Source organism: Collimonas sp. OK412, assembly GCF_900112135.1.
GTDB classification, from domain to species: Bacteria; Pseudomonadota; Gammaproteobacteria; order Burkholderiales; family Burkholderiaceae_D; genus Collimonas; species Collimonas rhizosphaerae.
Genome location: NZ_FOLC01000006.1, coordinates 172,397 through 230,067, shown reverse-complemented (window position 1 = coordinate 230,067; position 57,671 = coordinate 172,397). Strand labels below are relative to the sequence as shown.

The window sequence follows — 57,671 nt, the reverse complement described above, 5'->3', positions numbered from 1 at the left end:
GCTCCTGCGCGATAAACCCGAGCGCCAGCGGCAGCAAGGTGAAACGGCTGGGCCAGGCGGCCACTGTCCAGCTGCTCCTGCGCGCCAGCAGCAGCGACAGCCATGCGCTCGCCACCAGCGCCAGCACCGTCAGCAACTGCTGGGTGCCGTCGCTGAAAACCGGCACGCTTGCCATGCCGGTTTCGCTGCCGGGCAGCTCGCGGCATATCTCGACTATCCACGCCAGGCACCAGAACACGAAACCAAACAGGTAGACCGGCTGCGACAGCATGGCTTCGGCCTTGGCAAATTCCCTGGCCCAGCGCGAATCGCTGTGCGGCAGCACGCCGCGCAGCCACCAGGCGATGGCGAATGCAGGCAAGGCGATAAACATGGCGCCCATGAACATCGGATTGGCCAGCGGCCAGGCCGACACATTGTCCTCGATCCCCGCCAGGAAAGCGCCGGCCGCCACCACCTGCAGCAACAGCCCGAACGCACGCGGCATCCAGCGCGCCTGCCGCATGCCGACCCAGAACGCGCCGGCTCCTTCGAGCGCCCACACTGCCGATGTCCAGCGCATGTCCAGCGCCAGCGGCACCGCCAGGGTTACAAAACCGAGGCCGATGGCGATCATGGATTCGATCATCAGGCGATAGCTATCCCGTCCGCGGCGCATCAGCACCGCTGCCAGCACCAGGTACAAGGCGGCAAATCCCAGCGCCGAAAAGGCGCCGCCGAACTTGAACTGGTCGGCCAGGCCGGCCTGCAAGCCAAAACCGACCAGCGCAGTGCCGAACATTAGCGTGCTGTCGACCGCGTTGCCAAGCCGGGTCGGCGTGTTGCGTGCATACAGGATCGCCGCCGCCACATAAATCAGCACGAATACGATCAGGAACAGCTGCGAACTCATGTAATGCGCCGGCTCGTACTTGAGCACGCCCCACAACGTAGCCACGCCAAAGGTCGCGACAAAACCCACCATGTTCAGCACGCGCCAGGAACGTTTATAAGCAATGAACAGGATCGCCAGGTTAAGCAGCGTGTAATAGCTGAACAGGGCGACACTGCTGCCGCCTCCGGTGGAAAGCAGCAGCGGCACCGCAAAACCACCGGCAAAAGCCGCCACCGCGAGCGCGCGCGAATCCTGCAGCAGCGCCAGCGCGCAACTCAAGGCGCACACCACGATCATCAAACCGAAAGCAGGCAAGGGCGCAACCAGGTCAAAGCGGCGGAAAGCGGCGAACACGGTGAGATAGATCACCGCCACGCCGCCGCCCTGCAATGCCAGTGCAAAAGCCGGCCTGGCCTGGCGCTTGACGAAACCGACAGCCAGCAGCGCAATTCCGGCAAGAGCGACGACCGCCAGCCGCAGCTCGACCGGAAACAGGCCGGCGGCCGCCGCGTAGCTGGACAGGAAAGACAGGCCGATGAACAGGATCACCAGGCCGATACGCACTATGGTGTTGCCGCCAAGGAGCCAGTTCTTGGCCGCGGCGAAAGCCAGCTCGACGGCATTCGGTTCAGCGGGTGGACGGACGCGGGGAGGTGCGGGTGGCGCCGCCGGCTGCGTAGCGGGTGCGATATCCGGAGTAGCTGGCCGGGCAGCGGTTGCAGCCGGCGCTGCTGCCGCTACCGGAGTGTCAGGTGCGCTTGCCAACGCGGGCTTGCTGGCCGGCGTTGAGTCAGGGACAGTTGTGCTGTCGCCGCGAGATTTCAACAGTTCCAGCATCTGCAGCCGCAATTTTTCGTTCGACTTGCGCATCTCGCTGCGGACCGCATGCTGCAATCCCAATCCCGCCAGCAAACCAAGACCGCCGCCCAAAAAGATGCCGAAGTCACCGTATCCCGAGCTCGGCCATAGCCAACCCAGCACAGCTCCGCAAAGAATCCCCCACATAATCATAGTGTTAGCTCTCTTGTTGTAATTGGCTCAGGTATTGTCTGTGAAGTCGATGCTTGATGCAATCGCAGACATCTCGGCCGTCGCCCAATGCCGTCCCATACCCGCGCTATCCGGGCCGCTTTTACACAGACATTTGTGCGGGCCGGGTCGTTAGGCTAATCTACGTGTTTTTATTTGCGCCATGGATAAACCTACCGATCACGACGCCGAGCACCCGATCGATCCCGATGTCCGAATCCAGATCAACGCCACACTTGCCCGGATTGAAGCTGAATACGCCGTCAAGGTGCTGTTCGCATGCGAGTCTGGCAGCCGCGGCTGGGGCTTTGCTTCACCCGACAGCGACTACGATGTGCGTTTTATCTATGCCAATCGCCTGGACTGGTATTTGACCGTCCTTCCCGGACGGGATGTCATTGAACTTCCTATCAGCGATGTCTATGACGTCAGCGGCTGGGATCTGCGCAAGGCGCTTGGCCTGCTGCGCAACGGTAACGCCACGCTGGTGGAATGGCTGTCGTCGCCAGTGATCTACAAGGCAGATCCGGCATTCCTCCCGGCTATAGTTACAGCTGCCGGCCAGGTCAGCCGCCCTGAACGCGCTTTCCACCATTATCTGCACATGGCCAGGAAAAATTATCGCGAGCATTTGCGCGGAGAAACCGTTCGCCTCAAGAAGTACCTATACGTACTTCGGCCTTTGCTCGCCTGCATATGGATAGAACAAGAGCGCGGGCCGGTACCCATGCGCTTCCAGGATATGGTTGATGCCATCGTCGTCGATACCCCGCTCAAGAATGCGATTGCCGAACTGCTGTCAATCAAGCGTCGGGCGCTGGAGTCCGAGCATGGCCTGGCCATGCCGCTCATCAACCAGTTTCTTGAATTTCACCTGGACCGGCTCAGCCATGCTTTTGCGCCCGTCCACGACGAACAGCAGGATTTCACCGTGCTGGACCGCCTGCTGCGGGATACCGTGCTTACCTGACGATTGTGTCGCTGCCGCCTGCGTTCAATCTCTCCCAGTTCAGGCCGAATTTCGCCAGATATTTCTTGAGCCGGTCCGCATCGTTTGGTTTTTCCTTGGCGCTGCGCGATGCGGCGAACAGTTTGCGGCCAGCATCAGACATCGATTTCGAACGACGGCATATCTCGATTACCGCTTTCAATTGCATGACATCGAACAAATCCATTTGCGCTATCTGATCTCGCCCTAGCACTTCCTCAGGGTCGATCCCATCCGCTTCGGTCGACGGTGTTGCATAGTGATGCCACAACCGTTTCAGGCGCCGGGTCTCATCGGACACGATGGCAGCGGTAATACGGCCGGCATCGGCCAATGTCGCCATACGTGTCACGGAAGCCGACAAATCCCTGAAATTTCCCATCCACAGCGCTTCTGCCGACATCGCAAAACGCATGTAGTGATCCCGCGCTTCCTTGTTCAGACGAACCATCTGGCCGTTTTCAGCGCCGAATTGCGCCAGCAGGTAATCGATATTGGGTTCGATATCTTCCGAGCGGTCTACCAGTCCAGGTAGTTCGTAGGTCCACAGGTTGATACGCGCATACAAGTCTTCGCGGAAGCGTCCGGCTACAACTTCCCTCGACAGATCGCGATTGGTGCCGGCGATCAACTGGAAGTCGCTTTGCACCTCGTGGTCGCCGCCTACCGGAAGAAAGCGCTTTTCCTCGACCGCTTTCAGCAGCATGGCCTGCTCGTCAAGACCCAGCTCTCCGATCTCGTCGAGGAACAGCAATCCCTTGTGCGCCGTACGCAGCAGCCCCGGACGGTCCGAAGCCGCGCCTGTGAACGCCCCTTTGATATGGCCGAACAAAGTAGATCCTGCGCCGTCGCCATGCAGCGTCGCGCAATTCAACTCAACGAATTTTCCATCCAGCTGATGGCGTGCTTTCTTTAACTCGAACACGCGCCGGGCAAGAAACGATTTGCCGGCTCCGGTCGGCCCCATCAGCAAGATAGGCGCCCTGGATTTGATGGCGACACGCTCGATTTCATCGATCATGGTATTGAAACGCGCATTGCGGGTTGCAATGCCGGATTTCAGGAACGCCACTCCTTCCTCTTGCTCACGCGAGAAACGTTGCGCGATCTGGTCATACCTGGAGAGATCGAGATCGATCAGCGTATAGCTCCCCGGGTCGCCAGCCCTGTGCCGGCGCGGTGGCGAGGATTGCAGCAGGCGTGCTGGAAAATAGTGCGCCTCGGTCATCAGGAACATGCAGATCTGGACCACGTGCGAACCGGTTGTGATGTGGATCCAGTATTCCTCGTTATCGGTATCGAACGGGTAGCTCTTCGCAAAATCGAACAGGCTTCCATACACGTCTTCAAAATCCCAGGGATCGGCGATAGGCAGCTGGCGGGCAACCACTTCGGTTTCCGGAGACACCGATCCGATATCGCGTGTTACCTGCTGCACAAGGTTTTCGTACTTGCCGCTATACAGCAGCTCCAGGCGTTCGATCACCATCTCGTCATGCTGGGTCAGCGCGACCGTAGGACGCCATTTGTCCCAGCGGCCGCTGCCAGAGCCCTTGTCCAGTTGGGTGCCGACAAATCCAACAACAACAACGCGTTTCTTCTTCATATTTTGGATAAGTTTTTATCTATAAAGATAATTTATCACAATTTTCAATAATCCCATATAGCTGCCACTTGGCTCCAAATAGAAAACAATCCTTTTTTAATCAAATAGTTATACAAATCCATACCGCAAAAATCGGGCCTGGCACAGTCGTTGCAATATAAGGGACATAGAGCGAGCAGATCCAAATCAGGATCTCGCCGCAAACGAATAGCAACAGTGACCAAGAACCGAGGAAATGAAAATGGCTAATACCCAATTGTTCCAGAGCCTGAAGGGCAAATTCCTGCCGCAGGCAAACGCCGCCAACTTCGAAGGGGCGCCAGCCTATGCAATGTCGCCGCGCCATCAGCTGGCGCAATACGCGGCTACCGGCTGCCTGAACGCTACTTACTACGCAAGCGCCGAAGCCCAGCTGGAAACCGTATTGGAACTGTGCAAAGAAGTCGATGCGCATTTCGTTGCACAGACCGCCGTGTACTGCCGTGAACGCGGCTATATGAAAGATATGCCGGCGTTGTTGACAGCGACATTGGCTGGAAAAGGATCGCCCGAGCTGTCGCGCACTTTCAAGCGCGTGATCAACAACGGCAAGATGCTGCGCAATTTTGTGCAAATCATGCGATCGGGCGCCGTAGGACGCAAGTCGCTGGGCACCCGTCCGAAGAAGCTGGTGCAAGCATGGCTGAACAATGCGTCCGAAAAAGACTTGTTGTCCGCAGCGGTAGGCAATGCGCCGTCGCTGGCTGATGTAGTGAAGATGGTCCATCCCAAACCGGCGGAAGCCTGGCGTGAAGCATTCTTCGCATGGCTGATCGGCAAGGCATATGACCCGCAAGCGCTGCCGCCTCTGGTAAAGGCATTTGAGGCGTACAAGGCCGACCGCTCGCAACCGTTGCCGAATGTGCCGTTCCAGATGCTGACCGCGTTGGAACTGTCGGACCAGGCATGGGCGCAGATTGCACGCCAAAGCGGATGGCAGATGCTGCGCATGAACCTGAATACATTTGCGCGCCACGGTGTGTATGCGTTACCGGGCATGACGGCATGCATTGCGGAGAAACTGCGCGACGCCGAAGCGATTGCGAAGGCCATGGTTTTTCCGTACCAGTTAATGGCCGCCTATGCCGCGGCCAACAAAGAGATACCAATGGAAATTAGTGAAGCATTACAAGACGCGATGGAAATTGCGCTGAACAACGTGCCTGAAATTGCCGGAAAGGTAGTGGTGTGCCCTGACGTATCAGGCTCCATGCATTCATCCGCCACAGGGTATCGCGGTTCTGCGACATCGGCGGTTCGTTGCATCGATGTCGCCGCGCTGATGGCTGCCGCGATGCTGCGCAAGAATCCGGACACGCTGGTGTTGCCGTTCGAAAATGACGTAGTGGCTTGCAATGTGAATCCGCGCGATTCAGTCATGACTAACGCGAGCAAGCTGGCGTCCATCGGCGGCGGCGGCACAAATTGCAGCGCACCGCTGGCGCAGTTGAACAAGAACAAGGCGAAGGCTGACCTGGTGATTTTTGTGTCGGATAACGAATCCTGGGTGGACGCGAAGCGTGGCGGCGCAACTGCCACAATGCGTGAATGGAACATATTCAAGCAGCGCAACCCGAACGCCAGGCTGGCTTGCATCGATATCACGCCATACAGCACGACCCAGGCCGTGGAACGGGCAGACATCTTGAACATCGGCGGTTTTTCGGACGATATCTTCCAGATCGTCGCCGATTTTGCAGCCGGTCAGTTGAGTTCAGCGCATTGGGTGGGTGAAATTCAATCCATCGTTATTTGACGCCCCTGGCCCAGATACGGCTGAGGGTCTTATTAAAGGAGCTCAATATGAGCTGGCTGATCAGAATTAGCAGTACAGGTTTTGAGCGCGGCATGAATGCCGGTGTGATTACATCAAATTGTCTCGTCACATCGACCTCTTGTCATACCGTGGCTCAATTGCGCGTGTCCCCGAATGCCGGCAAGACTACATCAGGTAAAGTCGGTTCGAATCCGGCCTGCCAGGCGGAACAAGTCTGGCAGAATGTCCTGTCGACTCTTGTCGGGATTTAACAGACCGCGCATTATCAGGTTTTAGGCGAATGCAGGTGGAACTACATCATTAAACCTGGGGAGGTGCGGGTTCAAATCCCGCCGGCGACAAAATACCGTCGCCGTAGCTTAACTGGAAGAGCGCCGTGCGGGAAACCGCACACCGTTTCACCACTCCTTGTCGCCAATTTGTTTTTGATGAATGCAGATGAAATTACATCGGTAGAGCGCCGGAGCTTGCTCCGGAGGTCCCCGGTTCAAACCCGGGTCGGCGTAAGCCGAAAGCTCAGAAAATATTTCATCATCACTTGTCATCACTCTTATTTTTAAAAGAAGAAGACCATGAAGCATGAAGAATACGACGTGTTGAACGTTGAAGGCGGAAGCCATATCAAGATGTGGACCAAAGGCGTGCCGGTGGAAGCCGAAGCCAGGCAGCAACTTGCCAATACCGCGAAGATGCCGTTCATTTATAAGCATCTGGCCGTAATGCCTGACGTGCACGTTGGCAAAGGTTCGACCATCGGGAGCGTGATTCCAACCCTGGGCGCCGTCATTCCTGCCGCCGTCGGGGTAGATATCGGTTGCGGGATGATGGCTGCCAAGACAACCTTGAGCGCCAGCGATCTGCCCGATAACCTGGGGCCGTTGCGTAGTGCAATCGAGAAAGCCGTTCCACACGGGATGTCGCCGAAGACGCGTGGTTTCAAGGGACGCGATAAAGGTTCCTGGGAAACGCCGCCGACGCCGGTTGATGCTGCATGGGCGCAGTTGAAAGACGAATTCGACGTGGTTTGCCTTAAAACGCCCAAGCTGAAAAACACGAATAATTATCGTCACCTGGGTACTCTGGGTTCCGGCAACCACTTCATCGAAGTATGCCTGGACGAAACCAATGCGGTCTGGTTTATGCTGCACTCCGGTTCACGCGGCGTAGGCAACGCGATCGGCTCGCATTTCATCGAGCTGGCCAAGCAGGATATGCGTACGCATTTCATTAACTTGCCGGATCAGGACCTGGCTTATCTGCCGGAAGGCACCCGGCATTACGACGATTATGTCGAAGCCGTGAGCTGGGCGCAGAAATTTGCGCGAATGAACCGTGAAGTGATGATGCAGAACTTGATTGCAGCGGTCCGCACTGTGATCAGCAAGCCGTTCGAGACGCACGTGGAAGCAGTAAATTGCCACCATAACTACGTGCAGAAAGAGCACCATTTCGGCAAGGACGTGCTGGTAACGCGCAAAGGCGCCGTGTCGGCGCGTGCAGGCGAGCTCGGGATCATTCCAGGATCGATGGGAGCGAAAAGCTTCATCGTGCGCGGAAAAGGCAATGCGGAAAGCTTCAACAGCTGCAGCCACGGCGCCGGACGGACCATGAGCCGGACCGAGGCAAAAAAACGCTTTACCGTTGACGACCAGATCAAGGCAACCGAGGGCGTGGAATGCCGTAAGGATGCCAATGTGATCGATGAGATTCCGATGGCGTACAAAGATATCGACGCCGTGATGGAAGCGCAGCGCGCGTTGGTGGAAGTCGTGCATACCCTGAAACAAGTGGTATGCGTAAAAGGATAGGGGATTTCCTCTCTTATGAGATGTCATGGCTCCGGTTTCGGCCGAAGCCATGACGATAAAAATAAAGAAATGCATAAAATGATTGAATTAGATGGAGCAACAGGGGAAGGCGGCGGCCAGGTTTTGCGCACGGCGCTGACATTGTCGATGATTACCGGCCAACCGTTTCGCATTGCCAATATCAGGGCCAACCGGCCCAAACCCGGATTGATGCGCCAGCACCTGGTGGCGGTGCAAGCCGCGGCCGAGATAAGCAATGCCGATATCGGCGGCGCGACCGTGGGTTCGCAATCGCTGCAATTCGTGCCGGGAAAAATCAAAGGCGGCGAATACCGGTTCGCCATCGGCACGGCCGGCAGCTGCACCCTGGTGTTGCAGACCTTGCTGCCGGCATTGCTGTATGCGGATGCGCCATCGGTAGTCCACATCACCGGGGGTACGCATAATTCCATGGCGCCGCCCGCACATTTTTTGCAGCGCGCATACGGCCGCGTGCTGGCCGAGATGGGTGCGACAGTGGATATTGAACTGAAACGCTTCGGCTTTTATCCCGCCGGCGGCGGCGAAATCGTGGCGCGCGTATCGCCGTGCGGACAACTGCGCCCACTTGAATTGATGACACGCGGCGAGCGCCTGTCCGGCTATGCGGAAAGTTTTATCGCGGGAGTGCCGGCTGATGTCGCAAAGCGAGAACTGGCCAGTGTGCAAACTGCCATGGGCTGGGATGAGCCGCAACTATTGATCCGCGGCCTGTCCCACGATCAAGGACCAGGCAATGCCTTGCTGCTCACCCTGGAACACCAGCACGCGACAGATGTCTTTTGCGCCTTCGGCGAAAAAATGGTGCGCGCCGAGGATGTTGCAAAAAAAGTAATTTCACAGGTTCGGCAATATATCGCCTCGGGCGCCGCGGTAGGTGAACACCTGGCGGATCAGATCATGCTGCCATTTGCATTGGCGGGAAGCGGCCGCTTCACGACCAGTTACGTGTCCAGGCACGCAACGACCAACGCCGAGGTCATCAGACGCTTTCTGCCAGTGGCGATCATGTTTGAAAATAATGGCGCATTCAGTACCTGTGTCATTCAAAAATAGATAGGCCGGCTTTTAGCGCCGGTCATCCGGATCAATTTCAGGAACCAGCCTGAATGGGTTCTCGCGCCTGAGAAGCGCTTCAATGGTGGTTTTAGCTTAACCGGCAAAGCCCGCGGCTGTGACCCGCGAAGATATCGGATCGTTCCCGATAAACCACCCCATCGGATTTATGCTCATCCGCCAGTAAAACAACGAAAAAACGCCCGCTTTCCGAAACCGGGAGATGCTGGTTATAATCAACGGCAAAGGTGAAGAAAATGATCTCCCATATTCTGACTCTCGATATCGCAGGCAATCCATTCGACTGGATCTCGCCGCAAGATGCTGTGCTCTATTACGCGAGCGGGAAAGTGGCTTGGGAACTGGGAGATGGCGACATCGTTTTCCGCGGCGGCTATTCCCGCGCCGGCGTGCAATCGCGCATCGCTGTCAAACCTATCATCGCCATCGCCGGCAGCGCCATCATGGCGCGCATGCTGCACATGGAACTGCCGCTGGGCCATCACAACGACTTGCTGTTCAGGCGCGACCGCTACACTTGCGCATACTGCGGCGGCCGCTTTCCGCACAACGAACTGTCGCGCGATCACATCCATGCACGCTCCCACGGCGGCAAAGACACCTGGATGAACTGCGTCACCGCCTGCAAGGACTGCAACCAGGAAAAGGGCAACAAGCCGCTGGAAAGCTTCCGCCCGCTGCTGTACGTGCCTTATGTGCCATGCCGCGCCGAACACTATCTGCTGAGCGGCAGGAACGTGCTGGCCGACCAGCACGATTACCTGGCGGCCAGGCTGCCCAAGCACAGCAGGATGCGCGACTTGAACTGAAGCGCGCGGCCATGTCCATCGCGGGCACTCGCACAAAAAACAACAGAACACGGCGGTGTATCGACGAAACGTTTGACACCGCGTTTTCATCGAGCGCAGAATCGCAACTCAGCATTTTGACCAACGTATTTTTTACAGGAAAGGAACGGCCATGCCACGGACGGCTATCAACAATTTGAACAATAAATAGCCCCGTGCATGACTGCTCGGGGCCTTCGGCGACATTGCCGACCCGAGCCGGTCGTTCCAACCATGAACCCCGGTGAGGAAACTCGCCGGGGTTTTTGCTTTTCCGGGCCAGGCATTGGCCGGCCCGCAGCAGAAATGCCGGCATGACAAACAGTGGCGCACACGCTGCGCCTGGTCATCTGCATGAAAGGATGAAGATGAAAATAACGATCAAAGTGCCGAAACCGCGCAATCCGCTGGTTGCGCCGGCCAGGGCAAGGAAAGCAGGGGCGCATGCCGCGCATGATCCCGCGCGCCGGATACGCCGTATCGAAAAACAAAACCTGAACCTGCTGCTTTCAGGGCGAACCAGGAATGGTGGCGACGATGGGTGACGACAGGCTTAAGGTGACGTGCGAAAGCAAGATGCGCGTAGCTCCGGCAGGAAGCAGCCAGGACTGCTACGGTTGTGCATCGCTGTAGCAATGCGAAAGCCCAGCTCAATTCACGGTAGCGACATGGCGAGGACACGCGCCACATGCAGCGCAACCGTATCCGCTCCATCGTGAATCTGGTGCCGGCAGCTGGTACCGTCGGCGACGATGATACTGTCTTTGCCAGCCTTGCGGACAGCCGGCAACAACGCCAGCTCGGCCATGGCGATCGACGCATCGTAGTGCTCGGCTTCATAGCCGAAACTGCCGGCCATGCCGCAGCAGGAAGATTCCACTGAATCCAGTTCAATGTGCGGGATCCATTGCAATACCGCGTGCACCGGACGCAAAGCGTCGAAGGCTTTTTGATGGCAATGCCCGTGCACCAGGACTTTGTTGCCAGGCAGCGGCTTCAGGTCCAGGTGGAAACGGCCGGCCTTTTTTTCTCTCATCAGGAATTCCTCAAAAAGATAGGCCGACGCCGCCAGCTTCTTCGCCTCTTCGCCATAACCATAATTAAGAAACTCGTCGCGCAAGGACAGCAGGCAGGATGGCTCCAGCCCGACAATGGCAATTCCGCGCTCAACGAATGGCATCAATACATCCAGCGTCCTGCGTGCTTCCGCCTTTGCCTGTTCGACCAGGCCGGCAGACAGATAGGTACGGCCGCAGCACAAGGGCTTTTGGCCTGCCACCGTATTGAAGTGCACCTGGTACCCGGCGGCTTCCAGCACCGCTTGCGCGGCACGGGCGTTTTCAGGTTCCATGTAATTGTTGAAGGTATCGACGAACAGCAAGACCTCCCGTTCGCCCTCTCCAGCCGATCTTGCATTGTTCAGAAAAGCATTCTTGAAGCGCGGAAAAGATCGTTGCGGCGCCAGGCCTACCTGCTTTTTCAGCCAGCCGGACAGCACAGGAATGCCATCGGCCCAGGCGATCAGGCCGCCGATAGCGCTGGCGTACGGCGCATACTTCGGCACAAATCCCACCAGCCTGTCGCGCAAGCTGAGGCCATGCTTGCCGGCCCACGCCGCGCGCGCTTCAATCTTGATCTTGGCCATGTCGACACCGGTCGGGCAGTCGCGCTTGCAGCCTTTGCACGATACGCACAGGTCCAGCACTTCCTTGACCTCGGCGCTGGCCAGGCCCTCGCTGCCGAGCTGGCCCGACAGCGCCAGGCGCAGGGTATTGGCGCGGCCGCGCGTGACGTGCTTTTCGTCTTTAGTGATGCGATAGCTGGGGCACATGGTGCCGGCGTCGAATTTGCGGCAATGGCCGTTGTTGTTGCACATTTCAACCAGCTTGGCCAGGCCGCCGCTCTGGTCGCCGCCGCTGCCGGCCGCGGTTTCTTCGCCGGTCAGCGGATTGCGCCTGACGTTCCAGGACGACCAGTCCAGCAAAGGACGATGCGGCAGCTCGCTATAGCCTGGGACAAAACGGAAATTGCTGGCGTCGTCCATCTTGGGCGGGCGCACGATCTTGTCCGGGTTGAAGCGATTCTGCGGATCGAACAGTTCCTTGATCTCGGTGAAGGCCGCATTGATTTTCGGACCGTATTGCCAGGCCACCCATTCGCCGCGGCACAGGCCGTCGCCGTGTTCGCCCGAATAAGCGCCTTTGTATTTGCGCACCAGCGCCGAGGCAGCCTCGGCAATTTCGCGCATATCCTTGGCGCCGCCGCGGCGCATGTCGAGTATCGGCCTGACATGCAGGGTGCCGACGCTGGCGTGCGCGTACCAGGTGCCTTCGGTGCCGTATTTGTGGAACACTTCGGTCAGCTGGCTGGTGTATTCGGCCAGGTGCTCCAGCGGCACGGCGCAATCTTCGATGAAGGATACCGGCTTGCCGTCGCCCTTCATGCTCATCATGATGTTCAGGCCAGCCTTGCGCACATCCCACAATGCTTTCTGGTCGGCCGCGCCGCTCATTTGCACCACGGACCCGGGCAGCCCCAGGTCGGCCATCAATTGGTCCAGGCTGGCCAGTTTTTTCAACAGCGCGGCGCGATCGTCTCCGGCGAACTCGACCAGCAAAATCGCTTGCGGCTGCCCTGCCAGGGCTTTTTCGATGACTGGCTTGAATGCCGGATTGCCCATGGACAGGTCGATCATGGTGCGGTCGACCAGCTCGACCGCGGTCGGACCGAGCTTGACGATGTGCTGCGTCATGTCCATTGCCTGGTAGAAGGTCGGGAAATTGACCACGCCCAGGACCTTGTGCGCCGGCAGCGGCGCCAGCGACAAGGTGAGCTGTCTGCTGTACGCCAGCGTCCCTTCGGAGCCGACCAGGATATGCGCCAGGTTGGCAATGCCGTCGTCAGTGTAGGCGCGCGGATTCTGGCAATCGAAGATATCGATGTTGTAGCCGCCGACCCGCCGCAGCACCTTGGGTACGCGTTCCGTGATCTCGGCCTGTTCGCGCCGCGCGATACGCTGCAGTCCGGCGGTGATGCCGCCGATGCGGCCGCCCTGCTCCATGCGGTCCAGGCGTTGGAAGCGTCCTAGCGTGCCGTCAGCCAGCACCGCATCGATGGCGGCTACGTTGTGCACCATGTTGCCGTACTCGATCGACCGCGAGCCGCAGGAATTATTGCCTGCCATGCCGCCGATCGTGCACTGGGCCGCGGTCGATACGTCCACCGGAAACCACAGCCCGTGCGGCTTGAGCCAGGCGTTGAGGTGGTCGAGGACCATGCCGGGCTCCACCGTCACGGTGCGCGCCGCCGGATCGAAATCGATGACCTGGTTCAGCCATTTGCTGTTGTCGATCACCAGCGCCTCGCCTACGGTCTGGCCGCACTGGCTGGTGCCGGCGCCGCGCGCCAGCACCGGGACCTGGTGGCTGCGGGCGATGTCCAGCGCCAGCAGCAGGTCGTCCTGGTCGCGCGGCACCGCCACGCCAAGCGGCATGATCTGGTAGATCGAAGCGTCGGTGGCATAGCGGCCGCGGTCGGCCCGGCCGAACAGTACTTCACCTTTCAGTTCGCGCCGCAGCTGCGCAGCCAGCGGCGTCGCCAGCGTTGGGCTGCGAGGGACCAGGTGGATAGGCTTGACCAACATGATGGAGTCCTGTCAAAAACTTGAAAAAATTGCCGATGCCCGGCTTAGGCCAGCTCGAAATGAATCGGCGGCAAACCCGCAACCTGGCCGATCACCAGGCCCGGTTCATCCGGAAAGTGGATGCCGGTATAGGACCCGGTTGTGACTACCGTGCCGGCAGGCAGGGTTATGCCGCGCGTGTTGCAATGGTTCACCAGCCAGCCCAGCAGGCGCCGCGGATCGCCGGCGGGATTGCCGGCGCTGCCCTTGAATATGTCCTTGCCGTTCAAGGTCAGGTGCGCCTCCGGCTTCAGGAAAGGAAAAGCGGCGTCATAGGCGATGAACTCGCCGCTGACCAGGGCGCCGTGGTTTTGCAGGTCCGCCAGCTGGCTCAGCTTGGGCACTTCCGGCCAGCCGGCAAGGCGGCTGGAAACGATCTCGATCGACGCCGCCATGCTGCCGATGTGGCGCATTACCTCCGGTTCCGCCATCGGCGCCGCGCCGGGCTGGAAATCGATGTCGAAACAAAACATGATTTCCAGCTCGATGCCCAGCACCGGGTAAGCGGAGCGCTCGATGAGCGTGGTGGCGGGATAAATACGCTCCGCCGGCAAAGGCGCACCCTGTATCGGCCCCTGCGCCGATTTTGCACCTATCTTCCAGCCGCCGATCCTGGCCTGCCGGTGCTGCAGGAACGCGTGCTGCACCAGGTAGGCAGCGTCGGCGCTAACCGGCTCCAGTTCCTGCGGAATGCATTCGACTGTCGCATGATTGCCGTATGCCGTGCCCAACAGATGCGCCAGCCGCTGTTGTGGAGATTGCGAAGAACTCATAAAAACCCCTGGTTATAGCTATGTCGCATGGCCGGATCGACAGGCGCTTCTAGGCGCCGGCCTTCACCGGGTTGGCCGCAGCGTCCGCCACGCTGTGCTCGAATTTGCTGTCGGGCTGCATGCGGAACGCCAGCAGCACGCCGAATCCCATCAGGATCATGCTGCCGACGAACGGCAGTTCCCAGCTGCCGAAGCGGTCGATCAGGTAACCGGACAGCACCGGCGAGATGATCGCCGCCAGCGCCGAACCGGTATTCATCATGCCGCTGGCGGTGCCTGAATATTGCGGAGCGATATCCATCGGAATCGCCCACATCGGGCCGATCGTCATTTCGGCGAAAAAGAAACCGGCGCTCAGGCAAAGTATCGAGACGTAGACGTTGTGCGTGACCAGCAGCGGCAGCAGCGACAGCAACGTCAATAGCATGCAGACCGACACCATCTGGCTGCGCGCCCGCTTCAGGTTGCCGGTGCGTTTCAGGATCCTGTCGCTGACGATGCCGCCCAGCGTATCGCCGACCACGCCGGCGAAGAACACGCTGGAAGCGAACAGGGCGGATTTCTTGATGTCCAGGTCGTAGCTGTGCAGGAAATATTGCGGGATCCAGCTCAGGAACAGCCACAGCGTCCAGCCATAGCAGAAATACACGATGGTCACCGGCAGCATGCGCTTGAACAGCGCTCCCCATGGAATCTTCGGCGTGTTTTTCTTGACGGCCGGCAGCACTGCCAGCTCTTCCTGGGTAATGCGCGGATGTTTCTCCGGATGTTCCGTAAACACGAATGCCCACACCAGTACCCAGACCAGGCTGATCACCCCGCAGATATAGAACGATTCGCGCCAGCCATGGGTCGCCATGATGAACACCACCAGTGTCGGCGCGACCGCATTGCCGATACGGGCGAAGGCATGGGTGACACCTTGGGCAAACCCGCGGTTTTCCTTGGCGACCCAGCGCGACATGGCGCTGGTGGCTGCCGGAAAGGTGGCGCCCTCGCCCAGCCCGAGCAGCAGCCGGGCAAGCAGCAGCGAAAACAGGCCGCCGGCAAAACCGGTCAGGATGGTGGCGATGCCCCACAAGATGCCGCAATAGATCAGGGTGCGTTTGGCGCCGAACTTGTCGCTGACCCAGCCGCCGATGATCTGGAACACCAGGTAGGGATAGGCGAAGGCCGAGAACACCAGGCCGATCTGCGTTTTCGACAGATCGAATTCTTTCGCAAAGCCGGCCGCGGCGGTGCTGACGTTGACGCGATCCAGGTAGGTAATGAAATACATCAGGCATAACATGATGAGCACGACCGTGGTCGCGCGCAAACGCAGGTGTTTCATTGTTGTCTCCAATATCATGGTGGTCGGCAAGCGCCGCAGGACATCTTTATCCTTGCTCCCCGTCCTCTGCGGGACGGTGCCGGAGCGGTTTCCGCAATTTCGCCGTCTACGCTGCCTTTAATACCGGTTTGCTCTTTTGCGCCGCCAGGTTTTCCATCGCCGCCACTACGCCGCTGCCGGCCAGGGGCACGCCGGCCAGCTTCAGGCCCATTTCGCAGCCGGCCAGGGTCGCCATCAGCGTCAGGTCGTTGGCTTCGCCCAGGTGGCCGATGCGGAACATGCCGCCTTTCATTTTCCCGAGGCCGGTGCCGAGCGACATGTTGAAGTTTTCATAGATGGTCTTGCGGATCGCATCGGCATCAAAGCCGGGTGGCGTCATGACGCCGGTCAGCACCGGTGAGTACAGCGCCGGATCGGCGCACTGGATTTCCAGGCCCCAGGCACGCACCGCGGCGCGGCAGGCGCTTGCCAGCCGCTGGTGGCGCAGGAACACCTGCTCCAGGCCTTCGCCCAGGATCATGTCGAGCGCTTCCGACAATCCGTACAGCAGGTTGGTGTTGGGCGTGTAGGGCCAGTAGCCGGCCTGGTTCATCTCGATGATGTCGGTCCAGTCCCAGAATGCTTTTGGCAACCTGGCGTTCTTGCCGGCCGCGATGGCTTTCTGCGATACCGCGTTGAAGCTGATGCCGGGCGGCAGCATCAAACCTTTTTGCGATCCGGACACGGTAACGTCGACACCCCACTCATCGTGGCGATAATCCGCCGAGGCCAGGCCGGAAATCGTGTCGACGATCAGCAAGGCCGGATGGCCGGCGGCGTCTATCGCCCTTCGTACGGCGGCGATATCCGAAGTGACGCCGGTTGAAGTTTCATTGTGGACCACGCACACCGCCTTGATCTGATGTTCGCGATCCTGGCGCAAGCGCTGTTCGATGCGGTCGGCCTGCACCCCTTGGCGCCAGCCTTCGGTGCCGGGCAAGCCGAGGAACTCCGGCTTCAATCCCAAGGCCTCCGCCATTTTTTTCCAGAGCGTGGCGAAATGCCCGGTTTCGTACATCAGCACCGTATCGCCCGGACTCAGGGTATTGGTCAGTGCCGCTTCCCAGGCGCCGGTGCCGGAGGCCGGATAGATCACTACCGGCTGCACGGTCTTGAAGATTTTCTTGATGCCTGCCAGCACCTGCAGGCCCAGCGCGCCGAATTCCGGGCCGCGGTGGTCGATGGTGGGATAACTCATGGCGCGCAGGATGCGGTCAGGCACCGGGCTGGGACCCGGGATCTGCAGGAAATGACGGCCGGCCGGATGGAAATCTAGTGTCAACATGTATGCCTCCTTTGAACAAATTGTATTTTGCATTCAAAATACTTTATCAGTCCAAATCTCAGCCGTAAAGGGATTTTTAACAATACCTGACTGGCGGAATCGGCTTAAAACCACTTCAAACCCTTAATAATCAATGAAATATAGTGATTTTTAGCTGATTTATTCTTTTTTACATTCACTTCGGATAACCACGGCCAACGATTCTTGCGCCTGGTATTTGATGTTAAAATACAGACAAATGCGTGGAAAAGGATTTTGAATGCAAAATGCGATAATTGGACAGGAAGAAAAAGCCGCTCCCCTGGTGCCCAAACTGGAGCGCCAGCGCCTGCATGACACGGTGGTTGACCATTTGCGCAACCTGATCGTCGAAGCGGTGTTGACACCAGGGACCAAACTCAACGAACGGGAGTTGTGCGAAACGCTGGGCATTTCGCGCACCCCCTTGCGCGAAGCGCTGAAGGTGCTGGCGGCCGAAGGCTTGATAGAGATATCGCCGAACCGGGGCGCCTCAGTCTCCAAGATGTCGGAAACGGAAATCTGGGAAACCTTCGAACTGATGAGCGGCCTGGAAGCGATGTCGGGCGAGTTGGCCTGCGAGCGCATCACGCCGGTCGAACTGGCCGAGATCAAGGCCCTGCACTATGCGATGCTGGCGTGCAAGGCGCAGAACGATTTGCCTGGCTACTACAGCCGCAACCAGGCGATACACGACAAGATCAACGACGCCGCCCGCAATTCAGTGCTGCGCCAGACTTACCTGGGCTTGAACCGGCGCCTGAAGGCGCTGCGCTTCAAGTCGAATTTCCAGCCGACCAAATGGGATAGCGCCGCGCATGATCACGACGAAATGGTGAAAGCGCTGGAAGCGCGCGACGGCAAACGGCTGGCGGCAATATTGCGCCAGCACTTGCTGGACAAGCGCGACGCGGTGCTCAGCGCTGCCGCTGTGCCGGGCGCCGAACAGCTGGCTTGATGCGCGCAGGGAGACGGCCGGCCACGCGCTCGCTTGCTGAGCGCGGCGCGGCAGGCAGGCGTCAAGCCTTGCCGGCGTAGTTCTCTGGGAAAAAATGACGTTCGATCAGTTCGATCAGGATGTGCAGCACCTTGATGTGCAATTCCTGCACGCGATCGGCGAACGTGCCGCCCGGCGTGCAGATATAGACATCGCTCAGGGACGACAGCAGCTCCGCCTGCTTGCCGGACAGGATAATCACATGCATGCCGAGGTCGCGTGCGGTTTGCGCCGCGCGGATGATGTTCTTGCTGGTGCCGCTGGTGCTCAGCGCGACCAGGCAATCGCCGGCGCGGCCGTGCCCTTCGATATAACGCGAAAACACCTGTTCATAACCATGGTCGTTGCCGACGCAGGTCAGGTGGCCGGCGTCGCTGATCGCGGTGGCGCCCAGCGCCGCGCGGTCCAGCCGGTAGCGGCCGGTCAGTTCTTCGGCGAAATGCATGGCGTCGCACATCGAGCCGCCATTGCCGCACGAATACACGCGGCCCTTGCGTTCAAACACATCGATCAGCAGCGCCGCCGCCTGTTCGATCGATTGCAGCGCCGTGTCGTTGGCGAGCAGGGCTTCCAGCGCTTGCTGCGCTTCGGCCAGGCTGGCGTTAATGTGTTGCTTCAATTGCATACTCCGTTCGGATAAGTTAACGATTGCTGCGCGTGACGCCGGCATCGATCACGCCGTAGGGAGTGATGGTGGTGCCGCTTTCGCCGGAAGGCGATGTGACATGGCCGCAGGCTGCCAGCAGCAGGATTGTCATCAGGGGAAACAGTAGGCGCATCGTCGTCTCAAGGGGTGAATGGTAGCTCTAACAGACCTGCCGTGCAGTGAAATGTTCCGGTCAGGGCGCCAGCTTAGCCTGTTCCGGGTTTTGCTGCTGTTCCTGTTTCAGCCACAGCCCGAACTCCTTCAGCACCTCCACCACCTTGCGCAAGCGCTGGCCGTCGGCGGTAAGGCAGTACTCCACTTTCACCGGCACTTCGGCGTAAACCGTGCGTTGCACCAGTCCCGCCGCTTCCAGGGCGCGCAGGTCTAGCGTCAGCATGCGCTGGGAGATATTCGGCACGTCGCGCCGCAAGTCGTTGAAGCGCTTGGGGCCATCCAGCAGGTAAGACACCAGCAGCATGCGCCAGCGCCCGCCCAGCAGCAGCATGGCTTCCTCCACCGAGCAGCCCGAGACATTCGTTTTCATGCAGCCACCTAAGTATAATTTATGTACCTATATAACAAAAATCTCCCTTCTTTACAATAGTAACTACCATCACCATACTCTCCTGCACCTGCAGCATACGGCTGCGATTCCACAGGAGAACCGGATGATGAAACTGTATTTTGCCCCCGAGACTTGTTCGCTGTCGCCGCACATCGTGCTGCGCGAACTGGGCTTGCCGTTTGAACTGGTGAAGGTCGACAACAAGACCAAGCGCACCGCCGACGGCCAGGATTTCCTGGCCGTCAATCCGAAAGGCTACGTGGCGGCGCTGCAGCTGGAGAACGGCGAAGTGCTGACGGAGGGGCCGGCAATCGTGCAGTATCTCGCCGATCTCAGGCCGGAAGCAAAACTGGCGCCGGCCAACGGCAGCTGGCAGCGGGTGCGCCTGCAGGAATCGCTGAATTTCATCACCAGCGAAATCCATGCGGGACTGAGCCCGCTGTTCAACGCGACGCTCCCGGATGGCGTCAAGACCGTCTTCAAGGACAAGCTGCTGCAGCGCCTGGACCAGGTCGCATCGACCCTGGAGCAGCACGACTACCTGCTCGGCGCGCAGTTCGGCGTGGCCGATGCCTACCTGTTCACGGTGCTGCGCTGGACGACATTGTTTTCGATTGACCTGGCCCGGTGGCCGGCCATCGCCCGCTATATGGAAAACATCGGCTCCCGCGCCACGGTGAAAGCGGCGCTGGCGGCGGAAGCTGCTAGAGCCCAGGCAAATCAGGAAATCGAACGCACCACGCCGCCATCCACACGCAAGGCGGCGCCAGTGGTAGCCGAAGCCTGTACCGAGGCGAGATAGACCACCATGTTGGCGACTTCCTCCACCGTGGCGAGGCGCTGGATCAGCGAGCTGGGGCGGTGTTCTTTCAGGAAGTCGCGTTCCAACTCTTCGCTTGCGATGCCCTGGTCGCGCGCCATCGAAGCGAAGAAATCGCCTACGCCTTCGGAGCGGGTCGGCCCCGGCAACACCGCGTTGACGGTGACGCCGCTGCCGGCCAGGGTTTCCGCCAAGCCGCGCGAAACTGCCAGCAAGGCTGTCTTGGTCATGCCGTAATGAACCATTTCCTTGGGAATCTGCAAACCCGATTCGCTCGACAGGAACTGCACCCGGCCCCAGCCGCGCTTGACCATGCCCGGCGCGTAGTGGCGCGACAGGCGCACCGCGCTCATCACGTTGACGTCGAAGAAACGCTGCCAATCTTCATCGGTAATATCGAAGAAAGGCTTGGCTTCGAAGATGCCAAGGTTGTTGATCAGGATGTCGGTTTCCAGCACTTGCTTGAACAGCAGGGCGGCGCCGTCCGCGGTGCCGAGGTCGGCGGCGATGCCTTGCAGGCGGGCGGCAGGAACTTTGCCGCGGATCTGCTCCAGGGCCTGGTCGACCCGTTCCTGGGTGCGGCCGTTCACTACCACCGTCGCCCCCGCCTGCGCCAGGCCGAGCGCAATCGCCAGGCCGATGCCGGCGGTCGAGCCGCTCACTACTGCATGTTTGTCGCTTAGATCGATCTTCATGGAATTCTCTCTGTAGGTTACGCAATGCGCACTTGCCGCCGCATTGGAATCATAGAGGAAATCCGGGATCGGCATTTTTGCCCACCCGATCGCGGCTCCTAGTTGGCGCCCTCCGCCAGCGGCCGCACATATTTCAGCAGGCTGACCAGCGTTTTGCCGGGCTCTTCCCACGGAATCATGTGCGCCGAATGCTCAAACCAGACACCTTGCTTGTAGGGTGCGCGCACCTGGTCCAGCCAGGCGGCGGTAGGCGAGGTTGGGGTCGTGTAGTCATGGCGCCCCATGAACATCACTACAGGTATGGGAAAGGTATGGACATTCGTAAAGTCGACATTGACGAACTCGGGCAGGATCTTGCCCAAGGTGAGCAGGCTGCCCTGGTCTATGGCGCGGATATCGGCCTCGTCATACTCTGGCGATAGCAGCGGCGCGTCGAAATAATAGGTGGATGTATCGCGGAATGCGCTCAAGCCGCCGTAGAACTGGGGCCACTTCCTGGCGACAATGATGCGCTCGCGCGTGATGGGCTGGTCGCCCGGGTAAGGCGCAATCGACTCCAGTTCCTTCAGGGCAGGCGCATTGTCATGCGCTTTTGCCTGCTGCAGCGCGTATTCAAAGCTGATGCGCTCGTTTTCCCTGGTGCTGATGACCTGTCCGATGCCAATGTAGGCATAAAAAAGATCGGGGCGCTTCAGCGCGGCACTCATGCCGATGACCGTACCCCAGCTGTGTCCCATCAGGATGATTTTTTTCTTGTGGTATCGCTTACGGACGTATTCGGCTACTTCGATGGCGTCGTCGACGTAGCGCGGGATATGGATGCTGTCGCCGATGGCGTGCGGATCGGCCTCGCCATCGGCCGCGCCATAGGCCTCGCCATAGGTCTTGCCGGCCCCGCGCTGGTCCCAGTTGACCACGGTGAAATATTCTTCCAGCGGCCGCTGGAACTGCCAGATGGTGGGTGTCAAGGGCGAGGCCGGGCCGCCGTGGATGAACAAGATGATAGGGTTGGCCTGGTCCTGGCCCCGGACGTTGAGCCATTGGTCTATGCCGCCAATGCCGGTTTTATAGGACTCCTGGATGCCGGACGGCGCGACGATGCGCTCCAGGTCGCGGACCACTTCTTTTACCTTCTTGTAGGCTGCCGCCTCTGCAGGCTGTTGCGCGCTAGCGTGGGTGGAAGTCAAAGCCAGGATAAGGCACCCTAACCATACAATCTTCATGCAAGTCCTCCTGATGGGGGTGGATGTAAGAGCAGCAGCAGGATGCTAGCAAATTAACTTCCATCCCGACAGGGGATATATCAGCAACGCCCTGTATTCCCAGCGGCGTCGTCTGTGAAGCATCCGGACAACGCTAGGAACCCTTGGCGCAATCGACAATCAGGCGCATCAGTTCGTCAAATTCATCCGGGCGTTCTGCGCTCAACAGCGGAAACAGGTGCTGGTGGTCGGTCCCGGCGATTATCCGCAGCTGGCGCGAACGCGCTTTTTGCGCCGACTGCAGCAGCCGTTCCGGTATTTCCAGGGGAATCACGGCGTCGTGCTCGGCCGCGATAATCAGCAAGTTGCCGGTGAATCCGGCCAGGATTGCCCAGGCGTCGCTGTCGGCCCAACTGCGGTGGCGCCGGATGATCTCTGAGAACCGCGGGCCGAACGGCAGCGCGTAGGCGGCGGGTTCATACACCCCGGGCACGATCAGGATCAAGGCGGCGACCTGGTGCGTTTGCGTCAGCTTGATGGCGTTGTAAGCGCCCATGCTGCTGCCGAATATCACCAGCGGCTGCGCCAGCTTGCGGGCTGCGATCACCGCCTCGGCCTGGCGCGTGCGGCTGGCCACCGAAGAATATTCCAGCAAGCCGCCGGTATCGCCATGGCCGATGCAATCGAACGAAGTGCTGGCCACGCCGCGCGCCTGCAGCGCCGGCCGCAAACCCGAGCGGCTGGCGGTAGCGCGCGAACTGGCGCCGGCGCCGTGCAGTATCAAGGCATGGCAAGACGAAGCGGCGCGATGGAAATCGCCTTTCAGCAAGAAATTTTCGTAGGGAACTTCAAAGGATTCTATGGCTTGCATAATCGGCGGAAAATAAGTGTCAGGCGCAGGCTGCCCGGACCGGGAGCCCGGGCAGCGGTCGAGAAAAATCAGCGCATGTTGCCGGTGTGGCCCAGCGAATAACGGCCCGGCTGCGGCCAGACGGTGAGGCCGTGCGGCTCCATGCCGACGGGGATCGACTTGACCGCGCCGCTGGTGGTGTCGATGGCATACACGACATCGTCGAAACGGCCGGACAGCCACAGCATCTTGCCGTCCGCGCTGACATTGCCCATGTCAGGGCTGCCGCCGCCCGGGATCGGCCAGTTCGCCACCACTTGGCGCGTGGCGAAGTCGATCACCGAGATGCTGCCCTTGCCGCGGCGGCCGCCGTGGACCTTGTTCGAGCCGCGGTTGGAAACGTACAGCTTGCTGCCGTCGCGGCTCGGATACAAGCCGTGGGTGCCGGTGCCGGTCTTGATGAAACCGGTCTTGGTGAAACTATCGCCGTCGATCACATAAACGCCGTCAGCCATCATGTCAGCCACAAAAAACGCCTTGCCGTCCGGCGAAATGCGGATGTCCTGCGGCATGCCTTTCTTGTCGAGCAGCAGGTAGCCGAGCACCTTGCGGTTGACCATGTCGATCTTCGCCAGCTTGCCGCCGAACTCGCAGGTGAACAGGGCGTATTTGCCGTCGATCGAAAAATCGGCGTGGTTGATGCCCTTGCATTCCGGCACCGGCAGGCTCGACTTCAGCGCCATCGTATGCGCATCGCGGAAATCCAGCTGGGCATGGGCTTCCACCACCACGATGGCTTCCTTGCCGTCGGGCGTGAAATACATATTGTAGGGATCGTCCACCGCCACTTCCTTGCCCGGCTTCGCAGTCTTGGGATCGATCGGCGTCAGGCTGCCGTCGGGCCGGCCTTCGGCATTGTTCGCTACCCACAGGGTCTTCAGGTCCCAGGCCGGCACCACGTGCTGCGGGCTGTAGCCGACGCGGAATTTCTCGACCACCTTGAAGGTCGCCGGATCGATCACGTAGACATCGTTGGAACGCAGGTTAGGCACATAAATGCGCGGCAGCGCGTCAGCTACTACTGGACTGAGGCGGCCGGCGCCGGCTTCGCTGTACAGGTTGGCAGGGTTGACCACGGGCGGCATGCCGGCCACGGTGGCGATGGCGGGCGCGGCGAAGGCGCCGGCGGCGACGGATACGGCTGCCAAGGCGCTGCTGACAGAGATTGCGAGGCGCGACAGACGGCAAGAACGAAATTGCATGATGGTTCCTTGATTAAATAAGCAGCAAAGTAATGTCGGTGATTGAAGTGATGGTTTAGCGTGCAGCCGTCTCGGCCTTGAGCGCCTTGACGGTCTGCGTCACGATGTTGTCGATGCCGAGCTGGCCGATTTCAGCGCTGGAGCGGCGCGGATCGCCGCCGTACACGCCGTCGGCCAGGCCGAGCCTGGGGCCGCTGCGCAGGCTGTCCTGGCGCACCATCTGCGGCGCCACGGCCAGCTGCAGCGAGGTGTCGGCCAGTCCGGCGTGGGTGCCGATTTCATCGTCGCGATAGCCGCGCTTGCGCAGTATCTCGGCGTAGCCGTCCGAACTGGCGGCGTAATATTCCGGCGGCAGGATGGCGCGCGCCGGCGAACCGGCCCAGCTCTTGTTCAGCTGCGCCACGGCTTTCTTGACATCGTTCTGGTAGCCGCCGTGGTCGCCCAGGAACACGATGTTCTTGAAACCGTGGACCTTGAAACTGTTGGCGGCCGATTCCAGGGTCTTCTGGAAGACGTCGTCCGGGATCGTGATGGTGCCGGGGAAGCGCATATGCGACGTCGGCGGCGCGAAATTGCCTTCCGGCACGTAAGCGATCACCGGCGCCACCAGCGCATTGCCCAGTCCTTCCGCGATCCGCTGCGACAGGATCTTCACGCGCACGTTGTGTTTGCCGAGCGCGACATCGGGGCCGCTTTGCTCGGTCGCGCCGATGGGAATCAGGATGGTGGTCTTGCCGGCCTGGACCTGGCTGCGCAGCTCGGTCCAGGTCAGCTCTTCAAGGAAGACGGTTTTCGGCGTTTGCGCAAAGGCGATCTGTGCGGCGGTGAGGAAAAGGGCGGCAACGAAAATCCGTCGTGGTGACAAGAGCATGAACATTCCTCATGAAAAATCCGGGGCAGGTGTGTGCGCTGCCGGCGCAAGGCTGGCAACCGGCATATGACGCCGGATCGGCACACAGGTTCCTGGCTAATTCTACTCTGCCGGATATGAGGATAGGTACGGGAGAAATCCAGGCGTCCTGGAGCGCCGGCCTGCAGCGGTTACTGGTAATTATTCCAGCGCATGCTGCGCTCGTCGGTGGCTTCCTTGATCAAGTGGCGCGCCCGCACGGGATCACGCTCGCCGTGCTGGTCGCCGCTCTCCAGGCTCATGGCCAGGGCCTGGATCGCCACCGGGAAATCGCCCTCGGCCGAACGTTCCAGCCATACGCGGGCCAGCTGCGGATTCTGCTCTACGCCTTCGCCCGCGGCATAGGCGTTCGACAGCAGGAACATCGCTTGCGCGTTGCCCTGCTTGCTGGCTTCCAGCAGCCATGTGGCCGAAAGTTGCAGGTTGCGCGGCACGCCTTCGCCGTATTTCGCCATGCGGGCCAGCATGAAACCGGCTTTTGCATTGCCCGACGCGGCGGCACGCTCATACCAGCTCCAGGCTTGGGCTTGGTCAAGCTTGAGTCCCAGGTTGCCTTGGTAAAAAGCCTGGGCCAGCTGGAACCGGGCTTCCGGGTCGCCGGCTGCCGCCGCTTTCAGCAGCCATGCGCCCGCTTGCGCGGACTGGTCGGGCATAGACGCCAACGCCAGCGCCAGTTCACGCTGCGCCACCGGCCGGCCAGCCGCGGCCCACGCCTGCAGCTGGGCAACCGCGCCGGGCTGGCGGCCGTGCAGGGCAAGCATGCCGACCGATTCGATCCGTGCATTGTCCGGCACTACCTCGCTGGTACATGCGCCCAGCGACGCGGCCAGCAGCAAGAGCGTTATCGCCAACGGTTTTTTGATAACCATCATTTGCTCAGGTCGATGGCGTATTTGGCAAAACCGCTGGCGTCCAGCGCGCCTTCCGCCGTTACCCGGCCCAAACCCAGCGCTTGCGCCACCGCCAGCTTGCCCGGCGCGGAGCGCAGGATCACCGGCCCCTGCGTGCTCACCTTGACGAAACTCCAGCTTTGTCCGCTGCCGTTTGCCGCATTGGTGACCTTGCCCTGTTTTTTCAGGTAAGCGCTGACCACCGCCTGGTTGGCGTCCGGCGATTTGATGATGGTCTTGCTGCCGTCTATGCCCGGCACGTTGCCGCCGCCGCCCGCGCGGTAGTCATTGGTGGCGACGATGAAATCGTCGGTATCGGCGACTGCCTTGCCGGCGTACGTCAGATTGACGATGCGGCTGCCGGCCGGTTTGGTGACGTCGATCTGGTACTGCATCGCGTTGTTTTCGGCATAGAACACGTCGTAGTTGAAAATCGTCGAGTAGGACGGCACCAGGTCTTGCTCGCCGGTGCTGGCCGGATTGATCGTGGCGAACTGCTTGGCCGCGGTTTCCAGCCAGTTTTTCAGATCGGAGCCCTTGATCTTCACTGCCTGCAGGTTGTTGTTGCCGTACAAGTACAGATCGCCTGGATTGCGTACCTGCAAGCCGAACGGGGCGGCCGCGGACGCGCCCGGAGCGACGTCGGTAAAGTCGGTGGGACCGTTGCGGCCGGCTTTGAACGGCGCGCTGCAGGAAATCACCGGGATCGACTTGTAGCTCGCCAGCACCGGATCGGTGGAGCTGGCGAGGAAGGTTTTCACATAGTCGATCTGGGCCTGGTTGACGATCTGGATCGCGCTGACATCGCCCACCAGCGAAAAGTAGGCGGACATCTCGAAATCGGTCGTGGTGCCCAGCGGCTGCGTGGCATAAGACAGGGTAGCCTGGTGTTCAGCGGCGACCAGCGGCGCAATCGTAGGATCGGCGTCGATATTGGTCTTGCCGTCGGCATATTTGAAGCCGCGCGCTTCGACGCTGGTCTGCTCTTTCTGCACCACCCATTTGCCGCCCTGGTATTTCAATACCATCTTGATGATGCCCAGGCGCCGGCCCCAGCTTTGCGCCATCACTGCCGGAATGCCGTTGACCAAGCCTTTGCCGGTATCCACCAGGGTGCTTGGCAGGGCTGCCAGCGAAGCGTCGATGGCCGGCGCGCCGGTTTCACGCGCTTGCGGGAAAATCAGGTGTGAATGGCCCAGCATCAAGGCGTCGATGCCGGTAGTAGCCAGGTACAGGCTGCCGTTTTCCATCTTCGGGCTGTAAGGCGAAGCATCCAGCCCGCCGTGCGACAGGGCGACCACCAGGTCGGCGCCCTTGCTGCGCATCTCCGGCACATATTTGAGCGCCGATTCCTGCACGCCGTTGACCATCACCTTGCCGGCCAGGTTTTTCTGGTCCCAGTCCATGATCTGCGGCGGCACGAAGCTGATGATGCCGACGTTCAGCGCCACGTTCATGCTGCCGCCGTCGGGCTTGGTGGCGGTGAACTGCTTGGCGATCACGGCGTAGGGATTGAAGATCGGCTTGCCGGACGACACCCCGACCACGTTGGACAGCACCAGCGGGAAGTTGGGCGCGCCGCAGCTGCTGCCTTTTTGCACGCCCGGCACGCCGAAATCGGTATTGGTGATCTGGCTGAGGAAATCCAGGCCGTAGTTGAATTCGTGGTTGCCCATGCCGGCGCCGTCGTACTTCAGGGCGTTCATCACCTTGTGCACCGCCAGCGTGCCGCTGCAGGTCACCGGCGCGGCAACCGCCTGGTAATCGCCGAGCAGCGTGCCCTGGATGACATCGCCGTCGTCCAGCAGCAGGTTGTTGGGATTTTCCTGGCGCGCGCCCTTGATCAGGGTTGCGGTGCGCTCGAGGCCGAGGCTGGTGTCGGCCTTCAAGCCGTAATAGTCGTAGCTCAGCACGTTCTGGTGGATGTCGGTAGTCTCCAGCAGTCCCAGCTTGAGCACCGTGCCTTCGGGAATCGCATTGTCGGGATTATTGACGCCGAGGTTGCTGCTGCCGTTGCTGCCGCAGGCGGAAACTGCCAAGGCAGCGAGGGCGGTCAGACACATCTTTTTATGCATGGGAACTTTCGGAAATATTGTCGGGGCTTGTCTTGATAAGAAGCTGGCGCCACTGTTACGCGCTTTTTGAGGCGTTCCGGGCGGAAATTATATTTTGGAAATATTTCCTGATCATTACATTACGTTACATGCGCCGGCGCCTTGCGCGGCGGCAGGGTTTTGTTCTACAACCGTGATCTCGGCATGACGAATCCGGGCAAGATGCTTAAACTTATTGCCCGGTAAAACGTCCATTCATTTCTGGCGCTTTTTCTATTGATTGCCTTGAAAGTATGATTTCTACCAGGGCAAAACCGTATCCAAAGGAGGATTTCACCCGTTATCGATAGTTATTTTGGATCGAAACATAAAATTAAATCAATTATACAAATGAACCAACCTGGTTTATCGTTGCTACCTAGATTTCTTCAACCCCAGCCTTAGTAAGGAAAACCCTATGTCTTTGATCAATACCCAAGTTAAGCCATTTTCTGCAACTGCTCTCCATCACGGCAAGTTCGTGCCGGTTACCCAGGAAACCCTGAAGGGCAAGTGGTCGGTATTCGTGTTCTACCCGGCTGACTTCACTTTCGTCTGCCCGACAGAATTGGAAGACCTGGCCGACAACTACGCTGAATTCCAGAAACTGGGCGTGGAAATCTACGGCGTGTCGACCGACACCCATTTCGCCCACAAGGCATGGCACGACACATCGGACGCGATCAAGAAAGTGAACTACCCGCTGGTCGGCGACCCAACCGCAACCCTGTCGCGCAACTTTGAAGTGCTGATCGAAGAAGAAGGCCTGGCGCTGCGCGGCACTTTCGTGATCAATCCGCAAGGCCTGATCAAGCTGTACGAAATCCACGACAACGGCATCGGCCGCGACGCTTCGGAACTGCTGCGCAAGGTCAAGGCAGCGCAATACGTCGCATCGCACCCAGGTGAAGTTTGCCCAGCCAAGTGGAAAGAAGGCGAAGCAACCTTGACACCATCGCTGGACCTGGTCGGCAAGATCTAATACCCGCAAGTATTTCACGGTCCGGGTCCCGAACAGGGTCCGGACCCGCAGTATCCCCCCAAGCAGTACCCCAATTTATCGTCACGAATGCAAGGAACCGCCATGCTGGATGCAAATCTCAAAACCCAATTGAAAAGCTATTTGGAAAAAATCGTGCAACCGATTGAGATCGTTGCGTCGCTGGACAACGGTGACAAGTCTCGTGAACTGCAATCGCTGCTGCAGGAAATCGCGACGCTGTCGGATCGCATCACGCTGATCGAGCGCAGCGACGACAACGAACGCAAGCCGTCTTTCTCCATCAACCGCCCAGGCGTCGATACCGGCATCCGCTTTGCCGCGATTCCGATGGGCCACGAATTCACTTCTCTGGTGCTGGCCCTGCTGCAGGTCGGCGGCCACCCGGTGAAACTGGACGAAGCCGTGATCGAGCAGATCCGCAACCTGGATGGCGATTATGTGTTTGAAACCTATATCTCCCTGTCTTGCCAGAACTGCCCGGAAGTAGTGCAAGCCTTGAACGTGATGGCGCTGATCAATCCGCGCATCCGCCAGGCCACCATCGACGGCGCGCTGTTCCAGGACGAAGTGGAAAAACGCGAAATCATGGCGGTGCCTACCACTTACCTCAACGGTGAAGTGTTCGGCCAGGGCCGCACCAGCGTCGAAGAAATCCTCGCCAAGCTCGATACCGGCGCCGGCGCCCGCAAGGCGGTCGAACTGAGCGCCAAGGCGCCTTACGACGTGCTGATCGTCGGCGGCGGTCCTGCCGGCGCGGCGGCTGCGATTTATGCAGCGCGCAAGGGCATCCGCACCGGCGTGGTGTCGGAGCGCTTCGGCGGCCAGGTGCTGGACACGCTGGCGATCGAAAACTTCGTTTCGGTGCAGGAAACCGAAGGACCGAAGTTCGCCACCGCGCTGGAGCAGCACGTCAAGAGCTACGAAGTCGACATCATGAACGTTCAGTTGGCCTCGGCGCTGGTGCCGGGCAAGCTGATCGAAATCAAGCTCGCCAACGGCGGCTCGCTCAAGAGCAAGACCGTGGTGCTGGCCACCGGCGCCCGCTGGCGCGAAATCAACGTGCCGGGCGAGCGCGAATATCGCAACCACGGGGTCGCCTACTGCCCGCACTGCGACGGCCCGCTGTTCAAAGGTAAACGCGTAGCGGTGATCGGCGGCGGCAACTCCGGCGTGGAAGCGGCGATCGACCTGGCTGGCCTGGTGTCGCATGTGACGCTGATCGAATTCGGCGACGAGCTGCGCGCCGACGCCGTGCTGCAACGCAAGCTGCACAGCCTGAAAAACGTCGCCGTGATCACTTCGGCGCAAACCACCGAAATCACCGGCGACAGCAAGAAGGTCAACGGCCTGGTCTACAAGGACCGCAAGACCGGCGCAGTGCACACGGTAGAGCTGGAAGGCGTGTTCGTGCAGATCGGCCTGGTGCCGAACACCGAATGGCTGAAGGGCACGATTGCCTTGTCGCGCCATGGCGAAATCGAAGTCGACGCCAAGGGCCAGACTTCGATCCCGGGCGTGTTCGCCGCCGGCGACGTCACTACCGTACCGTTCAAGCAGATCGTGATCGCGGTCGGCGAGGGCGCCAAGGCATCGCTGAGCGCATTCGACCACCTGATCCGCAGTTCGGTGTCGGATGAAGAAGATGTCGCCGCTGCAGCCGAAACTGTCGCTGCCTAAGAAGTAATCAACCTGCCGTAGCGTTTTGCGCCAGCCCGGTTCCGCGGCTGGCACAAAACGCTACGGCGGGCTCCTCTGCTCCCATGTCTGTTTGAAACGCAACGCGACAGCAATGCCGCGGGGCTTCCCCCTGCGCGACGCCTTTGTAAACTGTCCGAAAGCTTCGCGGTGCTAATATTGCCGGTCTCACTGTCCCGTTCCATGAATGTGTTCTCAAGAGGATTCCATGAATAGCCCAATACCTAAGCAAATCCCCGCCACGCTGATTCCCGGCGACGGCATCGGCCCTGAAGTAGTCGAAGCCACGGTCAAGGTACTGGAGGCGCTGGGGTCGCCGTTTTCCTGGGACATACAGCAGGCGGGCGTGGCCGGCGTCACCAGCGCCGGCGATCCGCTGCCGGCAGCCACGCTAGCCAGCATCCGCAAGAACAAGCTGGCCCTCAAGGGCCCGCTGACCACGCCGATAGGCGAGGGTTTCCGTTCCTCCAACGTGCGCCTGCGCGAAGAATTCCAGCTGTACGCCAATGTGCGGCCGGCGGTGACCATCGTGCCGGGCCGCTTTGAAGACATCGACATCGTGCTGGTGCGGGAAAACATCGGCGGCTTCTATGTCGCGCACGAGTACTACATCCCGGTCGGCGACGATCCGCGCGCGGTAGCGGTTTCCACCGGCATCAACACGCGCGAGGCCTGCAAGAAGATTGCGCGCTTCGCCTTTGAGTACGCGCTCAAGAACGGCCGCAAGAAAATCACCGTGGTGCACAAGGCCAACATCCTCAAGGCGCTCACTGGCATCTTCCTCGAAGCCGCGCGGGAAATCGCGCGCGAATATGAAGGCAAGGTACAGATGAACGACATGATCGTCGATGCCTGCGCCATGCAGCTGGTGCTCAATCCCTGGCAGTTCGACATGCTCCTGTGCACCAACCTGTTCGGCGACATCCTGTCCGACCAGATGGCCGGCCTGGTAGGCGGCCTGGGCATGGCCCCCGGCGCCAACATCGGCGACGACTGCGCGATCTTCGAAGCGGTGCATGGCTCGGCGCCGGACATCGCCGGCAAGGGCATCGCCAACCCGATTTCCCTGCTGCTGGCAGCGGGGCAGATGCTGGACCACGTCGGCCACAAGGACCTGGCGCTGCGCCTGCGCACCGCGATCACCGACACGCTCAACAAAGACCATGTGGCTACCGGCGACCTCAAGGGCAAGGCATCTACCCGCGAATTCACCGAAGCGATCATACGCAGGCTGCAGGCCGCCTGAATTGCAACATCCATCGAGCCCTGATCTTCCCTTCATCTGAAACCCGATCCTGCCGCCAGCATGCACTGCTGGTGCGCAGCATCCTGCGTATCGTCATCAGGCAGTAACAAACCCCCGCTAGACTCAACGCCGCTGATGCGCAACCTTGCCTATCCGGCCAAGGCGATGCGCTCAAATCAATCCTGGTGTGCAGATCAACTGAGCCAACTGAGGGACGATGATGGATTCAAGAGCGAGACGTAATTTCCTGCGCGCCGCAGCCGCAGCCGGCGCCACCTTCGCGCTTCCCGAAGCAATCCAGAAAGCGCTGGCCGTGCCCGCCAACAACCGCACCGGCACGATTGCAGATGTAGAGCACGTCGTCATCTTCATGCAGGAAAACCGCTCGTTCGACCATTACTTCGGCATGCTGGCCGGCGTGCGCGGCTACGGCGATCCGCGCGCCATTTCCCTGCCCGGCGGCAAGCCGGTCTGGTACCAGCCGACGCCGGCGGGCGCTTCCTACGTACTGCCGTATCACTTCGACGTCCAAGGCACCAACGCCACCAAGGTCGGCCTGAACCACAGCTGGAAAGGATCCGAAAACACCTGGAAGAACTGGGACGCCTGGATCGCAAAGAAGGGCGCCAAGACCATGGGCTACTTCGACCGCGGCGACCTGCCTTTCTACTACGCGCTGGCCGATGCCTTCACCATCTGCGACGCTTATCACTGTTCGATTTTCGGGCCGACCGATCCTAACCGCTTTTACGCCTTGTCCGGCACCGCCGGCGACAATATCACCGGGCTGAACCAGGGCAGCCTCTACAACGCCAACCCGATCTACAACGGCGATATCAACAACGACGACATCAGCCCCGCAACCATTGCCGGCGCGCCGGACTGGAAGACTTATGCAGAGGTGCTGGAAACCAACAACGTCAGCTGGAAGGCTTACCAGGAATTCGATAACTACGGCGATAACTACCTTGCCTACTTCAAGCAGTTCCGCGTCGAAAGCGACGGCAGCAGGTTAAAACCGACCTCGCCCCTGTATCTCAAAGGGCGGGCCTTGATCCCTGGCTCGACCGCAGGCAACACCGCCGGCACCAAGGGCGACCTGCTGGTCCAGGCATTCAAGCGCGACATCGACGGCGTCGACGGCAAGACGGCCTTGCCGCAGGTATCGTGGATCTTCGCTCCGTATGAATACTGCGAACATCCCGAAGCTTCGCCCAATGCCGGCGAGGATCTCTCATCGCGCCTGCTCGATGCGCTCGCCAGCAATCCCGAAGTCTGGTCGAAAACGGTTTTCCTGATCAACTACGACGAGAACGACGGCTTTTTCGATCATATGCCGTCCAACATCCCGCCGCTGAATGCCGACAAAGGCTTGACCACGCTGGCCGATCCGACCAGGGGCGAACTCTACGGCCAGGAATCGAAAGGCCTGGGGCCGCGCGTGCCGATGATGGTGATTTCGCCGTGGAGCAAAGGCGGGCGCGTCTGTTCCCAGCTGTTCGACCATACTTCGGTGCTGCGCTTCCTTGAGGAGTGGCTGGCGGCCGGCAAGGGCCTCGACAGGGAAAAAGTCAGCTGCGCGAACATCTCGCCGTGGCGCCGCGCAGTGTGCGGCGACCTGACGTCCGCGTTCGATTTCAAGAATCCCAACAAGGCATGGCCGCAGATCACGCCGGCGCCGCCTTATCACGAAGTGAATTCGCCGGTAGATGCAGTTCCGCCGGTACAACAAACGCTGCCGCTGCAAGAAACCGACCGCAGGCCGCGTCCCGCCTGCCCGCTGCCGTACCAGCTTAGTGTCGACGGCAAGATCGCGGCATCCTCGGGACATCGGGAACTGACGCTAAGGTTCGGCAACACCGGCCGCAGCGGCGCGGCGTTCATCGCCTACTCGAACCTGCGCACCGACGGGCCGTGGCATTACGCAGTCGAAGCGGGCAAGAGCCTGCCTGAAGCCAGTATCGGCAACTGGACAAGCAATGACTACGAACTGCGCGTGCACGGGCCAAACGGATTCTTCAGGGAAATGCGCGGCAGCTTCTTGAACGCAAACAACGGCTCGCCCGAGGTGCGCGCCCACGACGACTTTTTCCGCGCCGCGCTGATGCTGACACTATCCAACCAGGCCGGATCCAAACCTTGCACCTTCACCGTCACGCACAACTCCGGTCCGTTCGCCAAGGTGCCGGGACGCTATACGGTGGCTGCCGGACAGGCGCTGAGCATACCGATGCCGGTGTGGGCTGCCAAGGGCTGGTACGATTTCAGCGTGAAAGCAGATACCGACGCCAGCTTCTGGCGCCGGCTGGCAGGCCACGTGGAAAGTCCCTGGCCGGCATGGACCGATCCGCAGATCGGCGTCGTGGCGCCGTCAAGACTGTCGACATCAACGCCGATCGTGCGCCAGGGCGGCACGATCGTCTTCGACTACAGCACGCCGATCCAGAAACTGAACAGCCGCAACTGGATCGGCGTTTTCCCGTTAAGCAGCACGGTGCCCGACCAGGCAGGCTACAGAACCTACAGCGTGTACCAATACGCATCCTCGCTCAGCGGCCAGGTCACCCTGGATATCCGCAAGCTTGCGCCCGGCTCGTACAAAACCTGGTTCCTTGCCAACGACACCTATGCGGAACAACTGGCGGGGCCAATTGTTTTCACCGTGGTGGCCTGATCACCAGGAGAAGCTGCCGCTGCCCTGGATCGCCATTTTGCCGCCGTTGGCGGCGCTGGCGCCCACCGCCAGCTGCGTGTGCTGCGAAACGCTGGACGCAAAAGCCACCCCCAGCGCGCCGTAGCCGCCGTAGCTGGCGGTGCCGACTGCGATGCCGCTGCTGTCGCCGCGCGCCATATACACATGCGGGATGGCCATTGCCTGCGCCGTTGCGCGCGCAGCGTAACTCTTGCTCTGGTTCAGCGTATCCTGCGCCGCCGCCTTCATCTGGTTGAGGTTGACGGCGTCGGTGCCTTCGGTGCCCGCCGCGACATTGCTGACCTGGCGCTCGCCGCCGGCATAACCGACCGACACCGTATTGGCCCGCGCCGCAACCGAACCTTGTCCCAAGGCTACCGAATTGGAAGCGGAAGCCACTGCATTGGCGCCCAGCGCAACCGAATTGTTGCCGCTGGCGATCGCATTGTTGCCGACCGCCGTGGCCGGATCCGCAATCGCCTTGGCGCCGGCGCCGATTGCCACCGAGCCGGCAAAACTGGCGGTAGCGCCGGCGCCGACGGCAACCGTGTTGTCGCTATCGGCGCTGGCGTTGTTGCCTTGGGCGACAGCATTGGCGCCCTTGGCGCTGACGCCGTTGCCGCAGGCAATGCCGCCGCCGGCGCCGACACGGCAAGCGCCGCTGTTGAACAGGGACACCAGGGCCTTCTGCATGTCGGTCAGCTGGCCGACGTTGGCCGCATCGGTAGCCGCGGTGCCGGCGGCGACGTTATTGATCACCGTGCCGTTGCCGCCGTTGGCATTCAGCACCAGGGCGGTGCCGCCGCTGTTGTATTGGGGCGGGTTGCCGGCGGCGCCGTTGCTGCCGGTGGCGCCCGTACTGCCGGAACCGACCACCTGCTCCAGCTTGGTTGCGCGGTTGTCGATCACGCCCACTTGCGTATTGAGCGTGGTGAACGAAGAACGCATGCCGGTCATCCAGACATCGACGGTGGAGAAAGCATCGCCGACCTTGGAGGAAGCCACGCCCTGGATCACATAAGACGGCGCGACCAGGCCGCCGGCAGCGTTGATGGAAGCGTTGCCGCCCAGCGCCGACACCACCGCGCGGTATTGTCCAAGGTTGGTAGCGTCGGTATCCGCCGTGCCTGCCGCCAGGTTGGTGATCTGGCGCTGGAACGGCGCGGTGACGACGCCGGCGCCGTCGGTCACGCTTTGCGTGCTGCCTACCGATACGGTATTGGCGCGGTCGGCCACCGAATTGGCGCCGAGCGCCACGCTGTTGTCACTGTTGGTCCGGCTCAGCCGGCCCAGCGCGGTGCTGTTCTTGCCGTTGACCAGCGCCGACTCTCCTACCGCCGTGCCGTTGACGTCAAACACATTGGCGTTCGCTCCCAGTGCCGTGCTGCCGGTCTCGCCGGCAAAACTGTTGGCGCCGAAAGCCGATGCGTTGGCCTTGGCGGCCGCGGCGTAAGCTCCCACAGCGGTAGTGTTGTCGTCGCTGGCCAGGGCGCCTGTGCCCAAGGCCGTCGCCTGGGCGCCCGAGGCCAGGCTGCTGCTGCCGACAGACACGGCGTCGACGCCCGTGGCCTTGGCGTCATCGGTGCCGTCGTTCAAGCCTTTAGCCTGAAAGTACGCAGGTACAACCTGTGCGCCGGCCTCTACCGGCAGCCAGCCCAGCGCAGCAATGCACACGCTCATTTGCAACAGCGCAAAACCAGGCACGCCGTCTCTTCCACATTTGCGGTTATTCATCATCGGAAATTCCCAAGGCTAGAGTAAAGGACGGTAGGAGTCAGTGCCAGGCTGCGAACTGCGCGTCGGCCTTGCTGCCGACCAGGCACATCTTCAGGCTCTGCGCCTGCGCCGGCTTGAACAGCTTGGCTTCCAGCCGCGATTGCACGTAGCGGCCGGTGCAGTCGCGATAGTCGCCGACGGTGGCCGAGGTCTTGGCGCACAGCTTGAGGTTGGTCAAGGCGTTGGCGCCGGGGATCAGGCCGCCCGCGGAGGAGATCGGCACATTGGTGGCGCAATCGAGCAGGCTCAGCGGGCCGCGGTTGACGCTCCAGCCGATATCCATGAACAGCGCCGGCGTCAGGTCGAGGTCGGCCTGGGCGATCACGGTGGCGCTGGCGCTAGGCGCCATCAAGGCGGTAGGCACCGTCAACTGGTCGAAATGCGAAATGGTCGACCCCGGCAAGAATCCCGGCGGTGCGTAGAGCTTGACGCGCCGCACGGCCTGGCCGTTGGCGTCCACGCCATCCGCCAGCACGGCAGCCAGGTGGCGGTCCGCATAGGGTCCGATGCCTGCCGCGGCCAGTCCTTGCAGGTTGGCCTTGAGCTGGTTGCCCAGCGCCTGCGTCACCAGCACGGTCGGGATGGTGATCTGCGCCGCTACGTTGGCGTCGCCGGCGGCCATCGGCGCCAGCGCGTCAGGCTTGTTGCTGGCGATGACCACCGCTACCGCGCCGGCTTGCTGGGCATTGAGCGTCTTCTGCGAGAAATTGCAGACGCCGCGGTCGATCAGGGCGATGCGGCCGGCGAGCGCCGCGCCGTTGGTGACCGGCAGGCAGCCGTCGGTATGGATGACGTTGCCGGCGTCGGTATAGGTCGCTTGCACCAGGCTGCCGGTAAACGCCGCGCTGCTGGCGGGCGAACCGAAATCCGCGGTGGCGAACGGGTTATAACCTGCCGCCGCGGCCGGCGCCGAGATGTGCAGGGCGATTTCGGGCTGCAGCTTGACCGGCACTTCCGTCGTCACCTGCGGCCCGGTCCATACCAGGTTGTCGCTGATGCGGGCGGCGGCGCGCTGGGCGTCGCTCATCGCATTCCAGTCGAGTCCGCCGGCGCTGCGCATGTAGCGGTTGTAGATCCGGCTCGGGTCTGCCGCGGCGCGCACAGTGGAATTGTCGCCGGTAAAACCCAGACCGTGGCCGATTTCGTGGGTGACCACGTCGAGGAAATTGGTTTGTCCCTTCGGCGTGCGGCCGTCCAGCCCGTAATACCAGCCCTGGCCGGCGCCGCCGATATCGATGTCGGTGGTGAACTGCGACTGGATATCGTCTTTTCCCGGATTGTTCTGGGCGCCGCGCAGGGCATTGGCCAGCGCAGCGTTGTACCAGGTATTGGCCAGCGGAGCATTGGCGAAATCGCGATAGCTGCTGATCGGACCGGCCTGGCCCAGGATATTGTTGCCGGCGGCATTCTGGCCGAGCGAAGCGAACGACGCTTGCACTCGCACCGGCACCGCGCTGTTGAGCAGCGCGCCATACATTTCGAGCGCAAACTGATAGACCAGGCGGCGTTGTTCGCCCAGGGTTTTGCCCGGATTGCCGCCCACCGGCGCTGCCGCGGTAAGGTCATTCAAGCCAGCCCCGGGCGCATCCTGGTTGACCAGGACAAAATCAGCGGCGTGCGCCATCGGCATACCGGCAAGGAGGACGACAAGTCCGGCACTGCAAGCGAGGTTTCTCATCAGCGCACCTCGTTTTTCTTCTCAGGCGCTACCGTGTCGTTGGAGTGCTGCACGACGACACGGCCGTCCGCTCCTTTCACCGCGACCAGCGGCGAAGGCGCGGTTTCCACCAGCTCGACACCGTCGCCGGCGCGTTTGGCCTGGTTCTGGGTTGCCGGACCTGCCTTGGGAGCGTTGGCCGGGGCGGCAGGCTGGCCTGCCGCCGCTGCTGATGCTGCTGCGAGAGCCAGCGACAAGACGAACAAACCGCTACATGTGTACCTGGTATGCATATTCATTGCCGAGATTCCTTTATGAGGCCTTGCTTGTTCCTGCGGGAACGGTAGGTGATACCGGTTCTTACGGATGGATCTCGTACCAAACCGCGCATCACGGCGACGAGACTCTTTCTCTGATTCTCATTTGGGTTGCCACGCAAGATAAAAAAAAGGGCCATGGACCGGCAAATTATTTATACATAAATGCTTTCCTCTACAATCGCGGTACAAACATCACCGCATGGAAACCTGAAAACCACACCGATGAAACAGCCCTCCACAGTCATCCTCCAGGCCACCGGCCTGGTTTTCCACTATCCCGAGCGGGAATTGTTCAGCGATTGGTCGGCCGCCATTCCTGCCGGCGTGACGCTGGTGCGCGGCGGCGACGGGCGGGGCAAGAGCAGCCTGCTGCGCTTGCTGGCCGGGGCGCTGCCGGCCCAGGCCGGCAGCTTGTTTATCGATGGGGTATCCCTGGCCGGACAGCCGGAGCGCTACCGGCGGCAGGTATTCTGGATGGATCCGCGCTCGGAAGAATTCGACCAGATGACGGCGCATGAATATTTCGCATCGCTGCACGCGGCATATCCGGGGTTTGACGAAACGCAGCTGCCCAGCCTGGCTGAAGGCTTGTCGTTGACACCGCACCTGGACAAGAAGCTGTTCATGCTGTCCACCGGCAGCAAACGGAAAGTCTGGCTGGCGGCGGCGTTTGCCGCCGGCGCCCGGCTCAACCTGCTGGACGATCCGTTTGCCGGGCTGGACAAGGCGTCCATCAACTTTGTCGTCAAGACGCTCAACCAGGCCGCGGCCGATCCGGCGCAAGCCTGGGTAATAGCGCTTTACGAAGCGCCGGAGGGAGTGCCGCTGGCAGCGTTGATAGATTTAGGGGATTGAAAACAAATCCCTAAACCTGCGGCGCCATGCCCAGCTGTTCGGCAGCAAGCTCCGCCAGCATCATGGTCGCTACGTGGGTGTTGACCGCCGTCACCTCCGGGATCACCGAAGCGTCGACCACCATCAGCCGCTCGACGCCCCATACCCTGAAACGCGCGTCCACCACGCTGTTGTCAGGACTGCCGCCGGCCGAACAGGTGCTGACATAGTGGAAACCGGCGCCGCCGTTTTGCGCGATGAACGCCAGTTTTTCGCTGCGCGTATTCAGCACGGACGGGGTGTTCAGTCCCGCCGAGAACGGTTTGAGGGCGCGGCTGTTGCCGATGTCGATGGCGCGCTCCAGGCCGAGGATCATGTTGTCCTGGTCGACCCGTTCCTGCAGGTAGCGCGGATCGATGCGCAACGCCTTGCGCGGATCCGTGCTGACCAGCTTGGCCGTGCCCCGGCTGCGCGGTTTGGCAAGGAAGGGCGCAATGCTGAAACCGGCGCCAACCGGCAAGGCATTGGTCAGGAACGGGCTCTGCAGGCACATTACCTGGACATCCGGCGCCCACAGGCGCGACCGGTTGCTGAAGTAGGCGAACGCGGAAGCGCCGTTCGAGACCGGCGGCGGCAAGGCTGCCTGCGACTTGAACAGGATATTCAGCAGCAGGATATGGTCTTGCAGGTTTTTCCCGACATGGGGCATCTCATGCAGCAGCGGGATGCCAAGCGGTGCAAGCTGGTCGGCGCAGCCGACTCCCGACAGCATCAGCAATTTCGGCGATTCGAAAGCACCTGCGCAAAGGATGGTTTGCCGCGTGGCCGTAATTTTCTTCGGCACGCCGTCAACGATGGCGTTGATGCCGTGGCATCTGTCTCCCTGCAGCTCCAGCCTGGTCACCAGCGTGTCTGACAGCACGGTCAGGTTCGAACGCGTCAGCGCCGGCACCAGGTAGGCTTGCGCCGGCCCCGAGCGGCGGCCGTCCGCGGTCGCATTCACTTCCGCGACACCGATGCCGTCCAGCAAACCGCCCGCATTCAGTTCGATTTCGCCCAGGCCGAATTCACGTCCGGCGGCAAGGTAAGCCGGCGTCAGCGGATGCTGCGGCGCATAGCGGCCGAAGGTGATCGGGCCGGTGCCGGCCGGCGAGCGCAAGGGGCGTGCGTTCGGCAGCGGCGTCGCCAGCCGCAGGTAGGCGCGATGCAGCGCCGGCAGGTTCCATTCCGGACCGACTTGTTCCGCCCAGTGCAGGTAATCGCGGACATCGCCGCGCAGCCAGATCATGGCGTTGATGCTGCCGGATCCGCCCCAGATTTTTCCTCCCGACGCCGCCTGCCGGCGATTGCCCAGGCCCGGCTCCGGGATGCTGGTGCGTCCCCAGTCGGTATCGCTGAACAGGTTCTGCTGCCACAGCTGGGCCTGCGTAATCTTCGGCTGGCCGATGTCGGCGCCGCCTGCTTCGACCAGCAGCACCGAAGCGCCGCTGGCCGAAATGCGGTTAGCCAGTATGCATCCCGAGGAACCGGCGCCGACGATAATATAGTCATACTCGTCACGCAACGCCGCGCGCTGGGCGGCCTGGTTGCGATTGGCGGCCTCGGCATGCATCGCCAGCAAACTGGCCGAACTGGCGCTGACGCCGAGCGCAAGCAAGTGCGCAAGAAAATCGCGGCGGCCGATCCTGCCGCTGAGCGCTGCGCGCTCCAGTTCGTCGATCTTCGATCCTGTGCTCATGTCGTGATCCATTGAATCTCCCGTTGATGCCAAACCGGCAGGAAACTATAGGTATTAAGCGCAGCTGTGTATGTTGCGTCGGCGGCCAATTTTATTGCTGGCGGAGACAATCGATACCCGACAAGATCTATGCCGCGCGATTGTCCCGGGCAGCAATAAAATTGGCCGCCCGCGCAACATACATGGACCGCTTAAGTACCTATAGTCACTCCGAAGGTTTGACTGACCGTACAACCTCGCCAGTCAGCGACCACACAAAGGAGCAATGAATTGAATATCAAAGGTTCTGTAGTTTTTGTGACCGGCGCCAACCGCGGCCTCGGCCTGGCGTTCGTGCACGGCTTGCTGGCCGCCGGCGCCAGGAAGGTGTATGCCGGCGCGCGCGATCCGGCAACGATCTCGATACCGGGCGTGCAGACCATCAAGCTCGACATCACCAATCCGGACGACGTACTGGCTGCGGCGACGATCGCCGCGGACACCAATATACTCATCAATAACGCAGGCATCCTGGCGCCAGGCGCTTTCCTCGGCGAGAACGGCGTCGCAGCCAGCCGCCGGCAGCTGGAAACCAATTTCTTCGGCACCCTGGCCATGGCCCAGGCATTTGCGCCGATCCTGCACGAGAACGGCGGCGGCGCCATGGTCAACGTGCTGTCGGTGCTGAGCTGGCTCAGCCTGCCGCCGATCGGATCATATTGCGCCTCGAAGGCCGCCGCATGGGCGCTGACCAACGGCCTGCGCAACGAGTTGCGGGGCAACCGCACATTGGTGGTCGCCGTGCATGCGGCTTATATCGACACCGACATGGCCAAGCACGTCGAAGGCCCGAAAACCAGCCCGGAAGAGGTAGTCCGGCAAACGCTGGAAGCCATCGAACTCGGCCGCGAAGAAGTCCTGAGCGACGACATCACGAAAAAGGTAAAACTGGAATTGAACGCCGAACTTCCCGTCTACGTGCGGGAATGGGGTCAATAAAGCCACCGCAAGCTCTCTCAACCAAAGCCTCGCATTCACAACACCGAGGCCGTTGCGAAACAAAACCGCCGCCGTTTGCCTACCGGCCGTACTGCACTTGCCGTACGGCCCGGGACCGGCACGCCTGCGCATTCAGTTTCGCAGCTGCCGCGCCACAAAAAACTTGGAAAGCGCACTATGCTGATTCGAAATTCCTGGTATGTCGCCGCACTGTCGTCTGAAATCAAGACCGAATTGTTCGCTCGCAAAATCCTGAACGAAAACATCGTCATGTACCGCACCTCGGACGGTACGCTGGCGGTGCTCGAGGACCGCTGTCCGCACCGCCAGGTGCCGCTGTCGAAAGGCCGGCTCCAGGGCGACACGCTGGTCTGCTGGTATCACGGCCTGCAGTTCGACGCCAAGGGCAAGTGCATCCATATCCCCAGCCAGCAGCTGATTCCTCAGCGCGCCTGCGTCAAGACGTATCCGGCCGCCGAAAAATACGGCTTCGTGTGGCTGTGGATGGGCGAACCCGCGCTCTCCGACGAGGCGCTGATTCCCGATCACTCGGTATGCAGCTCGGCGCAGTTCGCCGGTGAAATGTGCTACACCCACGTGCTGACGGATTACCGCCTGGCGATCGACAACCTGCTCGACCTGACCCATATCAATTACGTGCATACGGAAACCATCAGTTCGATAGCGGTGGCCGAAACGCCGCCCGCTATCACCGTGAGCGAGCGCGAAGTGCGCGTGAGCCGGGTGCTGCGCAAGGAAAAGAATTCGCCGCTGCTCAAGAAAATGATGGGGCTCGACTATATCGACCGCACCCAGGAAGTGATTTTCTGGCCGGTCGGGAACACACGCGTCGAAACCACCGCGCGCGCGCCCGGCGAAGCGGACGGCATCGCGCTGCGCCTGTTCACTACGTCGATTTTCACGCCTGAAACGGTCGACAGCAGCCATATCTGGGTCGGCATGCATCGCGACTTTGCGCTCGACAACCAGCCGCTGACGCAGATGATCCTGCAAGAAGTGGTCAAGACCGTGCTCGAGGACAAGGACGTCACCGAACACCTGCAGCAGAACTGGAAACAGAGCGCGCCCATCGTCCACCTCGCGGTCGACCAGGCCGCCGCGGCTGCGCGCCGCATGCTGGCCGACCTGCGGCTGCAGGAGGCAGGCGTGCGCGAGCGGGGCATCGTTGAATTCGACTTGCGCAACGCGACGCCCGTAGATAGCAGGATGGGCGAAGCCGGCGTCGAAGTCGTCTAGCTATTGCGGCAGGGCAGGCTTGCCGGGTATCGACAGTTCGTTCGGTAATCCGGCGTCGATATGGCAAGGAGCGCATGGCTCCGCTCCGCGCCATATGAATAATGTGCACATCGATATACGTGCGACAGTGCGCTGCAGCAAATTGTCTCGCGCAGCAATCAAATTGGCCGCCGCCGCAACAGACACGGCACAACGTAATCCATATAGTCGTCTCGTAGATCGAGCGGCCGTGTGCAACGGCGCAACGCCGGCCTGCCCTCGCCGCGCAGCGTTTTCCCGGCAATCAAATAACGGAGTATCGAATGACATCCAGCTTGAGCATGAGCGAAGCGGCATTGTTGGTTCAGGAACTGGCCGCGCAGGATATCGACATGGACGCGATCCTGCGCCGGCGCGCCGCGGCCACGCCGGACGAGGTCGCTCTGCGTTTCCTGAAAAACGGCGAGGACGACATCGTTGAATTGACCTATCGTCAACTCGACTTGCGCGCCGCCCGCCTGGCCCGCCAGCTCAAGCAGCAGCTGACGCCGGGCGCGCGGGTGCTGCTGGTGCTGGAGCCGGGCCTGAACTACGTCACGGCGCTGTTCGCCATTTTCAAGGCCGGCGCCACTGCGGTGCCGTCGTTTCCGCCGGTCGGAACCCGCGCCGTATCGCGCTTCGCCAGCATCTGCAACGATTGCAATGCGCAGCTGGTGATCGCCGAAGGCAGCTTGCAGGCGTCGGTCGACCGCCTCAATGCTTCGCTCTCCGCCGAAGGAAACGTTCCTGAATGGCTGTTTGTCGGCAGCGATTTTTTTGAAACGCAGGATACGCAGCACATACCCGCACAGGTGGACGCTGCTGCGCGCAGCGGCGAACAGTTCCCGGCGCTGCTGCAATACACTTCCGGCTCCACCGGCAATCCCAAGGGCGTGATCCTGTCCGCCGCCAACCTGATCAGCAACAGCCGCGTGCTCGACATCCGGCTGGGGTCGGCAGAAAAACATATCGGCTTTACCTGGCTGCCGCCCTACCACGACATGGGCCTGATGGGTGCGCTGCTGCTGTCTATCTACAGCGGATTCACGCTGGTGGTGATGACTCCGGCCCACTTCGTGCAGCGCCCGCTGCGCTGGCTGAAAGGCTTGTCGACGCACCATGTCACCACTTCGGTGGCGCCCAATTTCGCACTCGACCTGTGCGTCGATACGATTACCGATGAAGAAATCGCCGAGCTCGATTTGAGCAGGCTGAAGATGCTGTTTTGCGGCGCCGAACCGGTGCGGCAAGCCACGCTTGACCGCTTCACGGAAAAATTCAAAGCGGCCGGATTCTCCAGCGCGGCGTTTGTGCCGTGTTATGGCCTGGCCGAAGCCACCCTGTTCATTTCAGGCAAATCGGACCGTGACGCCACGCCCCGGACGCTGCTGCTGGACCAGGAATCGCTGGCCTGCGGCCTGGCTCGCCCAGCCAGCGCAGACGCGCCTGCCGCCGCGGTGATCAGCTGCGGCACGGTGGCCAGCGGCCACGTCATGGCCGTGGTCGATCCCGATACCCGGCAACAGCTGCCGCCGGGCGCGGTCGGCGAACTCTGGTTCAAGGGCGCCAGCGTGGCGCAGGGATATCTGAACCAGGCCGAAGCCAGCGCCGAAGTATTCAATGCCTTTATTGCCGGCGATCCGCAGGACGGCCCCTACCTGCGCACCGGCGATCTCGGCTTCGTGCTCGACGACGAGCTGTATATCACCGGCCGCATCAAGGATGTCATCATCTTCGCCGGCCGCAATCTCTATCCGCAAGACATCGAGGCCGCAGCCCAGGCCAGCCATCCGGCGATCCGCACCAACGGCGTGGCGGCGTTCTCTGTGACCCGGGACGACGCGGAGCAGCTGGTGGTGGTGGCCGAGATCCTGCGTTCAGCCAAGCTCAGCGGCGAAGACCTGGAAAACGTCGAAGACGCGATTGCCGCCGCCATCACCCGCAGCCACGGCGTGGCGCCGCACACCGTGCACCTGGCGCCGGTGTCGACGATTCCGTTGACCACCAGCGGCAAGGTGCGCCGCAGCGCCTGCCGCGACGCCTTCAATGCCGGTGCGCTGGCGCACGCCAAGGCTCGTCCCGCGCCATCGGCAGCGGTAACCGAAACCGACAGCACCACACTTTTCCAACAGGGGTAAGCAGTGACCAATACCAAAACTCCGGCAGCCACCGCCTCTGGCGAGAAAGTGCAAGCGCTCAGGGATGGCGACACCAAGGCGCGCAGGCTGGCTTACCTGACGGTGCTGACGCCTGCCGTCGGTTTCGTCGCCGCACTCTGGTATTCGATCCAGTTCGGCTTCAAGCAGCAAGACATGGTGCTGCTCGGCGTCATGTATTTCCTGACTTCGTTCGGCGTCGAGGGCGGATTGCACCGCTTCTTTTCGCATCGCGCCTTCAAGGCCGGCCCCGTGGTGACTGCCGCCATCGGCATCCTCGGCTGCATGGCGGCGCAAGGCCCGATCCTGTTCTGGGCGGCGACGCACCGCATGCACCACGTCTTCACCGACCAGGACGGCGACCCGCATTCGCCGCGGGTGCTGTCGCCCGGCCTGCGCGGGCGCATCAAGGCGTTGTGGCACGGTCACGTGGGCTGGCTGTTTACCGTCAAGCGCAGCAACTGGAGCACTTACGTGCCAGACCTGTTCGGCAGCAAGCTGGTGCTGTTCGTCAACCAGCACTACCTGATCTGGGTATTCCTCGGCCTGGCGATACCGACCGCGGCCGGCGCTGCGCTGAGCGGCGTCGAAGGCGCAGTGGGCGGCCTGCTGTGGGGCGGCCTGGCCCGCATCTTCCTGCTGGACCAGGTAACGTGGGCGGTCAATTCGATCGGCCATACCTTCGGCAAGCGGCCTAACCAGACCAGGGACACCAGCGGCAACATCGGCTGGCTGGCGCTGGTGTCCGCCGGCGGCGGCTGGCACAACAACCACCACGCCAATCCGGCGCTGGCGCACAACGATTTCCATTTCTGGCAGATCGACATCACGGCCTGGGTGATCCGCTTCCTGGGCCTGGTCGGCCTGGCGTGGGATATCCGGCAACGCCAGAGCGCCGATCCGCTGGACCAGAAACTTTTCAATAACGATTAACGTCGGGAAAACGCCATGACTACGCAAACCAATGTCTTACCTCCCAAGCCGGCGAGCGCCGCCGGCCCCGCACTGAGGCCGGGTGTCGCGCCGCTGACCGGCACCGGCGCCACCATCAAGCAGGTCACCGCGCTGGTGGTCATGCTGGTGCCGCTGGCCGGCTTCGCGGTGGCGCTGCAGCGCGCGCTGGAAGGGCGCATGTCGACCACCGACGTGGTGCTGTTCGGCGTCTTCTATTTCCTCCACATGGGCGGCATTACGATGGGCTTCCATCGCTACCTGGCGCACAAGACATTCAGCACCTCGCCTTTTTTCGAAGGGCTGCTGCTGATCAGCGGTTCGATGGCGGCGCAGGGACCGATCATGTTCTGGGTCACCACCCACCGCCGCCACCACACCTACAGCGACCAGCACGGCGATCCGCATTCGCCCAACCTGCACGGACCGGGTCTGCTTGGCCGCCTGCGCGGCATCTGGTATGCGCACATGCCATGGATGCTGGCCAGGGACGTGTCGGGCTGGAATTTCTTTGCGCCGGATATCCTCGCCAACCGCAAGCTGTTCTTCTACCACCGCACCTACGGCCTCTGGATCGTGCTCGGCCTGGCGCTGCCGGCGGCCATCGGCGGCGCGGTCGGCGGCAGCTGGGACGCGGCTTTCAGCGGTTTCCTGTTCGGCGGGCTGGCGCGGATTTTCCTGGCCAACCAGGCTGCCTGGTGTGTCGGCTCGGTGTGCCACATGATCGGCGGCAAGCCGTTCAAGACCGACGACAACAGCGCCAACAACTGGACCGTCGCCATCCTCACCTTCGGCGAAGGCTTGCAGAACAATCACCATGCATTCCCGGGATCGTACCGCCATGGCGTGAAATGGTGGGAGCCGGACCTGAGCGGCTGGCTGCTGGCCGGGCTGGGAAAAATCGGCGTGGTCTGGAACCTGCGCTCGCCTGACGAAAAGGCAGTTGAAAAAATGCGGATGCGCGCCCGCTGAACGCTGCAAGATTCAAACACACACTTAGTTCACATTCATCCCAGGAGAAATCATGTCTCAAGAAAACAAATCGGGCGGCCTGTTCGGCTTCTTCCGCAAAAGCGGAGAGGAAGTTGAAAGCAATGAGCCCTTAAGCGAAGAAGTGATCCGCCAGTGGCTGGTCAAGCGCCTGGCCAAGCAGGTGAAGGTCGACCCGAGCGCGATCGACACCGCCAAGAAGTTCGAGCTGTACGGCCTCGATTCGATTGTCGCGGTGCGGGTTTCCGGCGACCTCGAAAAACTGGTCGAGCAGCGCCTGTCGCCGGCGCTGCTGTTCGAACACCCAAGCATCGACGAGCTGAGCGCTCACCTGGCCACCGAACTCGGGCTCAACGCCATCGCATAATCTGGGAGAAATCAATGCCGTCCGCAACTAGTTACCCTTCATCGCCGGGGCCCGAATTCGAGGCGTTCCTGGACAAGAGCAAGACCCTGGAAGGCGCCCGCCTGGCCGAAGCGATTCCTAAATCGTATTTCGAACCGCAAGCCTGGCGCGGCCTGGCCGGTTTCTTCATCAGCTATGCGCTGTATATCGGCGCCATTGTCGGCGTCGCCTATGCGCCGCATTGGGGCTTCTATATTCCCCTTTACATCGTCGCCGGTCTGGGCGGATGGGGCCTGCATTGCATCGCGCACGACTGCGGACACAATTCGTTCTCGCGCAACAAGAAGCTCAACATCGCCATCGGCCACCTGTCGCTGCTGCCGCTGCTGTATCCGTTCTATTCATGGAAGCACGTGCATAACCTGCATCACTTCCACACCAACAACCTCGAGCTCGATACCGACTGGCGACCGATCCCGCGCGACATGTACAAACGCATGTCGTTCGGCCAGCGCTTTGTCTACATGGGCACCAGGACCTGGCTGTTCTGGGCCGGCACCATCAATTACTGGATCGTGTCGGGCTTCCGTCCGGGATTTTTCCCGAAGAAGGATATGCGCAGCGATGTCAAACGCTCGATCGCTTTCGTGGTGCTGGCGTCGATCGTGTATTTTTCCGCGCTCATCTACTTTACCGGCATCGCAGGCTTCTTCCTGCTGTTCTTTGCGCCGTGGATCGCGATCCATACCTGGTTCAGCGTGACCACGCTGATGCACCACACCTCGGCCGACATCCCGTTCCTGACCTCGGAACACTGGACGCCGAACGCCAGCCGCATGCTGGTCACCACCGACTACCGCTATCCGCAATGGCTGCTGTTCCTGACCCACAACATCTCTATCCATACCGCCCACCATGTGGCGCCGGTGGTGCCGTTCTATAACCTGCAGAAAGCGCAAACGGCATTGAAGCAGGCTTATCCGGGCATGATCCGGGAAAAGAACTTCAGCTTCGGCGACCTGCTGTGGGTCATAAAGAACTGCCATTTCTACGATCTCGATTCGGGTTATTACAAGGATTCGGCGGAACAGCGCGCCGTGGTCAACGGCGGCGCCGCCTCGGTTCCCAATACCTGATCCTTCATCAACCCGTGCCGGGCCAACCGCAGGACCTGACGACATGACTGACATCACTTCACCATCGCCGCCGCTGTCGCAACAGACGGCGGCAGCGCCAGCCCTCAGCATCGGCGCCAGCCTGGCAAAGGCAGGCTACCAGCTGGGCGGCATGCTGGCGCCCGGACTGGCCGGACGGATTGCGGCCGACGCCTTCGGCCGCTCGCGCTCGAAGGGCGGCCGCACCTTGTTCAGGATGCCGCTGGGCGCGCAAACCTTCGAGATCGCCGGCAATGAAGACGTGCGCCACGGCTATCTCTGGAAAAACCAGGGCCCTACCGTGCTGCTGGTGCATGGCTGGGGTTCCGACAGCAGCAGCATGATCGGCTTCGTCAAGCCGCTGCTGGCGCTCGGTTTCCAGGTAGCGTCGTTCGATGCGCCGGCGCATGGCGAATCGGCCGGCAACAAGACCACCATGACGCGCTTTGTCAAAGCGGTCGGCGCGGCCATCAAGTCGCTCGACAATGTGCAGATCGTGGTCGGCCACTCGCTCGGCGCGATTGCCTCGGTGGCCGCCGTCGCCCACGCCAGTCCGAGGCATGCGGAAGCCGTCAGGCGCATGGTGCTGATCGCCGCCCCGGTATCGCTTTCCACCGTGCTGGAACGCTGGTCGACCAACCAGCGCCAGCAGCTGCCGCCGGCCGTGATCGGCAAGATCTACGACCGCCTGCACGTGCAGAACGGCGTCCCGGTCAGCCACTGGGATATCAGCGTGCTGGGCGCGGCCATGGATGTGCCGGTGCTGGTGGTGCACGACGAGCATGATCCGGTGGTGCCGCTGACCGAGGCCCAGAGGCTGATGCGCAGCCTGAAAAACGTGCGCCTGGAACAGACCTCCGGCCTCGGACACAGCCGGATACTGTCGGCCGCTCCGGTCAAGGAACTGATCACCCGCTTCATCAGCGAATCCCATCTGACCTCAACTAGCCTGGAACCTAGCAATGACTGAAACAGAAACTGAATTCAAGACACTGATGTGCCTGGTGTGCGGCTGGATCTATTCGGAAAAGGATGGCGCTCCCAGCGAAGGCCTGGCGCCCGGCACGCGCTGGGACGATATCCCGGACAGCTGGACCTGCCCTGAGTGCGGCGTCAAGAAAGAGGATTTCACCATGGTGGAATTTTAAGCCGCCGCAATAGCACCAATAGCGTTGCCACAACCGCATGGGAACCTATCAACTTTGACAGGGTGTCGGAATCCTGCGGCGGCGGTAAGATTTCTGACCGGCGCCAGTCAGCTTGCAGGTTGTCATCGATACCACTAGAAATGGAAGACACTATGTTTATTCATAATGCATGGTACGTCGCAGCGCTGGCGTCCGACCTCAAGGCCGAACTGTTCCCGCGGACCGTATTGAACAAGCACGTCGTGATGTACCGCACCTCCGACGGCAAGCTGGCGGCGCTGGAAGACCGCTGCTCGCACCGCCATGTGCCGCTGTCCAAGGGCTGCCTGGTCGGCGACCAGGTCCAGTGCGCCTACCACGGCATCCGCTTCAATGCGGGCGGCACCTGCGTCCACATACCCAGCCAGAAAATCATCCCCCAGCGCGCCAGCGTCAAGTCTTTCCCCCTGGTGGAAAAATACGGTTTCGCATGGATCTGGATGGGCGACCGCGACCTGTGCGACGAAGCGCTGATCCCGGACCATTCCGTATGCACCTCGCCGCGCCACGCCGGCGAGATGTTCTACGCCCATGCCAATACCGATTACCGCCTTGGCATCGACAATTTCCTCGACCCCTCGCATGTATCCTTCGTGCACCTGAGCACCGTGATGTCGCAAGCCGTCACCGAGGCCTCGCCGGAGATCACGGTGACGCCGAACGAAGTGCGCGTACGCCGCATCCTGCGCATGGAGAAGAGTTCGCCGCTGCTCAAGAAAATGATGAACCTCGAACATATCGACCGCATCCAGGATGCCATCTTCTTCCCGGTCGGGAACACCAGGATAGACACCACCGCGCATCCGCCGGGCCAGCCGGAAGGCATGAACATGCGCATCTCGACGCTGGGCATCTTTACCCCGGAAACCGAGACCACCTGTCATCTCTGGGCTGGCCTGTACCGCGATTTCGGCATCGACAGCCAGCCGCTGTCGGACGCCATCGCCAGGGAACTGCGCACCACCATCGCGGAAGACGTGTATATCTGCCAGCAGGCGCAGGCAAACTGGGACAACGACGCCGTGTTCATCCACCTGGCGGTGGACCAGGCCTCGATCGCCGCGCGCCAGATCCTGGACGTGCTGCTGCAAAAGGAATCACAAGTGCTGCCGCCCACCCTGGTGAAATCGGCGTAAGCGCGCCGGTTGCACGCAGCAGCACCAGACCGCAAACCACAATATCGATACCAACAGGAGACCGTCATCGTGAGCACCCCCGCCGAACAGTTAGCACCCACCCCCGAATCCGTCGCCAAGGCGTTCCTCACGCCGAGGGCCGATGAGCGGACCCCGGCCACGGCCGGTTTTGAAGGCGCCAGCCGGGTAGAGACCAACGGCCCGAGCGGCAAGCTGGTGTCCTGGCAGGCCGGGCGGGGCCCGACCGTATTGCTGGTCCACGGCTGGGAGGGCCGCTCCAGCGACATGGCGCCGTTCATCCGGCCGCTGCTTGAATCGGGCTACCGCGTGGTGCTGGTCGACCTGCCGGCGCATGGCGAGTCGGAAGGAACGACCTCGTCGATCCCGGCTTGCGCCGCCGCGCTGCTGAAATTCCAGAACCTGATCGGTCCGGTATATGCCGCCATCGCCCACTCGGTCGGCTGCGCCCTCACCGTGGAAGCGGTGCGGCACGGCCTGCAGGTCGAGCGCCTGGTGCTGATCGCGCCGCCGGCACGCTACTTCGATTACGCCGTCGGCTTCGGCGTCCAGGCCGGCCTGGACCGGCACCAGGTGGCGGCCATGATCGCCTTGCTGAAAGAACAGGGGGTCGATGTCGCCGACGTCGATACGCCGAAAGCCGCCGCCAGCCTCAAGCAGCCGGTGCTGATCGTGCATTCGAACGACGACCGCGTGGTGCCGGTATCGCTTGGCGTGGAAATCGCCGAGGCCTGGCAGGGCGCCCAGCTGCTCCGCTTCGACGGCCTGGGCCATCGCCGGATACTGAAAGCGCAGGAAGTGATCGACGCCGCCCGCGCATTCCTGACACCCCGCACCAGGACGGCCTGAGAACAGCCAGGACATGACCATGCGGCCCGGGCAGCGATGCGGCGCATCACCTCGACAGCAGCAGATGGTCGCGGTACTGCTTGGGCGACATGTTGAACCAGCGCTTGCAGGCCCGGAACAACGCGCTCTGATCAGTAAAGCCGAGCAGGAAAACCGTTTCCGAAATCGGCAGTTGATGCTGCCCCAGGTACTGTTGCGCCAGGCTGTAGCGCGTATGCTCCACCAGCTCCTGGAAACTGGTGCCTTCGTCCTGCAGGCGCCGTTGCAAGGTGCGTTCGCTGATGCATAGCGCGCTGGCGATGTCGGCTCTCAACGGCTCGCCGTCCGCCAGCCGGCGCATGATCAGGTCCTGCGTCTTGGCGCGGATGCGGTGCTGGTCGAGCCGGCCTAGGCGCTCGCTGGCGTACCTGTCGTGCAAGCTTGCCAGCGATGGATTGGATGACGGCAGGGGCGTGGATATGTCTGTCTTTGAAAGAAAGATCCGGTTGGCTGCCGCCCCGAAACGCAACGGGCAGCGAAAGGCGTCTTCGTACGGCGCCCGGTCGTCCGGCTCCGGGTGGGTGAATTCGACCGCCAGCGGCCTGATGTCCTGCTTGGTGACCCAGCGGCAGAACGTGACCAGCGTGATCAGGTTGAAATCAAAGCGCTGCCGCGGCACGTTTTTCTGCATGTCGCCGTTGATGGCCAGCGTAAACCAGTAGCCGCCGTCTGTTTCAACAAGCGCGATGGTGGCGGCGTCGGTCACCAGGCGCAGGTAGCAGATTAGCCGCTCCAGGCTGGCGTACAGGTTTTCGCTGGACATCATGGCGTAGCCGACCACGTCGAAGATGGCGGGCGTGGTCACCTCGGGAACCGACAGTCCGATCGCCGGGTTATTCGAACGCAGGGCAGCGACTTTCCACAGGGCGCACAGTTTTTCCGTTGCATAGCTGGCGTGAGGATCATTCAATATTGCGATATCCATGCCTGCCTCGGCGAACAGCGCCGGGACATCCAGGCCGACATTCTTGAACATCTCTGCCACGCCCTTGACCCAGGTAGTGGAGCAGGTCAACGCACTTACCTGGCGATGGCTGGGGTTCATTTTTTTCTCCTTTCTTTGCATCTGTTCGAAAACTGTTGCGATCGCTCGCCAGCGTGGAAATCGGGAAACGGAGCTGCCGGAATCCTTTGTCTGAATGTGATGGGAAAGAGGGCGGCACATGCGGCCCGGTCATGGGCTGCCGGCAGGACCAGGCCCTGAGGCCGAGCGGCGCACAAACAGCTTCGGCATCTTGTCCGTGGCCTGGCACGGCGTCGCATGTTGCATTCTTCTTGGCTCCCAATGGCAATACGTCAGCGTCAGCAAGTCATGCCAGGCCGCATGACGGCTGGACAATCCTGGTCCTATCGATGTTTGGTCCGGTATCGGCTGAGCCAGACGTCCCGCCCGGCCGGGATGGTATTGATGCGAATGCCGTTCTGTTGGCGCCAAATTGAGCGGCTGTAGTCTGCTACAAAATATTGCTGTAATGCAGCATATGAGCAGGAATACGTGAAATCAACTGACAGTATTGACAGGTAACCCGGTTTTGACCGGGAAACTGAACCGGTGCTCTAGCAGCCCTGGAACTGATAGCGTTACCAGGCAAAATGAATAATATTTTCAGAGCCGTGTGCAGAGCAACATGACCGTCTTTCCAGGCAAACGCCGCCCGCGGCCGGATAGGCAACAAGAGTGTTAACTCTTGCAAAATCGGCCGCTTCCAGACATTTCCCCTTAGCAATTAAGCATGGCAACGGGTATGATTGTGGGATATTTATCAATTGATATACCAGCACGATATGTTGTCAAAATAATATTTCACTGGTAGCAATTCCATTTCGGGGAATCCCTCATGAGCAGCCTGCTTCAATCCCTGTCGGCCTTGATACAAGGCCGGCAGCATGATCGTATATTGCGTCTCTCTTTCCCGCACGACGACGGTCCGCATGCGCAGCTGCTGGTCAACAAGCTCGATGCCGTGGAAAGCCTGTCGCGCGATTTTGCCTTCACGGTAGAACTGCTGTCGGACGACGCCAGCCTGGCGCTCAAGGATTTGCAGGGCAAGCTGTTTACCGTGGAGCTGGTGCGCGCCGACGGCAGCCTGCGCTACTTCAGCGGCTACTGCTTTGAATTCCGTTTAGTGAAGACCGACGGCAGCATCAGCTTCTACCAGGCCAAACTGAGGCCGTGGCTGCAGTACCTGCACCTGCGCAAGGACAATTTCATTTTCCACGGCAAGACCCTGCGCGAGCAGCTCGACAGCATCTTCAGCGACTACGGCACGCTGGCCGACTGGGATTTCCGCGTCAGCGGCGAAGACCCGGCGATGACCGACGCCTTCCAGTTCAACGAATCCGACAGCAACTACGTGCACCGCCGCCTGGAAGCCGCCGGCCTGCTGTATTACTACGAACACACCGCGCAAGGCCACAAGCTGATCGTCACCGACGACTCGACGCAGGCGACGGCGATCGACGGCGGCCCGGAGATCCGCTTCCAGCGCCATGGCGGCGCGATCGAGGAAGACGGCATCGGCGAGTTTTCGCCGGTGCGGCAGATCGTGCCTGGCTCGGTATCGCTGTCAGGATTCAATTTCAAGAGCCCGGCGCCGATCAATGCCGGCGTGCCGACGCTGAACAAGCAAGGCAATGTGCTCGACATCGAATCCTATGAATATGTCGGCGCCTACGGCGTCAAGAACGCGCAGGATGCCGACAAGCTGTCGCGCTTGCGCATGGAAGAAATCGAAGCGTCAGGCAAGCACTTTGAAGCGGCGGGCAATAACCGCTCGGTCCTGCCTGGGCGCTGGTACCGGCTGACCGGCCACTTTGCCTTCAATCCTTTCGGCAGTAATGAAGAAGCAGGCAAGAGCGAATTCCTGATCCTGTCCGTGCATCACATCGCCAGCAACAATTACCTGCAGCAGGCCGACCAGAAAGCCGACTACAGCAACCGCCTGACCTGCATCCGCAAAAGCATCCCATGGCGGCCGGGCCGCGGTTTCAACAGCGTCGCCACCAGGATCCTGTCGCCGCAAACCGTCACGGTCGTCGGTCCATCAGGACAGGGCAGCATCCATACCGACGAATACGGCCGTATCCGCGTGCAATTCCACTGGGACCGCATCGGCAACAACGATGAGAAAAGCTCGGCATGGGTACGCGTCGCCAGTTCATGGGCCGGCGGCGAGCTCGGCGCCAAATCGATTCCGCGGGTGGGATCGGAATGTGTCGTCCAGTGGCTGGACGGCAATCCGGACCGGCCTATCGTTACCGGCAGCGTGTACAACCAGCGCAACATGCCGCCGTGGAAGCTGGCGACCCAGCAGCCGCTGATGGGCTTCAGGAGCCGCGAGCTGACGCCCGACGGCGGCAATCAGCCTGGCGGCCGCAGCAATCACCTGATCCTGGACGACTCCAACGGAAAAATCCAGGCGCAGCTCAAAAGCGATCATCAGCATAGCCAGCTGAGCCTGGGGCATATCACCCGCATCGAGGACAATGCGGGCCGCAAGGATGCGCGCGGCGAAGGGTGGGAATTGCGGACCGACGGGCACGGCGTGGTGCGCTCGGCCAAGGGCATGCTGATCACCACCGAAGCCCGCGGCAGCGCCGCTTCGCATATCAAGGACATGGGCGAGACCGTGCAGCGCCTCACTTCCGCGCGCGACCAGCACGAAACGCTGGCCGACATGGCGCAGCAGGCGGGGGCGCAGGAAAAGCAAGGGCAGCAGGTCGATATTGCGAAAATCCTGAAGGCGCAGAATGATGCGATCAAGGGTGGCGGTGCTGGTGGCGATGGCGGTTTTCCTGAGCTGTCGGCACCGCACCTGGTACTGGCCAGTCCTGCCGGTATCGAAACCACAACAAGCGGCAGCACCCATATCGCGAGCGGCCAGAACACCGCGATCACTACCGGCAAGAGTTTATCCATCGCCAGCGGCGACAGCCTGTTTGCCAGCATCCGCCAGACCTTCAGGTTGTTCGTGTACAAAGCCGGCATGAAGTTGATTGCGGCCGGAGGCGACATTGACGTGCAGGCGCTGACCAACGGCATCAATATTCTTGCCAAACTCAATATCACGCACACAGCCAATCGCATTACCATCGTCGCCAAGGAAGAGGTGATGATTAACGGCGGCGGCAGCTACGCCAAGTACAATGCCGCTGGCATCGAGCATGGGACGAATGGCATTTTCGTAGCACATGCCGCGACGCATAGCCTGCCGGGACCAGCCAATAAGCCGTTGCCAAAACTGCCTGAGCCGCCACCGCCGCTAAAAGACAATCTGGTGTTCAGCTTGTCGCACGTGCCGACGTCTGCCACCTCGATGTATGCCAATCATCCTTACACCCTCTACAAGAATGGAGCAGAGGTGGAAAAAAATGTGGCTGATGCATGGGGGCGCGTGAACATCAAAGACATCAAGCCGGGCGATTACTATGACGTCAAGCTGCCGAATGGCAGCGTGTTCAAGGTGCCTACCCTGGAACAATTCGACAATAAAGATAACGTCAAAAACGACCAGGAGCTCGCTTACAAAGGCCTGCGCACCGACGGTCTGGGAGACAAGGGCAGACTAGACCAGGCTCGCCGCGGTGCGCAGGCTGGTGCGCAAGACGGAGAAACACAATGAGTTATGACATTCACAAAAATCTCAAATCTATTCGCAGAGACGAACACATTCCAGCCAGTTCCGACCAGCGCGCACCGCAGGGATCGATGCAATGGTTTTTGGAAAATCGTAGCGACACGCATCCGATCCACAACAACAATGCCTTGCAATTTTTCATGTGCGGCAAGGAAGGATTTGGCAGTATTGCCGGCGATATCGATAAAGCCTCTTATAGCGTTGATCTCGTATGCTGGGGTTTCGATCCGGCCATGGAGCTGGTGCGCAAGCCCGGCAAATGGGGGCAACGCGGCGAGACCTTCGGCGACCTTCTGGCTCGCAAGAGCAAGCAGGGCGTCAAAATACGCCTGCTGATCTGGAAAGACCTTATCGGGTCGACAAAGCAAGGAAACATGATCGGCTACATCAGCCCAAGCCTTTGGCACACGCCCGACGGACTGGAAAAACAGCGGCTGGATCATTGCATCGCCTGGTGGAAAGCTATCCGATACGGTGACTATCCGAATATTGAAATACGCACCCGCTCGGTGCCATCGAGCGACGCACGGCATAGCCTGGCGAAAAACTTCCCTGACATGCCCTCCACATTAATTGAAAAATTATTGACGGAAGAAGTGGCAACCCACCACCAGAAGCCGGTATTGATCGATTATGAACATCCCGACCCAAGCTGCGCTGTCGGCTATGTCATGGGCCTCAATTCGATTACCGATTATTGGGACAGCTCTTCCCATATTTTCAATGACCACCGCCGCGAGGCCGACTATCTGCAGGATCGGGCTGGCAGTGTCATTCGCAAACCGTATCGTGACTATGCAATACGCGTCCAGGGTGAAGCCCTCTATAGTTTGAACCAGAATTTTTCCAAAGCATGGGATGACGTAAAAA

The 57,671-nt window shown here is 60.9% G+C and carries 48 protein-coding genes (2 of these 48 running past the window's edge); 27 read left to right on the top strand and 21 right to left on the bottom strand.

Going from position 1 to position 57,671, the window contains the following annotated elements:
• Window positions 1-1,804: the 5' portion of a DUF2339 domain-containing protein gene (locus tag BM062_RS09280; RefSeq protein ID WP_254785015.1), read on the bottom strand. The gene continues 968 nt to the left of window position 1, outside the view; only the first 1,804 of its 2,772 coding nucleotides appear in the window; it begins with the start codon at window positions 1,802-1,804; its stop codon lies beyond the left edge, outside the window.
• A 262-nt stretch (window positions 1,805-2,066) separates the two neighbouring features.
• On the opposite strand from BM062_RS09280, the gene BM062_RS09275 reads away from it, so the two are divergent.
• The gene (locus BM062_RS09275; protein ID WP_092396050.1) at window positions 2,067-2,873 is read left to right on the top strand and encodes a nucleotidyltransferase domain-containing protein; all 807 of its coding nucleotides are present in this window, start codon (window positions 2,067-2,069) and stop codon (window positions 2,871-2,873) included.
• Here the strand turns inward: BM062_RS09275 and rtcR are convergent.
• On the bottom strand, window positions 2,866-4,497 hold the full coding sequence (rtcR, locus tag BM062_RS09270; protein ID WP_092396048.1) for an RNA repair transcriptional activator RtcR: 1,632 nt from the start codon (window positions 4,495-4,497) through the stop codon (window positions 2,866-2,868). The genes BM062_RS09275 and rtcR overlap by 8 nt on opposite strands.
• A 241-nt stretch (window positions 4,498-4,738) precedes the next feature.
• Between rtcR and BM062_RS09265 the strand changes: the two genes are divergently transcribed.
• From BM062_RS09265 to BM062_RS09240, 6 genes are all read left to right on the top strand, one after another.
• Complete coding sequence (locus BM062_RS09265) at window positions 4,739-6,292, top strand: vWA domain-containing protein (protein ID WP_092396046.1); 1,554 nt, start codon at window positions 4,739-4,741, stop codon at window positions 6,290-6,292.
• A 47-nt stretch (window positions 6,293-6,339) separates the two neighbouring features.
• Window positions 6,340-6,564, top strand: coding sequence for a hypothetical protein (locus BM062_RS25000; protein WP_139220019.1), 225 nt, complete (start codon window positions 6,340-6,342; stop codon window positions 6,562-6,564).
• A gap of 321 nt (window positions 6,565-6,885) precedes the next feature.
• A complete protein-coding gene (locus tag BM062_RS09260; protein ID WP_092396044.1) occupies window positions 6,886-8,121 on the top strand; it encodes an RtcB family protein in 1,236 nt (411 codons plus the stop codon).
• 78 nt (window positions 8,122-8,199) lie between these two features.
• Window positions 8,200-9,216, top strand: coding sequence for an RNA 3'-terminal phosphate cyclase (gene rtcA, locus BM062_RS09255; protein ID WP_092396042.1), 1,017 nt, complete (start codon window positions 8,200-8,202; stop codon window positions 9,214-9,216).
• Window positions 9,217-9,473: 257 nt separating this feature from the next.
• Complete coding sequence (locus BM062_RS09245) at window positions 9,474-10,046, top strand: HNH endonuclease (RefSeq protein ID WP_175500942.1); 573 nt, start codon at window positions 9,474-9,476, stop codon at window positions 10,044-10,046.
• Between the two features lie 386 nt (window positions 10,047-10,432).
• Window positions 10,433-10,609, top strand: coding sequence for a hypothetical protein (locus tag BM062_RS09240; RefSeq protein ID WP_254785014.1), 177 nt, complete (start codon window positions 10,433-10,435; stop codon window positions 10,607-10,609).
• A 110-nt stretch (window positions 10,610-10,719) separates the two neighbouring features.
• On the opposite strand, the gene BM062_RS09235 is transcribed toward BM062_RS09240, so the two are convergent.
• The 4 genes from BM062_RS09235 to BM062_RS09220 all read right to left on the bottom strand — a co-directional run bounded on the left by BM062_RS09235 (window position 10,720) and on the right by BM062_RS09220 (window position 17,176).
• On the bottom strand, window positions 10,720-13,707 hold the full coding sequence (locus tag BM062_RS09235; protein WP_092396036.1) for an FAD-binding and (Fe-S)-binding domain-containing protein: 2,988 nt from the start codon (window positions 13,705-13,707) through the stop codon (window positions 10,720-10,722).
• Between the two features lie 44 nt (window positions 13,708-13,751).
• Window positions 13,752-14,519 carry a 2-keto-4-pentenoate hydratase gene (locus tag BM062_RS09230; RefSeq protein WP_092396035.1) on the bottom strand — a complete coding sequence of 256 codons (768 nt, stop codon included), beginning with the start codon at window positions 14,517-14,519 and terminating at the stop codon, window positions 13,752-13,754.
• Window positions 14,520-14,568: 49 nt separating this feature from the next.
• Window positions 14,569-15,852 carry an MFS transporter gene (locus BM062_RS09225; RefSeq protein ID WP_092396033.1) on the bottom strand — a complete coding sequence of 428 codons (1,284 nt, stop codon included), beginning with the start codon at window positions 15,850-15,852 and terminating at the stop codon, window positions 14,569-14,571.
• A 106-nt stretch (window positions 15,853-15,958) separates the two neighbouring features.
• Complete coding sequence (locus BM062_RS09220; RefSeq protein WP_092396031.1) at window positions 15,959-17,176, bottom strand: pyridoxal-phosphate-dependent aminotransferase family protein; 1,218 nt, start codon at window positions 17,174-17,176, stop codon at window positions 15,959-15,961.
• Window positions 17,177-17,435: 259 nt separating this feature from the next.
• Here BM062_RS09220 and BM062_RS09215 point away from each other — a divergent pair, with 259 nt between their 5' ends.
• The gene (locus BM062_RS09215) at window positions 17,436-18,152 is read left to right on the top strand and encodes a GntR family transcriptional regulator (protein ID WP_092396029.1); all 717 of its coding nucleotides are present in this window, start codon (window positions 17,436-17,438) and stop codon (window positions 18,150-18,152) included.
• A gap of 61 nt (window positions 18,153-18,213) precedes the next feature.
• Here BM062_RS09215 and BM062_RS09210 read toward each other — a convergent pair whose 3' ends face one another.
• From BM062_RS09210 to BM062_RS09205, 3 genes are read right to left on the bottom strand one after another with little or no spacing between them, the layout of a single operon-like run.
• Window positions 18,214-18,816, bottom strand: coding sequence for an SIS domain-containing protein (locus BM062_RS09210; RefSeq protein WP_092396027.1), 603 nt, complete (start codon window positions 18,814-18,816; stop codon window positions 18,214-18,216).
• Between the two features lie 16 nt (window positions 18,817-18,832).
• The gene (locus tag BM062_RS25535) at window positions 18,833-18,970 is read right to left on the bottom strand and encodes a hypothetical protein (protein WP_175500941.1); all 138 of its coding nucleotides are present in this window, start codon (window positions 18,968-18,970) and stop codon (window positions 18,833-18,835) included.
• 60 nt (window positions 18,971-19,030) lie between these two features.
• Window positions 19,031-19,381 carry a winged helix-turn-helix transcriptional regulator gene (locus tag BM062_RS09205; protein WP_092396025.1) on the bottom strand — a complete coding sequence of 117 codons (351 nt, stop codon included), beginning with the start codon at window positions 19,379-19,381 and terminating at the stop codon, window positions 19,031-19,033.
• A 127-nt stretch (window positions 19,382-19,508) separates the two neighbouring features.
• Here BM062_RS09205 and gstA point away from each other — a divergent pair, with 127 nt between their 5' ends.
• Window positions 19,509-20,204, top strand: coding sequence for a glutathione transferase GstA (gene gstA, locus BM062_RS09200; RefSeq protein ID WP_092396140.1), 696 nt, complete (start codon window positions 19,509-19,511; stop codon window positions 20,202-20,204).
• On the opposite strand, the gene BM062_RS09195 is transcribed toward gstA, so the two are convergent.
• The 7 genes from BM062_RS09195 to BM062_RS09165 all read right to left on the bottom strand — a co-directional run bounded on the left by BM062_RS09195 (window position 20,123) and on the right by BM062_RS09165 (window position 28,094).
• Window positions 20,123-20,917: an SDR family NAD(P)-dependent oxidoreductase gene (locus tag BM062_RS09195; protein ID WP_092396023.1), complete on the bottom strand. Its 795-nt coding sequence runs from the start codon at window positions 20,915-20,917 to the stop codon at window positions 20,123-20,125. The two genes, gstA and BM062_RS09195, sit on opposite strands and share 82 nt — an antisense overlap.
• A gap of 98 nt (window positions 20,918-21,015) precedes the next feature.
• On the bottom strand, window positions 21,016-22,140 hold the full coding sequence (locus BM062_RS09190) for an alpha/beta hydrolase (RefSeq protein ID WP_092396021.1): 1,125 nt from the start codon (window positions 22,138-22,140) through the stop codon (window positions 21,016-21,018).
• Window positions 22,141-22,273: 133 nt separating this feature from the next.
• Window positions 22,274-22,990: an alpha/beta fold hydrolase gene (locus BM062_RS09185; RefSeq protein WP_092396019.1), complete on the bottom strand. Its 717-nt coding sequence runs from the start codon at window positions 22,988-22,990 to the stop codon at window positions 22,274-22,276.
• A gap of 68 nt (window positions 22,991-23,058) precedes the next feature.
• Window positions 23,059-24,231, bottom strand: a complete 1,173-nt coding sequence (locus tag BM062_RS09180; protein ID WP_092396017.1) for a YncE family protein — start codon at window positions 24,229-24,231, stop codon at window positions 23,059-23,061.
• Window positions 24,232-24,286: 55 nt separating this feature from the next.
• Window positions 24,287-25,102: a creatininase family protein gene (locus BM062_RS09175; protein WP_092396016.1), complete on the bottom strand. Its 816-nt coding sequence runs from the start codon at window positions 25,100-25,102 to the stop codon at window positions 24,287-24,289.
• A 170-nt stretch (window positions 25,103-25,272) separates the two neighbouring features.
• On the bottom strand, window positions 25,273-26,013 hold the full coding sequence (locus BM062_RS09170) for a tetratricopeptide repeat protein (RefSeq protein WP_092396015.1): 741 nt from the start codon (window positions 26,011-26,013) through the stop codon (window positions 25,273-25,275).
• Window positions 26,010-28,094 (bottom strand): bifunctional 2',3'-cyclic-nucleotide 2'-phosphodiesterase/3'-nucleotidase, encoded by a 2,085-nt coding sequence (locus BM062_RS09165; RefSeq protein WP_092396138.1) that lies wholly within the window; start codon window positions 28,092-28,094, stop codon window positions 26,010-26,012. The genes BM062_RS09170 and BM062_RS09165 overlap by 4 nt, the downstream gene beginning before the upstream one ends.
• Before the next feature lie 448 nt (window positions 28,095-28,542).
• Between BM062_RS09165 and ahpC the strand changes: the two genes are divergently transcribed.
• The 4 genes from ahpC (at window position 28,543) to BM062_RS09145 (ending at window position 34,742) form a co-directional block, all read left to right on the top strand.
• Window positions 28,543-29,106, top strand: a complete 564-nt coding sequence (gene ahpC / locus BM062_RS09160; protein ID WP_092396014.1) for an alkyl hydroperoxide reductase subunit C — start codon at window positions 28,543-28,545, stop codon at window positions 29,104-29,106.
• A 102-nt stretch (window positions 29,107-29,208) separates the two neighbouring features.
• Window positions 29,209-30,804 carry an alkyl hydroperoxide reductase subunit F gene (gene ahpF / locus BM062_RS09155; RefSeq protein ID WP_092396013.1) on the top strand — a complete coding sequence of 532 codons (1,596 nt, stop codon included), beginning with the start codon at window positions 29,209-29,211 and terminating at the stop codon, window positions 30,802-30,804.
• Between the two features lie 226 nt (window positions 30,805-31,030).
• Window positions 31,031-32,068: an isocitrate/isopropylmalate dehydrogenase family protein gene (locus BM062_RS09150; protein ID WP_092396011.1), complete on the top strand. Its 1,038-nt coding sequence runs from the start codon at window positions 31,031-31,033 to the stop codon at window positions 32,066-32,068.
• A 217-nt stretch (window positions 32,069-32,285) separates the two neighbouring features.
• The gene (locus tag BM062_RS09145) at window positions 32,286-34,742 is read left to right on the top strand and encodes a phosphocholine-specific phospholipase C (protein ID WP_092396009.1); all 2,457 of its coding nucleotides are present in this window, start codon (window positions 32,286-32,288) and stop codon (window positions 34,740-34,742) included.
• On the opposite strand, the gene BM062_RS09140 is transcribed toward BM062_RS09145, so the two are convergent.
• The 3 genes from BM062_RS09140 to BM062_RS09130 form a co-directional block, all read right to left on the bottom strand.
• Window positions 34,743-36,440: a YadA family autotransporter adhesin gene (locus BM062_RS09140; protein ID WP_175500940.1), complete on the bottom strand. Its 1,698-nt coding sequence runs from the start codon at window positions 36,438-36,440 to the stop codon at window positions 34,743-34,745.
• A 94-nt stretch (window positions 36,441-36,534) separates the two neighbouring features.
• Complete coding sequence (locus BM062_RS26180) at window positions 36,535-38,160, bottom strand: PA domain-containing protein (protein WP_175500939.1); 1,626 nt, start codon at window positions 38,158-38,160, stop codon at window positions 36,535-36,537.
• Window positions 38,161-38,213: 53 nt separating this feature from the next.
• Complete coding sequence (locus BM062_RS09130; protein WP_139220018.1) at window positions 38,214-38,492, bottom strand: hypothetical protein; 279 nt, start codon at window positions 38,490-38,492, stop codon at window positions 38,214-38,216.
• A gap of 243 nt (window positions 38,493-38,735) precedes the next feature.
• Here BM062_RS09130 and BM062_RS09125 point away from each other — a divergent pair, with 243 nt between their 5' ends.
• On the top strand, window positions 38,736-39,368 hold the full coding sequence (locus BM062_RS09125; RefSeq protein ID WP_092396001.1) for an ABC transporter ATP-binding protein: 633 nt from the start codon (window positions 38,736-38,738) through the stop codon (window positions 39,366-39,368).
• 10 nt (window positions 39,369-39,378) lie between these two features.
• Here the strand turns inward: BM062_RS09125 and BM062_RS09120 are convergent, their stop codons facing one another.
• Window positions 39,379-41,085: a GMC family oxidoreductase gene (locus tag BM062_RS09120; protein ID WP_175500938.1), complete on the bottom strand. Its 1,707-nt coding sequence runs from the start codon at window positions 41,083-41,085 to the stop codon at window positions 39,379-39,381.
• Window positions 41,086-41,355: 270 nt separating this feature from the next.
• Between BM062_RS09120 and BM062_RS09115 the strand changes: the two genes are divergently transcribed.
• From BM062_RS09115 to BM062_RS09065, 11 genes are all read left to right on the top strand, one after another.
• Entirely contained in the window at window positions 41,356-42,063 is a 708-nt protein-coding gene (locus BM062_RS09115; RefSeq protein WP_092395997.1) for an SDR family oxidoreductase, read from the top strand.
• Between the two features lie 177 nt (window positions 42,064-42,240).
• A complete protein-coding gene (locus BM062_RS09110) occupies window positions 42,241-43,320 on the top strand; it encodes an aromatic ring-hydroxylating dioxygenase subunit alpha (protein WP_092395995.1) in 1,080 nt (359 codons plus the stop codon).
• 302 nt (window positions 43,321-43,622) lie between these two features.
• A complete protein-coding gene (locus BM062_RS09105) occupies window positions 43,623-45,476 on the top strand; it encodes a fatty acyl-AMP ligase (protein WP_092395993.1) in 1,854 nt (617 codons plus the stop codon).
• A 3-nt stretch (window positions 45,477-45,479) separates the two neighbouring features.
• Complete coding sequence (locus tag BM062_RS09100) at window positions 45,480-46,427, top strand: acyl-CoA desaturase (RefSeq protein WP_092395991.1); 948 nt, start codon at window positions 45,480-45,482, stop codon at window positions 46,425-46,427.
• Window positions 46,428-46,442: 15 nt separating this feature from the next.
• The gene (locus BM062_RS09095; protein ID WP_092395989.1) at window positions 46,443-47,417 is read left to right on the top strand and encodes an acyl-CoA desaturase; all 975 of its coding nucleotides are present in this window, start codon (window positions 46,443-46,445) and stop codon (window positions 47,415-47,417) included.
• A 52-nt stretch (window positions 47,418-47,469) separates the two neighbouring features.
• Entirely contained in the window at window positions 47,470-47,802 is a 333-nt protein-coding gene (locus BM062_RS09090) for an acyl carrier protein (RefSeq protein ID WP_092395987.1), read from the top strand.
• 14 nt (window positions 47,803-47,816) lie between these two features.
• Window positions 47,817-48,917: a fatty acid desaturase gene (locus BM062_RS09085; protein WP_092395985.1), complete on the top strand. Its 1,101-nt coding sequence runs from the start codon at window positions 47,817-47,819 to the stop codon at window positions 48,915-48,917.
• Between the two features lie 43 nt (window positions 48,918-48,960).
• Window positions 48,961-49,905 carry an alpha/beta fold hydrolase gene (locus tag BM062_RS09080; protein ID WP_092395983.1) on the top strand — a complete coding sequence of 315 codons (945 nt, stop codon included), beginning with the start codon at window positions 48,961-48,963 and terminating at the stop codon, window positions 49,903-49,905.
• Window positions 49,898-50,083, top strand: a complete 186-nt coding sequence (locus BM062_RS09075; RefSeq protein WP_092395981.1) for a rubredoxin — start codon at window positions 49,898-49,900, stop codon at window positions 50,081-50,083. The genes BM062_RS09080 and BM062_RS09075 overlap by 8 nt, the downstream gene beginning before the upstream one ends.
• Before the next feature lie 152 nt (window positions 50,084-50,235).
• Window positions 50,236-51,258: an aromatic ring-hydroxylating dioxygenase subunit alpha gene (locus BM062_RS09070; protein ID WP_175500937.1), complete on the top strand. Its 1,023-nt coding sequence runs from the start codon at window positions 50,236-50,238 to the stop codon at window positions 51,256-51,258.
• Window positions 51,259-51,327: 69 nt separating this feature from the next.
• Window positions 51,328-52,125, top strand: a complete 798-nt coding sequence (locus tag BM062_RS09065; RefSeq protein WP_092395977.1) for an alpha/beta fold hydrolase — start codon at window positions 51,328-51,330, stop codon at window positions 52,123-52,125.
• 46 nt (window positions 52,126-52,171) lie between these two features.
• On the opposite strand, the gene BM062_RS09060 is transcribed toward BM062_RS09065, so the two are convergent.
• Window positions 52,172-53,209: an AraC family transcriptional regulator gene (locus tag BM062_RS09060; protein WP_175500936.1), complete on the bottom strand. Its 1,038-nt coding sequence runs from the start codon at window positions 53,207-53,209 to the stop codon at window positions 52,172-52,174.
• A gap of 793 nt (window positions 53,210-54,002) precedes the next feature.
• Between BM062_RS09060 and BM062_RS09055 the strand changes: the two genes are divergently transcribed.
• Together BM062_RS09055 and BM062_RS26175 are read left to right on the top strand one after the other, a co-directional pair.
• Window positions 54,003-56,786: a type VI secretion system Vgr family protein gene (locus BM062_RS09055; RefSeq protein WP_254785013.1), complete on the top strand. Its 2,784-nt coding sequence runs from the start codon at window positions 54,003-54,005 to the stop codon at window positions 56,784-56,786.
• Window positions 56,783-57,671, top strand: partial view of a phospholipase D-like domain-containing protein gene (locus tag BM062_RS26175; protein WP_092395973.1) — the start only. It continues 1,007 nt past the right edge of the window; only the first 889 of its 1,896 coding nucleotides appear in the window; its start codon is at window positions 56,783-56,785; its stop codon lies beyond the right edge, outside the window. Before BM062_RS09055 ends, BM062_RS26175 begins: the two co-directional genes overlap by 4 nt.

Bases quoted from the DNA above. Each gene is read 5' to 3' on its own strand.
- BM062_RS09275 (WP_092396050.1), top strand. From the start codon at position 2,067: ATGGATAAACCTACCGATCACGACGCCGAGCACCCGATCGATCCCGAT.
- rtcR (WP_092396048.1), bottom strand. From the start codon at position 4,497: ATGAAGAAGAAACGCGTTGTTGTTGTTGGATTTGTCGGCACCCAACTG.
- BM062_RS09265 (WP_092396046.1), top strand. From the start codon at position 4,739: ATGGCTAATACCCAATTGTTCCAGAGCCTGAAGGGCAAATTCCTGCCG.
- BM062_RS25000 (WP_139220019.1), top strand. From the start codon at position 6,340: ATGAGCTGGCTGATCAGAATTAGCAGTACAGGTTTTGAGCGCGGCATG.
- BM062_RS09260 (WP_092396044.1), top strand. From the start codon at position 6,886: ATGAAGCATGAAGAATACGACGTGTTGAACGTTGAAGGCGGAAGCCAT.
- rtcA (WP_092396042.1), top strand. From the start codon at position 8,200: ATGATTGAATTAGATGGAGCAACAGGGGAAGGCGGCGGCCAGGTTTTG.
- BM062_RS09245 (WP_175500942.1), top strand. From the start codon at position 9,474: ATGATCTCCCATATTCTGACTCTCGATATCGCAGGCAATCCATTCGAC.
- BM062_RS09240 (WP_254785014.1), top strand. From the start codon at position 10,433: ATGAAAATAACGATCAAAGTGCCGAAACCGCGCAATCCGCTGGTTGCG.
- BM062_RS09235 (WP_092396036.1), bottom strand. From the start codon at position 13,707: ATGTTGGTCAAGCCTATCCACCTGGTCCCTCGCAGCCCAACGCTGGCG.
- BM062_RS09230 (WP_092396035.1), bottom strand. From the start codon at position 14,519: ATGAGTTCTTCGCAATCTCCACAACAGCGGCTGGCGCATCTGTTGGGC.
- BM062_RS09225 (WP_092396033.1), bottom strand. From the start codon at position 15,852: ATGAAACACCTGCGTTTGCGCGCGACCACGGTCGTGCTCATCATGTTA.
- BM062_RS09220 (WP_092396031.1), bottom strand. From the start codon at position 17,176: ATGTTGACACTAGATTTCCATCCGGCCGGCCGTCATTTCCTGCAGATC.
- BM062_RS09215 (WP_092396029.1), top strand. From the start codon at position 17,436: ATGCAAAATGCGATAATTGGACAGGAAGAAAAAGCCGCTCCCCTGGTG.
- BM062_RS09210 (WP_092396027.1), bottom strand. From the start codon at position 18,816: ATGCAATTGAAGCAACACATTAACGCCAGCCTGGCCGAAGCGCAGCAA.
- BM062_RS25535 (WP_175500941.1), bottom strand. From the start codon at position 18,970: ATGCGCCTACTGTTTCCCCTGATGACAATCCTGCTGCTGGCAGCCTGC.
- BM062_RS09205 (WP_092396025.1), bottom strand. From the start codon at position 19,381: ATGAAAACGAATGTCTCGGGCTGCTCGGTGGAGGAAGCCATGCTGCTG.
- gstA (WP_092396140.1), top strand. From the start codon at position 19,509: ATGAAACTGTATTTTGCCCCCGAGACTTGTTCGCTGTCGCCGCACATC.
- BM062_RS09195 (WP_092396023.1), bottom strand. From the start codon at position 20,917: ATGAAGATCGATCTAAGCGACAAACATGCAGTAGTGAGCGGCTCGACC.
- BM062_RS09190 (WP_092396021.1), bottom strand. From the start codon at position 22,140: ATGAAGATTGTATGGTTAGGGTGCCTTATCCTGGCTTTGACTTCCACC.
- BM062_RS09185 (WP_092396019.1), bottom strand. From the start codon at position 22,990: ATGCAAGCCATAGAATCCTTTGAAGTTCCCTACGAAAATTTCTTGCTG.
- BM062_RS09180 (WP_092396017.1), bottom strand. From the start codon at position 24,231: ATGCAATTTCGTTCTTGCCGTCTGTCGCGCCTCGCAATCTCTGTCAGC.
- BM062_RS09175 (WP_092396016.1), bottom strand. From the start codon at position 25,102: ATGCTCTTGTCACCACGACGGATTTTCGTTGCCGCCCTTTTCCTCACC.
- BM062_RS09170 (WP_092396015.1), bottom strand. From the start codon at position 26,013: ATGATGGTTATCAAAAAACCGTTGGCGATAACGCTCTTGCTGCTGGCC.
- BM062_RS09165 (WP_092396138.1), bottom strand. From the start codon at position 28,094: ATGTGTCTGACCGCCCTCGCTGCCTTGGCAGTTTCCGCCTGCGGCAGC.
- ahpC (WP_092396014.1), top strand. From the start codon at position 28,543: ATGTCTTTGATCAATACCCAAGTTAAGCCATTTTCTGCAACTGCTCTC.
- ahpF (WP_092396013.1), top strand. From the start codon at position 29,209: ATGCTGGATGCAAATCTCAAAACCCAATTGAAAAGCTATTTGGAAAAA.
- BM062_RS09150 (WP_092396011.1), top strand. From the start codon at position 31,031: ATGAATAGCCCAATACCTAAGCAAATCCCCGCCACGCTGATTCCCGGC.
- BM062_RS09145 (WP_092396009.1), top strand. From the start codon at position 32,286: ATGATGGATTCAAGAGCGAGACGTAATTTCCTGCGCGCCGCAGCCGCA.
- BM062_RS09140 (WP_175500940.1), bottom strand. From the start codon at position 36,440: ATGAGCGTGTGCATTGCTGCGCTGGGCTGGCTGCCGGTAGAGGCCGGC.
- BM062_RS26180 (WP_175500939.1), bottom strand. From the start codon at position 38,160: ATGGCGCACGCCGCTGATTTTGTCCTGGTCAACCAGGATGCGCCCGGG.
- BM062_RS09130 (WP_139220018.1), bottom strand. From the start codon at position 38,492: ATGAATATGCATACCAGGTACACATGTAGCGGTTTGTTCGTCTTGTCG.
- BM062_RS09125 (WP_092396001.1), top strand. From the start codon at position 38,736: ATGAAACAGCCCTCCACAGTCATCCTCCAGGCCACCGGCCTGGTTTTC.
- BM062_RS09120 (WP_175500938.1), bottom strand. From the start codon at position 41,085: ATGAGCACAGGATCGAAGATCGACGAACTGGAGCGCGCAGCGCTCAGC.
- BM062_RS09110 (WP_092395995.1), top strand. From the start codon at position 42,241: ATGCTGATTCGAAATTCCTGGTATGTCGCCGCACTGTCGTCTGAAATC.
- BM062_RS09105 (WP_092395993.1), top strand. From the start codon at position 43,623: ATGACATCCAGCTTGAGCATGAGCGAAGCGGCATTGTTGGTTCAGGAA.
- BM062_RS09095 (WP_092395989.1), top strand. From the start codon at position 46,443: ATGACTACGCAAACCAATGTCTTACCTCCCAAGCCGGCGAGCGCCGCC.
- BM062_RS09090 (WP_092395987.1), top strand. From the start codon at position 47,470: ATGTCTCAAGAAAACAAATCGGGCGGCCTGTTCGGCTTCTTCCGCAAA.
- BM062_RS09085 (WP_092395985.1), top strand. From the start codon at position 47,817: ATGCCGTCCGCAACTAGTTACCCTTCATCGCCGGGGCCCGAATTCGAG.
- BM062_RS09080 (WP_092395983.1), top strand. From the start codon at position 48,961: ATGACTGACATCACTTCACCATCGCCGCCGCTGTCGCAACAGACGGCG.
- BM062_RS09075 (WP_092395981.1), top strand. From the start codon at position 49,898: ATGACTGAAACAGAAACTGAATTCAAGACACTGATGTGCCTGGTGTGC.
- BM062_RS09070 (WP_175500937.1), top strand. From the start codon at position 50,236: ATGTTTATTCATAATGCATGGTACGTCGCAGCGCTGGCGTCCGACCTC.
- BM062_RS09060 (WP_175500936.1), bottom strand. From the start codon at position 53,209: ATGAACCCCAGCCATCGCCAGGTAAGTGCGTTGACCTGCTCCACTACC.
- BM062_RS09055 (WP_254785013.1), top strand. From the start codon at position 54,003: ATGAGCAGCCTGCTTCAATCCCTGTCGGCCTTGATACAAGGCCGGCAG.